The organism is Kribbella sp. NPDC056345, from assembly GCF_042262745.1.
Classification (GTDB): domain Bacteria; phylum Actinomycetota; class Actinomycetes; order Propionibacteriales; family Kribbellaceae; genus Kribbella.
The window spans coordinates 463,337-507,565 of the sequence record NZ_JBHJQQ010000002.1 but is presented as its reverse complement, the minus strand read 5'-3'; the positions used below and the strand labels follow the sequence as shown (position 1 = coordinate 507,565).

Genomic DNA, 44,229 nt, shown 5'->3' with positions numbered 1-44,229 from the left:
GGGCGGCTGCTTATTTTTTTTAAATCTTCCTGCTTCCCCACCCCCGGCGGGCGGGCAACCACCACTTAGGGTCCCCCCCCCCGGGTTGCGCGGCGTCCGGGGGCCCCAACCCGTATTATTTCCGGCGGCGCGCACGACTAGATCGTGCAGTGCCAGCGAACCGTCGACCGCCCGGATCGTCGGCCAGTCCGCCCCCGACCCGTCGATCACCACCTCGGCACCGGCTTCGGCGCGCAGGGTGATCGAGCGTCCGTTCAGTTCCATCGTCTCGGCGTACGTGCCGGCCGCGATGACGACCGCGGCACCGTCCGGGGCGTCGAGCAGGGCCGCGCCGATCGTCGGGTAGGCGCCCGGACGATCGGCCGCGACGGTCAGGATGCGCGACATCAACTCGCCCGATCCAGCAGCCAGCCACGGTCGGCCGCCTTCACACCCGCCTGGAACCGGCTGCGCGCACCCAGCCGATGCATGATCTGCGCGACCATCCGCCGTACCGTCCGCACCGAGATCCCCAGCTGCGCCGCAGCCGCCTCATCGGTGGCACCGAGCCCGAGCAGCCGCAGCATCTCGCGCTCACGCATCGACAGGTCGGTGTCGTCCGGAAGGTCGTCGGCAGCCAGCGGTACGGCGTCCGGCCAGACCCGCTCGAACAGTTCGAGCACCGTAAGGACCACGCTGGACAACCGCAGTACGGCGACACTCCCGTTGGCCGAATCAGCCGGCAGTACGGCGACCTGGCCGTCGATCACGAGTGCGTTCATCGGCACCAGCGGCATCGTGCGGACAGCCGCACCGGCCATCGACATCGCCCCGAGATGACGGCACAGGTTCGGCGTCATCCGCGCGCTGTCAGGGTAGATCGCCCGGTAGCGCACGCCGTGCTTGACATCCCGCGGCCCGAACGCCGGCCCGGCGGGAGTGAGGTTGCTCAGGGCAATGACCTCGTCCTTGGCGCCGGCCAGCAGTTCGGCAATGGCACCCTGAGCGGGGACGTGATGGAACCCAGTGGGCCGGTTAATGAGGGTGACAGTCATGAGGTCTCCCGGTCTGAACTGACGAGTGGACGAAACCCGGTTATGGGGCCCCCGGCCTGGACTGAGGAGCGTAGGGAGCGAAGCGACTGGAGCGACGAGGGAAGGACGGGAATCAAGGCCCCATAACCCGCCGCGCGGAGCGTGGCAAAGTGCACAGTCATGAGATCTCTACCCCCAGAGGAAGCGTGCTAGCGACACCGGACGCGTGCCGGCCGTTCAGGCGTTCGGGCTCGACTCCGAAGGAGCGGGCCAGGGTGATCAGGATCGAGGTCGCCGAGTCGAGCGTGGCGGGATGTGCCGCGGCCAACCGGAGGACGACGTCGTGACGGGCGGAGGTGGTGTTGCCGGCGGCCGCGGTGACGGTGACGGCGATGGTCTGCGCGGCGCCGGTTCCGGTACCGAGCAGGCTGCCGACCAGGGCCTCGAGTCTCGCCGCAGGCAGCGAGGCGGATCCAACCAACCGGATGGTTAATTGATGGACGGGTCCGCAGGCCCAGGTCGACCAGCGTTCCTGGAGCTGACCGCGGCCCGCGTTGGCGTGGGCAAGGGCACCGATCGAGGCGAGTACGTCGGACTCGTCCAGGGCCAGGTACTCGACCTGCTCCCGGTCGAACCGCCGTACCAACCGGCGAACGGTGTTGGCGACAACCTGACGCAACTGCTCGTCGGTGGCGATATCCGGCGTCCGCTCGGCGGCGACGGCGATCCAGGTCCGCGGCTTCTGGTTCTGCTTGAGACCGGCGTGCAGGATCAGTTGCAACCCGACACCGACCGGCTGCTCGTCAGCCGCCTCGGCGAGCGAGGCGAGCTGCGGCAGCAACCGGTACTGCGCATCCGGCCCGAGCCGCAGCGCGACGCTGACCCCGGCCGACCGACTGAGTACGCCGTACGGCTGTTCCCGCACGGTCACCACATCGGTCGTCGTCCGGCCGAGCAGCGCACTGGCCAGGTTGATCGCGGTGCTGTCGCCGAGGTCGATCCGGCGCCGCCGCAACACGAACAGCAGCAAGATGCCGATCCACCGATACAGCCACTGCCCGCGAAGTCGGACCGCCGTGAGCAGCACCAACAACAGCGCAGCCACGGACGTCAGAATCAACACCGTCCGCGAGCCTGTCGTCGCGGCGGCGACCATCACCAGCGCAAGCTGCCAGCACACGATCTGCCCGACCCGAATCGCCCGATCCGGCCGCTCGACCGAGTCAGCCACCAACTCAGGAACAGGAGGCTGTACGACGATCGCCGAGCGCGCCACCGGCCCCGGTGCCGGAGCAACCGTGGGGACCGCGGCCGACGGCACCTTCACCGACGGTCGGGCCAGCGGAACCCCGACTGCCGTGGCCTGCGGAACCCGAGCAGCAGCAGGCGTGGCGGTGGCTTGACGATCGGCGGCCGGTGCGGCCGCCGTGGCCTGGGACCTCATGCGACCAGCTCCGCCTTCACGCGGCGCGTTTCAGTTGCCTGCAGCAACCGATAGGCGTGGTCGCGGGCGATCGGCAGCAGCTCGAACCGACCCGGCGCCGGTTCGGCGACCAGGTTCAGATCCATCAGCTGGTCGATCATCGCCTCAGCCTCTTCCGGTCGCACACCCGCCAGGCGCGAAGCCTGACCGACGTCGAACCAGCCCGAGCTGATCCGCCGGTACAGCTGCTGCACCGTCGGCTCCACCAATCCGTCGAACCGATTGAGCAGGTCAGCCAGCGCGTGGCAGCGACCGGTCGGGTCCTCGAGCTGAGCGGTCATCCGGCTCACCGTCCACGGCTGCCGGTTGCGGATCCGCTCGATCAGGTGCCGGATCGCACCTGGGTGCCCACTGGCGGCCGCCAGGATCTGCGCGTTGTCCGTCAGCTCCGCGGCTTCGCCCGGAGCCAGCAGATCCAGCGTGATCGCGCCGCTGCGATCGAGTCCAGCCAATCGCTTCCGGCTGATCACCAGCACCAGAGCAGCCGGGTCGTTCGGCAGCAGCGATCGCACCTGATCGGCGTGATCGACGTTGTCCAGAATCAGCAGCCCACCGGTCGGCGCAACCACGCTCGCGCCGCGGACGTCGACGTACTGCTGGGTCTCGTGCCCGGACAGCGCGGCCGCCTCGAGCGCGAAGGCCGTCTTGCCGATCCCCGGCATCCCGTCGATCGTGACGACCCCGGTCGCGCCGCGCAGCGACTCCAGCTCCGGCTCACGGCCGACGAATCCAGCGACGCGCGGCGGCAGGTTCGAGCTGACCGGCGCGACAACCGGTCGGCGGGTGTCCTCGCTCAGGATCTCCAGGTGCAGCGCGGTCAGCTCGGCACCCGGCTCGATCCCGAGATCGCGGACCAGCGCCGTACGGGCTCGCTGGTACGCCGCCAGCGCGTCGTGCCGGCGTCCCACCAGGCGGTACGCAGCCATCAGCCGGGCCCAGGCCAGCTCGCGCAGCGGCTCCTCCTCGGTGAGCACCCGCAGTACGGCGATCGCCTCAGACGGCCGGCCGAGTGCGAGATGCGCGTCGGCCAGGTCCTCGCGGAGTGTCCGGTGCAGTTCGGTGAGCCGGTCGACGGCTGAGGCCGCGTCGTCGGTGAGTCCGTCGTACGGGCAACCGCGCCAGAGATCGAGCGCCCGCCGTACGACGGTCACCGCTTCGGCGGCGGATCCGCGAGCGAGCAGCCCGCGAGCCTCGTCGCCGAGGGCGGACGCGGCGTCGGCGTCGAGCTCGCCGGACAGGACGCGGACCCGGTACGCACCCGGGCGGCTCTCGATCCGGTCGTCCGGGAGCGCCCGGCGGAGCTGCCAGACGTAGGTCTTCAGGTTGTTCTGCGCGGAGGCGGGCACGTCCCGGCCGGACCAGACGGCATCGATGAGCTGCTCGGTGCTGACCCAGGCGTTGCGGTGCAGCAGGAGCAGGGCCAGCACGGTGGCGGGTTTACCCCCGCCGACGTCGATCTGCGTGCCGTCCGGGCCGTCCACCTCCAGCGGGCCCAGCACGCGGAAGGCCGGTGACAGGGCCGGTGAGTGCGCTGAGTGACCGTTCATGACACATACGATCCGGGGTGACGATGACATTTCGATGACACAGAATCGGTGAGGGGTCCCTGTGCGGGTATTGGTGGTCGAGGACGACCCGGAGCTGCAGGTCGCGGTACCGGCCGCGCTCCGCTCCGCAGCGCTGGCGGTCGACCTGGCCGGCACGATCGCCGACGCCGACGAGGCGCTGTTCGTGAACGCCTACGACTGCGTGGTCTTCGACCGGATGCTGCCCGACGGCGACTCGATCGGGTACGTTCGCAGCCGCCGGCAAGACGGCTGGGCGGTCCCGGTACTGTTCCTGACCGCGATGGACCAGTTGGCCGACCGGGTCGACGGGTTCGAGCACGGCGGCGACGACTACCTGGTCAAACCGTTCGCGGTCGAGGAGCTGATCGTCCGGGTGCTCAGCCTGAGCCGGCGCGGCCCGACCATCCGGCCGCCGATCCTGCGGTACGCCGACGTCGAGCTCGACACCGGCCGCCGCGAGGTCCGCCGGGCCGGCGTCCTGGTCACCCTGCGAGCGAAGGAGTTCTCCGTGCTGGAGTTCCTGATGAGCCGGCCCGAGCAGACCGTCTCCCGGACCGACCTGATCGAACACTGCTGGGACGCCGCCGCCGACCCGATGTCGAACGTCGTCGACGTCACCATCACCCGGCTCCGCGCCCGCCTGCGCGGTGGTCCGGACCTCATCCAGGCCGTCCGCGGCCGCGGCTACCGCCTGATCAAGCCATGAAAGGCCCCGCCGCCGACCGCCTCCGCCGCCTCCGCTGGTGGCTCACCGCAGTCTTCACCGTCGCCAACACCGTAGGCCTCCTCATCCTGGCCCCGGTCGTCATCCGCCAGGACGCCCAACGCGACGTCGCCGCGGCGGACTACGCGGTCGGCACGGTGACCGCTCCCGTCCTCCGCTTGGCGAGCGCTGGAGCGGGCGGCAGCAACACCAGCCCGATCAACTTCGCCGGAGTGATCGCGGATCCCCTGTACCGGCAGTGTCCGCAGTTCGCGATTCTCACCGGCGACGCCTCGGAGGCCTTCGACCCGCTCTACAGCAAGCCGGGCTGCACAGCCGTGGACGAGGCCATGCTCAACCAACTGGCGGTCCAGGCGACCACCGGCAACGGACGCGTCATCCTGACCGACCTGGTGGCGCAGAACGGCCACCCGGTCCGGATCAAGGCCGAGCCGTTCCGGTTCCCCGAGACCAACCAGATCGGCGGTGCGGTCCTGGCTTGGGTGGATACCCAGAAGGAGGTGGACGCACATCAGCAACTGGTGTGGCTGGTTCTGGCTTTGTGTGCTGGGTTGATTGGTGCTGCTGCGGCGGCTAGCTACTGGTTGTCGGGGCGGGCGATTCGTCCGGCGATGGCTGCTCTCGAACAGCAGGAGACGTTGCTGGCCGAGACTGCCCACGACCTCCGCACCCCGGTCGCGGCACTACGTGCACTCGCGGAGACCGCCGTACGGGATCCTGGTCAGCGCGCCGAACTCCTCCCGCGCACAGTCCGCCTGGCCGGTCGCATGGGTGACATCATCGACGGTCTGCTTGTCCGCGCCCGGCTCGCGGCAGGCGTGGAACAGCTCGCCGTACAACCGGTCTGGCTCGACCAGCTCGTGGCCGGCGTCGTCGAGGACTTCCCCACCGAAGGCGCGCGGATCTCCCTGGTGACAGCGCCGAGCATGGTGCGCGCCGATCCGACCCTCCTGCAACGGGCCGTCGGCAACCTTCTCGACAACGCGTTGCGGCACGGACGGCTCCCCGGAGCCGCCGAGGCGATCATCACCGTCACGGTCGCCGACGGCCGGATCACCGTGGCCGATCAGGGTCCCGGGATCGATCCGGAGGTCGGTGAGGATCTGTTCGAGCGCTTCAACAGTGGTGGCGGTTCGAGCGGGCTCGGGTTGTCGATCGTGCGCTGGGTCGCGCTGTCGCACGGCGGCGATCTGAAGGTCTACAACGGCGACGAAGGCGGCGCGATCTTCGAGTTCCAGTTGCCGACAGAACGGCAGTAACCGGACATCTGGACCTTTCCTGGACAGGGGTTGGACCTGAAACGGCTACTCTCGGCGAGATGCTGAGGGGAGATCCATCATGAGTTCGACAATTCCTCCGGGTGAGGCGTACCGGCTGGTGGCCGACAACCTGGGCAAGGTGATCCACGGGAAGCCGGAGGTGATCCGGCTGGCCCTGACGGCGCTGTTCGCCGAGGGCCACCTGCTGATCGAGGACGTGCCGGGGCTGGGCAAGACCACGCTGGCCCGGTGTATCGCCCGCAGCATCGACGCGACCTGGAACCGGATCCAGTTCACCCCGGACCTGCTCCCGGGTGACATCACCGGTGTCATGGTCTACCACCAGGGCAACGAGACGTTCGAGTTCCATCCGGGTGGCATCTTCGCCAACGTGGTGGTCGCCGACGAGATCAACCGCGGTACGCCGAAGACGCAGTCCGCGCTGCTCGAGGTGATGGCCGAGCGCCGGGTCACCGTCGACTCGAACACGCGCGCGGTCCCGGATCCGTTCCTGGTCATCGGGACCCAGAACCCGATCGAGATGGAAGGCACGTACCGGCTGCCCGAAGCGCAGCTGGACCGGTTCCTGATGCGGATCGAGATCGGCTACCCCGATCACGACGCCGAGGTCCGGATCGTGCTCGGCGACACCGGCCGGATCGGGCCGGACTCACTCAGCCCGGTGATCGACGTACCGGCCCTGCGGAACGCGATCGCCGCCGTCCGCTCGGTCCATGTCGACCCCGCGATCAGCTCGTACGCCGTCAAGCTGGCGGCCGCCACCCGTGAACACACCGCGGTCCGGTACGGCGCCAGTCCGCGCGGAAGCATCGCCCTGGTCCGCGCGGCCCGGGCGTACGCGGCGACGGACGGGCGCGCGTTCACGACCCCGGACGACGTCAAGCAGGTCGCGCAGCCGGTCCTCGCGCATCGCCTGGTCCTGACCCCGGATGCCGAGCTGAGCCAGCGGCCGCCTGCTTCCGTGGTCGATGAGGTCCTCGCCGCGACGCCGGCGCCGACGGCGGGTGTCAACGCAGGCTGACACCTGCGGGCGAGCAACGGGGAGGAGGCCGGCAATGCAGTTCGACCAGCTGAAAGCGATCGTCCGCCGAGGCTCGGCGGTGAAAGAGAACGCTCCGCAGTGGCGTTCGCGGGCCACGCTCGCCGGCGTCGTCGCGCTCTGCGTCGTGGCCACCACCTTGGCCGTGACCACGGCCGGTGCGGATTCGTCCGGCCAGAAGTTCCTCCAGTCCGGGCACCTGATCTACAACAGCACCATCGGCGCGGTCTTCCACATCGACGGCGGCAGCAAGCGCGCGGACGGCTCAGTCGCAGTCCCGGGGCTCGCACCCGGCACCCAAGCCGTGCAGACCGACACCCAGGGCTACGTCCTGGCCCGCGGCAGCATCACCCGCTTCGAGAAGTCGACACTGCGAGTCGACGCGCCCGAGGCCTCCCCGTCGGACGAAGTACCTGTCGGTCTCAACGCCGGCGGTGTCGCGTACGCCGTCTATCGCGCGGCCGGCTCCATCGTCCGTCTCGGCCCGACCTCCTTGACCTTGAGCAACAACAACGCGCTCGGCCAGCCGGTCGTGACACCGGACGGGACGCTGTGGGTGCAGCGCCTGCTCAGCGGTGAGCTGTGCCAGTTGCCGGCCCAGGCCGGTCGCCTGACCTGCCCGGCCCAGCTGAAACACGGCAACATCGGCTCGCTGGCCGTGGTCCGCGACCAGGTCGTGTTCGTCGATACCACCGCCAGCCAGGTACGCACGGTCTCCGCGTCCGGGCTCGGCCGCCCGTTGACGATTCCCGGCGTGACGTTGTCAGCGCAGTCGATCGTCGCACCGAACGACGTCGACGGCCGGATCGCGATCGTCGAACCGGGCCAGTCCCGGCTGCACCTGGTCGACACCGCCGCGATCACCGGCGTACCGACCGCCGGATCGGCCACGGTCGAGAAGCCCTTGCCACCCGGCCGGTTCACCCAGATCGCCTCCTCCGGCCGCAACCTCGCGCTGGTCGACGAGTCCGGCAGCAAGCTCATCACCTTGGATGCCAACGGCAACCAGAAGGACAGCCGGCCGATCCCGGCTCCGTCCGGCACGGTCCAGCCGGCGAAGGGCGATCGGCCGCTGCTCGTCCGTGGTGCGGACCAGCGCCTGTACGTCGACACTGTCGGCGGCGAGCAGGCTCTCGTGGTGGACCGGGACGGCTCGGTCTCCGAACCGGTCCCGGCCTCGGGGCCGACGAAAACCCCGACGGTACCGATCAAGCCCTCGACCACTCCACCGCCATCGACCACGAGCAAGCCGCCGGTGCCGGATCCGATCCTCCCGCCGCGACGCACGATCGATCCCGGTGGCGACAAGACCACCACCACACCACCACGCCGGGTCGACCCACCACGTCGTACCGAACCCCCTCGTCGTACCGAACCGCCTCGTCGTACCGAACCGCCTCGTCGACCGGTCGAACCGCCGAGAACTCAGCAACCCAAGCCGCCGTCACCCAAGCCGCCGCCACCTTTGGTTGCGACACCGGCCGCCGCGCCGCTCTCCTTGCGCGCGGTCGCCGGCAACGGCCGGGTGACGCTGACCTGGAAGCGGCCGAACCTGAACGGCGGCACGTTCCTGCGCTACAGCGTCTTCCGGGTGAACGACAGCGCGCCCAACACGACCACGTCGGCTCGCTACACGTCCACCGGACTGAAGGACGCGACCAGGTACACGTTCCAGGTCCGCACGTTCACCCGGGGCTCCAACGGGAAGACACTCATCGGCGCCGCGGCGACCGTGTCGGCGACGACGAACCAAGGTGTGGAACCCTCGATCCGCATCCGGAAGGGTCCCTTGTACACGGGTGACGCCAACCAGTGTGACAACCCCAGTTACTGCTACTACATCCACATCACCGCCACCGGCTTGATGCCCAACGCCACCTACACGTTCGTCGGCCACACGTCGAACTACGGCATCCTGCACAGCGACAGCCTGAAGGTCGGACCGAACGGCAGCCTGACCGTCAACAAGTTCTACAACGACGACCGCGGTGGCACCGTCTGGGTGACGGTCGGCGACTACGAATCCAACCGTGTGACCTGGTAGGCGGAGATGAGACTTACTGGGCGTGGAATCGCCGTACTGCTGAGCTCGATCGCGCTGTATGCGCTGGGCGAGCTGGCCGGGTACGCGCTCTTCCGGGCGCTGGCCGGGATCGGGCTCGGCGCGTTGCTGGCCGCCGTCGTACTGACGCTGCGGCAGCCGCAGGTGACCGTGCACCGGGTGTTGTCGCCGGATCGGGTCGAACGCGGCCGGCCGGCGCTCGCGACGCTGCGGGTGCGCAACGAGGGCACTCGGCGGCAGGCATCGTTCTCGGCGCGGGACTCCGCAGGCGCTGCCTGGAAGGAGGTTCGGGTTCGCCAGCTCGGTCCTGGGATCGAGGCGACGTACCGGTATGAGCTTCCGACCTCGCGCCGCGGCCGCATCGATGTCGGCCCGCTGACCCTCGAACGGCGGGACCCGCTCGGCCTGACCCGCAACAGCAAGGCGACCGGTGAAGTCGGGACCCTGTGGGTGCACCCGCGCCGGCACCCGACCAAGACCGTGGTCGCCGGGCGTCCCCGGCACCACCATGTCGGCCGTACGGCGGACGACTCGCTCCGGGGTTCGGCCGACCTGCGCGACGTCCGGCCTTATGTGGTTGGCGACGAGGTCCGGCATCTGCACTGGAAGGCGACCGCGCGGACCGGGCAGCTGATGGTCCGCGACTACGCCGACCCGGACCAGCCGCGGCTGACCGTGCTGCTGGACACCCGGACCGAACCGTTGCCTGAAGCCACTTTCGAGGAGGCTGTCGAGGTGGCCGCGTCGATCCTGTTCGCGGCCTCCACTGCCGGGCACCGCTGCCGGTTCGTCACCACCGCCGGCGCCGACTTCGCCGCCCCGGGTGGCGCGGTGGCGTCGCGGATGTTCCTCGACGAGCTGTGCATCGTGCAGCAGCGCGACGACCGGTCCGCCCTGGTACCGGCCGTGCTCACCACCGGTACGTCGGCGGGCGGCGCGATCGTGGTCGTCACCGGCGCCCGCGGTTCCGCCGCCGACCTCGCCCCGCTGCTGACCCGCTATTCATCGGTCACCGCCATCGGCCTCGGCCCCGTGCAAGGAGTCGCTCCCATCCTCGGAGCCCAAGTAGTCCTCGCCTCAACCGCCCGCGAAGCACTGACCCAGTGGACGGGGGTCCTCCGATGAGCCCCGCGAATACTCGTCGCACGGTCGCGGCGCTGAGCGGGATTCTGCTTGGTGGGCTTTGCTTTGCGCCCGTCTTCGGGGTGCGGCACCTCTGGCTGCCGGTTGGCCTCGTCTGCTTGCTCGCGGCGATCGTGGCGGAGGTGTGTCGGCGTCGACCCGGGTTGCTCAGCTGGCGACCGTTGCTGGTGGTCGGCGCCGGACTACTGGCGATCATCGAAACGGTGCTCCAGGCAACCACTCTGGCCGGTCTACCCACCCTCTCGTCGGTCCGCGCCCTCGGTCATGGGCTGACCGCGTGGCGACTGACGCTCGAGTCGACCTGGCCGGCCCGCCCCGAACCCGATCTGCTGATCTTCGTTCCCCTGCTCGCTTTGGTGGCCTGCGTCCTGACGGTCGAGCTGCTGGACCGCGCCCCACCGCTGGTCGCCCTGCTGCCCGCGCTCGGCGTCCTCGGCGTGAGCCAGCTGTACGTCGCTGCCGAAGGCCTCACCGCCGTCCTGATCGCCGTCGGTTTCGGGCTGCTTGTGATCGCAGTCCTGATCCCCGACCACTTCGAGTACCGCAGGCTCACCCCGTGGGCCACGACCGCGGTCGTCACGCTCGCCGCGATCATCTGCGGACTCGTCGTGAGCACGATCGATCCGCACGGGCGAACGCCGTACTCGCTCCAGCGGGTGCAGACGGCGACGGCTCCGGCGAGCCGCCAGACGAGTCCGCTGGACGAACTGGCCGGCCGGCTGAGCCCGCAGGCCCGGGACAAGGTCGTGTTCAAGTACCAGACGTCCGCGCCGGTCGATCGCTGGCGGCTCGTTGCTCTCGACAGCTTCGACGGCGTCAACTGGACGGCCGACCACCCGCTGCTGCGGATGGGTTCCCAGCTCGCTCCCGGTCCCGAGGTACGGGTGGACACGACGACGCGGCGCGCGCTGATCCGGCCCGACGATGCGTTGGACGGCCCCTGGCTGCCCGGGCAGTTGTCGCCGGAGACCATCGGCAACGCCGCCGATCCGCAGGTGGAGCCGATCGGCAGCACGCTGGTCGTACCGGAGCAGCCCGACTACTACAACCTCGCCTGGGCCGAGCCGAAGATCGATGCGGACTACCTGCGCACCGCCGGTGTCGACAGCACCGCGCCCGGTGGACTGAACGACATGGGTCCCGTCCCACCTGAGATCGCCGACCTCAATCCGTTGGGCGGGAAGCGGGCCACGATGGAGACCGCGATCGCCCTGGAGAAGTACTTCCGCACGAACTACAAGCTGGCGAGCACGGCCGGCTCACCGCCGACCGGCTACAGCTGGCCGCAACTGAAGGAGTTCCTGGGCAAGACCAAGAACGTCGGCAGCAGCGAACAGTTCGCCGCCGCGTACGTCGCTCTGGCCCGGCAGAACTCGATTCCCGCGCGACTCGTGGTCGGCTTCCGTGCACCCGCCAAGCCCGATGCGGCCGGCTGGTACACGGTCACCAACAAGGACGCGTACGCCTGGCCCGAGGTCGCCGTCGCAGGCGTTGGCTGGTGGCCGCTCGACCCGGCCGTCGGTGCGCAGACCGGAAACAGCACCAACCCGACCGGCGCGGCCGCCTCGATCACCGACCAGGCACGCAAGTCCGTGCCGGATATCGAGCAGATCCAGGACCCCGAGACACAGCCTCCGTCCGGCGACGAGGCGGATGATGCGAACTCCGGTGGCATCCACCTCCCGCTGACCCCGATCTTCGCGGTCTCGGCGGCGTTGCTGCTGCTCTGGCTGGCCGGCGTACCGCTGCTCAAGCAGTTGCGGGCACAGCGGCGTCGCCGACGCGCGGGCAGCGCAGCGGTAGTCGGCGCCTGGGCCGAAGCCCGGGACCGCATCCGGGCGCACGGCATCCCGGTGACCTCCGGTATGACCGTGCGAGACCTCGCCCACGCAGCCCGCGATCTACCGGACACCGGCCCCGGACTCGCCAGCGTCGCGCAGGCCGTCGATCACGCGCTCTGGTCCGGCGGCCCGACCACGCCGGACGTGGCCGGGCAGGCCTGGACCGGTGTCCACGCCGTCCGCCGGGCGCTACGCTCCCGGCCCTGGCTGGATCGCTTCCAGGCCGCACTCGAACTACGCACCCTGATCCCAGGGCCGCGACAGAAATAGCTTTGTGGGTGACCAGGTCTGGCGGGCCGTGCCACCCTCAGGAGTTGTTGTTCAGCTGCGTTTGGTTTTGTCGTGCGAGGCAGGCCGGCGATCGTGCTGAGCCGCCTTCGCATCACTGGTCCGTGGAGCCGGGCACACCGGTCCGCGCGGCACCGGTCCGCCACCAAGCCTCCGGCTCTTCCACTGTTTTTCGTCGTAATCGTAGTAAGTGTCGACGCCTCCGACTGTCATCTGTGTCCTCCCGTCGCCCTGCTCTCCCGCTGCTGGCGAATTCCACACTCCGTTACCAGAACCCCGGATACAAGCGATTCCGCAAATCGACACCGAAGAACAAACTCGAACGCCGTCTTCTGTGCGTTTCGGCAGCAAATGCGAGAGATTCAGCGGACCAGGACGACCGCGACCGTATGTCCTGGCAAGCGAACGGCGTCGCCGAGCAGCTCCGGTTCCCCGAAGGCCAGCACCAGGTACGACGCTCCGGCGACCGGCACCACGGCCTCGGACGCGGCCAGATTCACCACCACGCGCAGATCGCCGCGGGTCACCACCAACCACCCCGGGCCTTCGGTGACGCCTACCGAACCAAGGCTGTCGTCCTTCAGCTCCGGCGACCGGGCCCGCAATGCCAGCAGGTCGCGGTACCAGGCGAGGAGCTCGCGATGCGGGGACTCGTCGACCTCGGACCAGTTCAGGACCGAGCTGCGCCAGGTCGCGGGATCCTGCGGATCCGGGATCTCCGAGGCATCCCAGCCGAAGGCGGCGAACTCCTGCCGGCGGCCGGTTCGGACGGCCTCGGCCAGGGTCGGCTCGTCGTGGTCGGTGAAGTAGCGCCACGGCGTGGACGCACCCCACTCCTCACCCATGAACAACATCGGCGTGTACGGCGAAGTGATCACCAGCGCGGCCCCGATCGCGTACTGCCCGGGCGTCAGCGCCGGTCGATCACCAAGCGCCCGGTTGCCGATCTGATCGTGGTCGGATGTATACACAAGGAACTGGCCACCACGATGCGTCGCCGGATCGACCGGGCGACCCCAGTCCTTCCCGCGGAACGTCGAGAAACCCCCGTCGTGCAGGAACACCTGGGTCAGCACCTTTGCAAACACCCCGGGCTCGGCGAAGTCCTCGTAGTACCCAGCGCTCTCACCAGTCAGGAGCGTGTGCAGCGCATGGTGGAAATCGTCGTTCCACTGCGCAGTCATTCCCCGCCCACCCGCAGCGACCGGCTCCACCATCCGCGGGTCGTTCAGGTCGGACTCGGCGACCAGCCCGAGCGGACGGCCGAGCTCTTCAGCCAGACTGGCGGTTTCGGTCGACAGCTGCGCCAGCAGGTGGGTCGGACTCTCATCGAGTAATGCATGTACGGCGTCCAGCCGCAGAGCGTCGATGTGGAACGAACGGAACCACCGGAGCGCGTTGTCGCAGATGAACCGGCGTACTTCGGTGCTACCGGTGTCGTCCAGGTTGACCGCCGGTCCCCACGGAGTGGTGTGGCGATCGGTGAAGTACGGGCCGAACGAGCCCAGATAGTTTCCGCTCGGCCCGAGGTGGTTGTAGACCACGTCGAGGCAGACAGCCAGTCCGACCTCATGACACCGATTCACGAACGCCTGCAGGGCTTCCGGACCGCCGTACGGTTCGTGGACGGCGTACAGATCGACACCGTCATACCCCCAGCCGTGGCGACCAGGGAACGCAGCCACCGGCATGAGGGACACGACCTCAACCCCAAGCAGCACCAGGTAGTCCAGGTGATCCGCAGCCGCAGCCAGTGTGCCTTCGGGAGTGAACGTGCCGATGTGCAGCTCGTAGAAGACCGCCCCGCGCACATCACGCCCGGTCCACTCACCATCGGTCCAGCGGAACCGATCCACGTCGAAGACGCGACTGAACCCGTGGACACCGTCAGGCTGCCAAGGACTGCGCGGATCCGGCAGCGGCTCACTGCCGTCGATCGTGAACGCGTAGTCCGTGCCATGGTGCGCTTCGACCACCTCACGCGCCCACCACCCGTCAGTACCCGGGTGCATCGGCAGCACGCCGTCGCGCAGCACCAGATCGACGGACGACGCGGACGGCGCCCAGACACTGAAGGTGTGCAAGTGCTCAGCTCCTCACGAGCAGTGCCACCGGGAGGTCCTCCAGCAGCTCCTGAATCCGAGCAGCTCCACTACCCACGTCTCGGCCGGTCAACACGTTCTTCCACTCACCACTCGGCAGTACGACGGTGCTGTCGCCCCAGCCACCCAGCCGATGCAGAGCGGCCGGCAGGCGGGTAGCAATGGTGATAACTGCATCCCCACGCGCAAATGCCACCGCATGCCCATTCGACGTGGGCAATGGGGTGTAGCCACCAGCAAACGCCTCCGGATACTGCCGCCGCAGTCGCAGCGCCCGCGCGGTCACCAGCAGCTTCTCGTCCGACAGGTCGTCCGGCCGCGCGCCCTCGTCCAACCGACGCAGCCGCTCAACCCGGTCCGAGTAATCGACCGCACGCCGGTTGTCCGGATCCACCAGCGACAGATCCACCAACTCGGTCCCCTGGTACACATCCGGTACGCCGGGCATCGTCAACTGCACGAGCTTCTGGCCGAGCGTCGCCGCCCGGACGAACTCGGTCTGCTTCCCCGCAAAGCGCCGTACCGCCTCAAGCACTGCAGAGTCGGCCAGCACCGCAGTCACGAAGGCAGCAACGGCCTGCTCGTACTCTTCGTCGGTCTCAGTCCAGGTGGTGTGCCGTTTAGCCTCGCGGATCGCCTTCAGCAGGTAGGCCTGCATGCGGTCCTCGGCGATCGGCCCGTCTCCCCAGGTACCGAACAGCGTCTGCCAGAACAGGTACTCCGTACTCCCGTCGAGCAACGGACTCCGGTGGTCCTCAGACAATCGCCGCCACTCGCGCACAGCCTCGGCCCACGCGACCGGCTGCTCGGACAGCACCCCGAGCCGCGCCCGCACGTCCTCAGAGCGCTTGGTGTCATGCGTGGACAGTGTGGTCATCGTCCGCGACCACCGCCGGTTCAGCTGGGCCGAGAACGCGTGGAACTCCTCCGGCGTCACTCCGAAATGCTCCGGATCCCCACCGACCTCGTTGAGCGAGGAGAGCCGGAACCACCGGTAGAACGCGGTGTCCTCAACGCCCTTGGCCATCACCGGCCCACAGGTCTGCTGGAACCGCACGATCAGCTCATGCCGCGCATGCTCGTCGATCCGGCTCGCAGTACCGGTCTCCCGGCCCAGCAGCAGGTCCAGTACGACGTCCAGCGTCTCCTGCCGGTCCTCGTCCAGGTGCTCACGCGCTCTGCCCGCAGCGCGTTCCAGCGCGCGCACGGCTGTCGGCGCCGGCTGCTCCCCCGGTACGACGTACGCGCGGTAGATGTCGAAGTGAACGAGCAGCTCCGCCACGACCTCGTGGAATGCCCGCCTGGTGTGGTCACGCAGTCTGACGTCGTCCTGGCAGATGCGAGCCAGCAACTCGACCAGCCGATGAACCTCGGCGTACTGGCCGTGTTTGACGATCTCCCGCTTCGCCTCCACCACCAGCGGGCCGAAGTCGGCCGGCTCGCCGGTCAGCTCAGAGTGCAGCGCAGCAAGAGGCGCTGCACCGGCAGGGTCGACAAAAAGACCGCCAACCCGCAGCAGCGCGTCATACCCGGTCGTACCGGCGCAGGGCCAGTCATGGGGTAGCTCTTCGTCGCCTTCGAGGATCTTCTCCACCACAACCCACGCACCGCCGGTCCGCTCGGCCAGCCGACGCAGATAGCCGCGTGGATCGGCCAGACCGTCCGGGTGGTCGATGCGGAAGCCATTCAGCTTCCCTGCCTGCAAAAGCTCGAACAGCAAGGCATGTGTGGCCTCGAAGACCTCCTGCGTCTCCACGCGCACCGCAGCGAGCGTGTCCACGTCGAAGAAGCGCCGGTAGTTCAGCTCCTCGTCAGCCACCCGCCAGTGCGCCAGCCGGTACCACTGCTCGGTCACCAGCTCCGCGATCGGCAGACCCTCAGTACCAGGCCGGAGCGGATACTCGTGCTCGTAATACCGCAGTACGTCGCCATCCACCGACAGCTCGCCGTCAGCGAGCACCTTGCCCAGCCGCTGCCCAAGAACCGCCATCAGCAGCGGCTGGTTCCCCGAACCCCAGTCGACGTCGAACCACTCGGCGTACGGCGATCCCGGCCCGTCCCGCAGCACGGACCACAGCGCCTTGTTCAGCCGAGCCGGTGTCGGTACGGCGACGTGGTTCGGCACCACGTCCGCGATCGCACCCATCCGATGCTCGGCCAGCCGGGCGGAGAGCCGTTCGAAGGCCGGCCTGCCGCCCATCGGCTCCGACAACCGGCTGTGATCCACAACGTCGTACCCATGAGTGGATCCAGGCGCTGCCTGGAGGATCGGGGACAGGTAGGTGTGAGAGATCCCGAGGCCGTACAGGTACGGGACGATCGCGGCCGCGTCCTCGAACCCGAACTCGGCGCGCAGTTGCAGCCGGTACGTCGCCTGCGGGATCTGGCTCATCCGGCAGTCCGCCGGGGTCGAGTCAGCACCAGCATGCCGTGATCCTCGATCCGGATCGTGCTGCCGGCCGTGTGCTCGCCGTCCTCGGCCCGGCCGGTCGGTCGGACGGTGTCGACCACCACCGACCAGGACTCACCGAACTCGGGGCCGGGGAGCAGGAAGTCCTCCGGCTCGTAGCTGCTGTTCAGCAGGATCAGGAACGAGTCGTCGACCACCGGCTCCCCGCGCGGATCCGGCTCGGAGATCGCGTCCCCGTTCAGGAAGACGGCCACCGCGCGAGCGTCGTCGCGGCTCCAGTCGCCGTCCTGCATCTCCTTGCCGTCCGGCGTGAACCAGACCAGGTCGCCCAGCCCGTCGACCCCCTGGTCGCCGTGGAAGAACCGGCGGCGCCGGAAGACCGGGTGCTCGTTGCGCAGCCGGACCAGCTCGCCGGTGAACTCCAGCAGATCCTTCTGCTCCTCGTCGAGGTCCCAGTTCACCCAGGCGAGCTCGTTGTCCTGGCAGTAGACGTTGTTGTTCCCCGACTGCGTCCGGCCCAGCTCGTCGCCGTGCGCGAGCATCGGGACACCCTGCGAGATCAGCAGCGTGGCCAGGAAGTTGCGTTGCTGCTTGGACCGCAGCTTACGCACGTTCGGGTCGTCGGTCGGGCCCTCGGCACCGCAGTTCCAGGAGCGGTTGTGGCTCTCGCCGTCCGTGCCACCCTCGCCGTTCGCCTCGTTGTGTTTCTCGTTGAAGGACACGAGGTCCCGCAGCGTGAAGCCGTCGTGGGCGGTGACGAAGTTGATACTGGCCAGCGGCCGTCGGCTGTCGTCGCGGTACAGGTCCGAGGAACCGGTCAGGCGGGAGCCGAACTCGGCCAGCGTGTACTTCTCGCCGCGCCAGAAGTCCCGGACCGTGTCGCGGTACTTACCGTTCCACTCGGTCCACAGCGGCGGGAAGTTGCCCACCTGGTAGCCACCGTCACCGACGTCCCACGGCTCGGCAATCAGCTTCACCTGGCTGACCACCGGGTCCTGCTGAACCAGGTCGAAGAAGGCCGACAGCCGATCCACTTCATGGAACTGACGGGCCAGCGTCGACGCCAGATCGAACCGGAACCCGTCCACGTGCATCTCGGTCACCCAGTAGCGCAGCGAGTCCATGATCAGCTGCAGGACGTGCGGGTGCCGCATCAGCAGGCTGTTCCCAGTACCGGTCGTGTCGTAGTAGTGCGACTTGTCCGAGTCCACCAGCCGGTAGTACGCCGCGTTGTCGATGCCCTTGAACGACAGCGTCGGGCCGAACTCGTTGCCCTCGGCGGTGTGGTTGTAGACGACGTCGAGGATGACCTCGATATCGGCCTCGTGCAGCGCCTGCACCATGGTCTTGAACTCGGTCACCTGCTGACCCCGGCTGCCCAGCGACGAGTAGGCGTTGTGCGGGGCGAAGAAACCGATCGTGTTGTAACCCCAGTAGTTCGTGAGGTTGCGCTCCTGCAGATGCCCGTCCTGCGCGAACTGGTGCACCGGCATCAGCTCGATCGCGGTCACCCCGAGCTCCTTGAGGTGATCGATGATCGCCGGGTGCCCGATCCCGGCGTACGTGCCGCGGATCTCCTCCGGCAGCCCCGGGTGCGTCTTGGTCAGGCCCTTGACGTGCGCCTCGTAGATCACCGTCTCGTGGTAAGCGTGGTCCGGCGGCCGGTCGTTGCCCCAGTCGAAGAACGGGTTGGTGACCACGGAGAGCATCGTGTGTTCCCGGTTGTCCATCGTGTTCAGCTCACCGGGGTTGCCGAACCGGTAGCTGAACAGCGACTCGTCCCCGTCGACCTGCCCGTCGATCGCCTTCGCGTACGGGTCCAGCAGCAGCTTGGACGCGTTGCACCGATGTCCCTCGGCGGGGTTGAACGGCCCGTGCACCCGGAACCCGTACCGCTGCCCCGGCTGCACCGAGGGCAGGTAGGCGTGGTGCACGAACCCGTCCACCTCGGTCAGCTGCACCAGCTGCTCGGTCCCGTCATCACCGATGAGGGCCAGATCAACGCGTTCGGCCACCTCCGAGAACAGCGCGAAGTTCGTCCCGGAGCCGTCGTACGTGGCTCCGAGGGGATAAGGACGGCCTGGCCATTTCTGCACCAGAAGACAGTAGCCACCCCGGCACCAGAACTATGCATGCCGGGGTGGTTTCCCGCCGAGTGTTCACTCAATCCGCGCAGGCCACCGGGTCGTCGAAGTGACCTGGAGTGCTCGGATAGGCCGGGCCGACCGCGTGGCCGCCGTAGTCGGGGTTGTAGGCGAAGGCCAGCTCCCGGTACGCCGACGTGCCGGCCGTGGTGACGTCGGTGACGGCGCGACCGGCGCCTGAACCCCAGGCCAGCAGGTTCAGGTAGTCGGTCATGGCCGGAGAGTGCTGCCGGACGTCGTTGAAGCCGCCGTAGGCCGCGTTGCAGTGGGTGTAGAGGTTGTAGGCGCCGTTCCAGTCGATCAGGCGGTCGCCCGGGTTCGGCCCGTTCTCTGCCACGTCAGCTTGCATCACGTCGCGGTCCCAGCCGCCGTAGATCCAGTCCGTGCCCTGGTGGTGACCGTTGTTGGCCAGGGTTGCCGGGTCGGCGGTGTCGTCGTCCTTGCCGGTCAGCTGGAACCACAGGCACGGATCGACCGTGACACCGCTGGTCGTGACCGGCCAGTCACCCGGCGCACAGTTGCCCGGGAAGGCACCACGCGGGTTGAAGTCGAGCAGGTCCGACCCCAGCACGTCCCGCTTCGCCGCATCCGACTCACCGACTCCACCGAAGATGTGGTCGATGAACCGGTCGTTCGTCCCCCGAGCATCCGGGTCGAACGCGCCGTTCTTCTGGCAGTCCGGTGTCGCAGCGTCGAGGACCGGGTCGCAGCCCTTGCCGCCCCACAGCACGTCCTCACCGTCGGCACCGAACACCTGGTCACCGCCGGCGTCCCCGTTGGCGAGGTCGTCGCCGTACCCGGCGTGGATGTTGTCCGCACCGGAGCCACCACGGAGCCGGTCCCGGCCACCGACGGTGATGCCGTCGTGCGGCATCTCCACGGCGGTGGACGCGCCGATCCACTGGTCGCCGTCGACGTCGTGCTCGAGGTCGACCCTGCGGTCGTACGCCGCTCTCCGGAAGCCGACGTAGGTCTCGGCAGGCGGCGAGTTCAGCGTGAAGGTGAACTGCGCCGGGCTGTCGCCGGTGTCGAGGTACTGGTTCACCACGCCACCCCGGTCGCCCAGGATCGCGTCCTCACCGGCTTCACCGGACACCGTGTCGTCGCCCAGTTCGCCGTACAGGTCGTCATCGTCTGCGCCACCGAAGATGGTGTCGTTGCCGTCCTGGCCCCAGACACCGTCGTCACCGGCCTCGCCGTACAGGGTGTCGTTCCCGAAGGCTCCTGCGACCTCACAGGTCGCCTGCGCCTCGGTACAGAACCGCGTGCTCGGTTCACTCAGGTCCGGATCGTGTGTCCGGGCCACGGTCGCACCTGCCGGCGGAGTCCCGTTCGGGTACCGGTCTGCGTAAACACGCTCGGTTGCGCCGGTGACAGTGCGGATCAGTGAGCCGTTGTCACCCAGTACGACGTCATCCGCGCCATCGGCCTCGATCGTGTCACCGGTGTCCCGGAACCCCTTGGCCGAGCTGCCACCGATCAGGTCGTCCTGACCATCAGGTGCCAGCGCGCCCTCCAGGAGCGCCGCCCCACTCGCCGTACCAGGCCACCCTGGGTCAGCGAGCGGCTGGACGGTAGTGAATGGCGAGTCCGCGGCCAGCGACAGGTCGCCGCGCAGGACGTCCGCACCGCCGTTGCCTTCGACGTAGTCCGCCCGTGCACCACCAGAGACGAAGTCACCACCGTCCTGGCCGTACACCACGTCCACACCGTCCCCGCCGGAGAGGCGGTCCGCACCGAACCGGTCAGCCGGCGGCAGCGCCGCCAGGTCGAGCCGGTTCACGATCCGGGTCGCCATCGGCGTACCGGGTGTGGAGCCGAGCCGGATCGTGACCCGAGTCGGCGTCTGGCCGGCAGCGGGCCGCAGTACGGCGGCGTTGTCACCGGTCACCACGTCATCGCCCGGACCACCGAAGATGGCGTCGGCCGTGTCCTGCTGACCGGTCACTCCGGCCAGCGGTGTCGAGCTGCCGCCGACCAGGTCGTCATCAGCCAGATCGCCCTCGATCCAGTCGCTCGCCTGACCGCCCTCGACGTAGTCGTCCTCGCCGTCCCCCTTGGCCCGGTCGGACCCGCCCTGACCGTAGAGCACGTCCTGACCGCCACCACCCGACATCTGGTCGTTTCCGGAGGTGTTTGCCGCCGGAGTCAGCCCGAGGTCGAGCAGAGTCACCACGTGGCCCAGTGCGAACCCACGCTGCCGAGTCACTGGCGTCGTAGCCGCCGGGTCGGTGGTCAGCGCGAGTACCGCGTTGTCACCGGTCAGCAGGTCAGGTCCGTCGTCACCGAACAGCAGGTCGCCCTCATCCGGGCGTCCGACGCCGGCCGCAGCCTGCTCGAACGAGCCACCCGCGATCGCGTCCTCACCATCGTTGCCGTGCACCACGTCGGAAGCGTTGTTGCCTTCCAGGTGGTCGTTGTCGCCGTTGCCATTGACGATGTCGTCGCCAAGGCCCCCGTACGCCGTGTCGTCGCCGTCACCACCGTGGATCCGGTCGCCCGTCCCCGCGGCCGGCGTCTCCCCGTCGAGGTCCAGCGGTACGGCGAGTGCACCCACGGTGCCGTTGTCGCCGATGAGCCGGTCCTTGCCGAGGTCGCCGTACAGGTCGTCGTCACCGGTGTCGGTCCGGCCGGCTGCGCGGGTTCCGCCGTACAGCACGTCGTCGCCGTTGCCGCCGGTGATCCAGTCCTTGCCGTTGTTGCCTTCCACGACATCGGCGTCGAGACCGCCGTACTCGGTGTCGTCGCCGGCGTTGCCGAAGACCTGGTCCGCCCCGGCGTCGCCGTACAGGAGGTCAGCGGCCGAGCCACCCCACAGCTGGTCGGCGTCGCCGCCACCCCGCAAGGTGTCCTTACCTTCCTGGCCGCAGACCAGGTCGTTGCCACCGGCAAGCTCTGCCAGGTCGGCGGCACCACCGGCCGACACGGTGTCGATGGCCGCGCCACCGAGGATCCGGTCGTTACCGTCACCGCCCGCGGCGTTGGACTTCTCCTCCACCGGATCGGAGCTGACCGGCGTACCGGCGACACACTTCTCGTCGTCGATCCGCTTGTCACCGAAGACCGTCGCCGGCCCGTCGCCACCGACGATGTGGTCGTTGCCCAGACCGCCGACCAGCGTCTTGCTGCTCGACTCGACCCCTGGCGGGAACGGCTGTTTGCCGACCTTGCGGAACGGACCGAAGTCGACCCCGTTGACCTTGTCGGGCCCTTCCACGTCACCGACGGTTGCCGGCTCCGCGATCACGTAGTCGTCGCCAGGACCGCCGTACACGGTGTCAGTGCCGTAACCACCAGTCAGTACGTCGTTCTTGCCACCACCGCGGATCGTCGCGCCCTGGTCACCCAGCGAGTGGCTGGTCACGGTCTCGATCGCGTCGCTACCCCAGACCTGGTCGTTACCGGTGCCGGTATCGACCGTGTTGACCGCGCCGGGATCGGGCGGACCGGCGGCGTCCCTGTCGAACTCACCTTCGGCCGCGGTGAAGATCCGGTCCGCGTTCGAACCGCCGGTGAGCAGGTCACTGCCACCGTCACCGATCAGCGTGTTGACCCCAGCCTTGAGGGTTCCGTCCGGCATATCGGCCGCGACCGCGACCTTGTCCGCGCCGCCGAACCCGCGGGCGCGGTTCGTGCCCAGGCCGAGGCCGATCTGGTCGTCACCCGGCAGCGGCCCTTCGGCCGTTGCCGGTGTAGTCGGGTCGACCGTCGCGATCGTGTTCCAGTTGATCACGTCCGGCAACTTGCTCTTGCCGTTGCCGTCCTGCTCGTTGTGCTGGACTTCCTTCTCGAACCGCGCGTTACCGAGCGAGGCGTCGCCGGCGACCTTGTTGTCGCCGTTGCCGACCGTGATGGAGTCCTTGCCCGGACCGCCCGCGACCACGGCCTTCGATCCCGTCCCGCCGGTGTCCCCGGTGACGATGATGTCGTCGCCGCCGCGGCCATCGACGTACGAGAGGCCACGTCCGGTGGTGATCACGTCGGCCGCCTGGCCGCCGATCACGACCGCGTCCTTGTCGAAGACGGCCGGCGTCTTCCCGGCGTCGTCGTCGATGGTCTTCTTACCGTCGCCGATGAACGTGATCGCCATCGGCTTGCTGTAGCCCTCGCCGTCGACCACGACCCGTTTCAGGTTCTTGTTCAGGTATTCGCGTTGCTCGCCCAGCATCTGGACGGCGAACCCGTCGAACTCGCCGTCGACACCGGTCGGGTCGTCCTTGGTCTGCGCGTAGTGCAGCGAGATGACCTTGACGGTGTCCTTCTCGACCTCCTTCTTGTCGTTCGTCCAGGGCGCGCCACGCTGGGCGTCCTTGCCCCATCGGCCGGCGAAGACCACCAGGGTGTCGTCGACAGTGCCCCCGAGTTTCGGTGGTGGTGGTTCACAGTCCGGCGCCACGGAGAAGTCGAGCAACGTCACATCGGCCAGCGTGAAGCTGAACGAGACCGAGAAGATGCTCACACCGATCGTGATGTAGACCCGCAGGAACAACGACAACCGGCCGCTGACCGTGAACAGACAGAGCGGGTTGTTCAGTGCCGCATGCAGGAACTCACTGACCCGGAACTTGCCGTCCTTGTTCGGGTCGTTCCAGGAGAAGCCGATCGTCAGTCGCAGACCGCCTTCGATACCGACCGTGATGATCACCGCGCTGACCGCTGCACCGGCCGCGATCTCACCGGTCAGCTGCACCACCGGCAGCGGTTTGCCGTCCTTGTCGACCGTCTTGAAGAACAACCCGTCCAGTACGTCGACAGCTTCGATCGGAGCGCCGTTCTGCTGGGCTTCGACCGCCTTCCGGATCCCGTACGTGTCCAGGCCCGCGACGATGTGCAGGCTCACCGACGCGGAGCCGGCCAGCGTCACGAACACCGGCGGCGGTGCGTAGACCGGACCGAACGCCTGCCGCCAGCTGAAGCCGAGCGTCAGCGGTCCGGAGTCGAACTCGACCAGCGAGACGTCGCCACCCATCAACAGGTTGAACGCGTTCTGCGGCTTCTCGATGATCGGGAAGGTGATGCCGGACTTCTCCGCGTCACCCTCGTCGGGCGCCAGGCCGGCTCCGCCGAAGATCTTGTGACCGGCCGCATCCGGGTTCTGGTTGTTGTCGTTCAGCGCCTTCTTGATCTCGGTCGGCGACTTCTCCGTCACCTTCGCGTACATCTTGTCCGCGGTGGTCGGCGAGTTGCTGGTCGTGAGTGCCTTGTCCCCGGCGATCTCGAAGTCACCGAGTGGGACGTAGCAGTCGTTCACCGGTCCTGGTGTGCACTTGGGCAATCGGTTGATGAACTCGATCACCGACTTGATCGTGTCCACGAAGTCCAGCTTCGGACCATCGACCAGCGTGCTGAACGCCTTCGCCAGACTCATCAGCGTGACGTCGTCCCCACCGGCCATCCGGCTCAGGTCGGACAGCACCGGGATCGGCGCGTACAGCGTGTCCATCACCGGCTGCAGCGGCCCGGTGACCCGCTTCATCTCCTTGATCACATCACCGAGCAAGCCCTCGAAGAACTTGCCCGCACTGATCCCGACATTCTTGAACGCGATCTTCGGCGCCCCGGCCGCATCCGGCGCCTGGTTGTCGAAGCCCCAGCTGAGCAGGAAGTTCGCCCGGACTCCCGGGAACGCGGAGTCGAGGTTCGCCTCGACGATCCAGTCGATCGCGAAGTCACCCTTGATCGCGACCCCGAACAGTCCCTCGGTGTTCCCGAGGTCGGCGAACTTCAGTTTCGCGTCGGTCGGCGTACAGGATGCTTCGTCACCCTTGAAGCAGCTGACGTCGCCCGGGGCCTTCAGATCGATCTGGAAGGTACCGGCGAACAGTGGCGCGGTCACGCCCTCGTTCTTGGCCACGTTGATCTTGATGAACGCGAGCTCGGCGATCATCGAGGTCGGCAGGTCGAAGTTCAGGCCGACCTGCAACTCCGGCCGCGCCTTCGCGTCCGGTCCCCAGCCATCGTGGGTGTTGATGAAGAAGCCGTCCTGTTTGGTCAGCCCGACCCGGAAGTGCAGGGCGAACCCGGCATCCACCTTGATGCCCTTCGTGCCCTCCTTGCCCTGCCGCAGCGCCAGACCCGGTACGCCGATGTCCAGCGGAATGTCCTTCGTGAAGCAGGGCTTGGCCGCGCCCTCGCTCACACATCCCTGGCCCGGGACGATCTTCCCCCGCTGGGCGGTGAACTCGAGATAGGCGCCGGTGATCTTCTCCAGCGGACAGACCTCGAGGGCCTCGGTGCAGTCGAACGTCACCTTCACGTCGGGCGCCGCGATGTCCACGTCGGACAGCGCCGCCGCGAGTTTCGTGTTGATGAAGTCCGCGAACTCCTTGGAGTTGGCCGGCCGGCCACCGCCCGGAAGTTCGTTCCAGATCGAGGACCGCAGTTTGGCCCGCAGGTCACCGATGAAGTTCGCGCCCTGCTGGAGGTCTTCGCCGACCAGCGGGAGCTTGCCCTGCAGGCTCGCCGTCCGGAAGGCCTGCTCGACCGCGGCCAGGTAGCTCTCGATCCCGTCGCCGAAGTTCTTGAAGTCCAGCAGTGCCGCGCCGATCCGGTCGCCCAGATCAGCTGGGAGCTCCAGCTCCTTCAGGGCGTCGTCGGGTGCGGGGAGCGTGTCGTTCAGATCAACCAGGTCGGCCGGATCCGTCGAATCCGGGACCCGCAGAGCGATCTTGCCGATCGCCGTCCACCCCGTCGCCGTACCGGTGTTGTTCAGGTAGATGGGCAGGCTGCCGCAGACCATCTGCGGGGTTGCGATCGTCTCGCCACAGTTCACGGTGCCGTTGGAGGCGTTGAAGTTCACGCCGACCGCGCCGATGAAGTCGCTGAACGAGACCGGGGTGTCCGCGGCCGCACCGCTCTTGGCCAGCGCGATGCTCAGGTCGGCCCTGGCCTGCGCCTTCTGGTCGGCCGGCGCATCGGCTGCCGGGTTGCCGAGGGCAATCGACAGCGGACCGATCACACCTTGGACAACGCCGTTCTCCAGTTTCGCCTTGGCACCAAGGCTGATACTCGAGTCTTCGAGCACCTTGAGGGACGCTGCGTCGGCCGGACCGTCACCTGCCTTCAGCGGCACCACCAGGCCGACCTTGACCCGGCCGTCGACCTCTACCTGAGCGAGGCCGCTGGCCTGGGCACCGGCGAAGGTCTGGCTCAGCGATTCCAGCGACAGCTTGATCGGTGCGCCCGCGCGGTACTTCCGCTTCCAGTCGACGTCGAGGACCAGGTTCGGTTCGTCGTTCTTCTCCAGGTAGCGGAACTTCACGCTGTCCGTGCCCAGTGCCTTGTTCAGCAACTCGACCGCGTCCTGCAAGCTGTCCGGCGTGTTCGCCAGCAACTGGTCGGTGACGTCGTCCAACGCCGAGCGCATCATGTACGCCGTACCAGCCGCCGGAGCCGGCGCCCAGTCCTTCGTCATCGTCAGCGTCTTGCCGTCACCGGAGACCGCCTGCACGATCGCGACCTGGGAACCGACCACGATCGACCGGCCGGTCAGCGACTGCGGGAACAGCTCGGCGTCCTTGCGGGTCGCGTCGGTCAGGCTGTTGGCGCCGTACGTGACACCGGGACCGGCGTTCGACTCGTCGCTCACCAGCAGGTCGCGCAACGACTTGCCGAGACCGGGGATCTCCTTGTCGTAAACGCCCGAGCCGGCCGACGTGTTCGCCTGCGCGAGCTGCTGCGAGAGCGTCTGCAGGGTCTTGATCAGCGCGGTGAACAGGGCCTTCGGATCATCCTTGTCGAAGTCCAGCTTGAAGAGTTCGTCGAGGTCGCTGGTGTCGATGGTCGCGCCGTCGGGTTTGGTCAGGTCCGCCCAGCTGGCCTTGAAGGTGGTCGACGCACCCGCGGGCAGGAACTGTTCGGCGCCGGGCACGCTGACCGCGACCTCGCCGTACGCGCGCACGTTCACGTCGACGTCCAGCAGTGCGTTCGGTGAATTGACGAGCTGCTTGAACAACTCCGAGATCCGCAGATCACCTTGGTCCTTCAGACCGATCGTGAGCATCTTGCCGGTCGCCGTACCGCCGGAACACGTTGCCGGGAGCGACGAGTTGCAGACCTTCAGCTGCCCCTTGAGCAGCACCTTGAAGAAGCCTGCGTTCGCGCTGAGGTCGACCGCGGTGTCGATCGGGAAGTCGGCCGACAGCAACTCCGAGCCGGTCCGGATCAGCACCCGGTCGGTGTTCAGCGGCAACGCCGGTACGACGGTGTCCAGCGGACCGTTGTGCTGGGTGAACGGGCAGGGCTCCGTGCTGCCGAGGAACCCGACACAGGCCTGACCGGTCCGCGGGTCCTGCAGATCCAGCACCACGGTCAGGTTCGTCTCGAACGACGGGGTGACCTTCGCGAACGTCTGGTCCGCGTTCGCGTTGACGATCCCGTGACCGCCCTCGTCGACCTTGTTCGCAAAGCTGACGGCACCGACATGCGGTTCCATCCCGGCGATCACGTACGGCGTGTCCTTGTCCGGCGCACCGCCGATCCAGTCCTGCTTCAGCGTGATCGTGCTCGGGTCGTTGCCGACCACCTCACCGGCCGAGGTGCCGGCCACCACCCGGCGGCCCACCCACTGGTCGTCCTTCCAGCCGGCACCGGTCACGGTCAGCGTCTTGGCGCCGTACGTCGCTTTGTTGCCGGAGGCCTCGATGCTGATCGGGTCGAGGTCGGCCTGCGGACTCGACTTCGACATCTTCAGCTTGAGGACGAGTTTGCTCGCGGTGGCTTCCCAGTCCAGGTTGGTCAGGTCGATCCCGGTCGTGGTGTCGAGCCTCTGCAACAGGTCCTGGAGCGAGGTGAACTTGGGTTTGCCGACCTGGGCCAGGTCGGTGCCCTGGACGAAGCCCGGCTGACCGGGACCCGGCTCGGTGTTCGCCGCCAGGAAGTCCTTGAGCACCTGGTTGGCCTGGATCGCATCGGACAACGTGCCCTTCAGGAAGGGGAGGTCCAGGTCACCGATGGGCGGCACCGGGCCTTCCTTGTCCGGGTCGAATTTCGCCTTCTGGACGGCGGTCAGCGTCGCGACCAGCTGAGCGAGACCCTCGGCCAGGTCCTGCAGGCTCATGTTCTGGAAGCGGCCGACCGTGCTGGCGAGATCCGGTGCGTTGACGACCGGGGCACCGGTCCCGATGTCGTCCCAGTCGACCTTGACCGTCGTACTGATGTTGCTGGGCAGAGTGACCGGAATCCCGGAGGTGGCAGCGCCGAGCTGGAAGGTTGCGTGCACCGAACCGCGGGAGTTCGCGTCGGAGTCGTCGATCGGCTGCGAACCGAGCGAGTCCAGGCCGACGTTGAACAGCCCTTCCAGCGAACCCTGCTGACCGAGCTCACCGGTGGCACCGAAGAACAGCTTGCCGTCGTTGTCCGGGTCGTTGAGCGTCCCGGCGAAGTGGGCGTCCACATCGAGTGACGAGCCGGTGAGCGAGACGCCGAGGATGCCGATCGCGGCTTGGGCGGTGGCGTTGTCGATGCTCGCGTGAGCGTCCACATCGAGTCGCGGCGTGGTGTTCGAGCGGACCAGGTAGACCTTGTCGTCGGCGATGCCGGTCCAGACCACGCTCAGCGCGAACCGGGACTTCAGATTCACCGTGACGCCGTCCGACACCGCGAGCTCGACCTTCGGCGAGGCGCTGCTGACCCGCAGGTCCTGCTTGGTCACACTGCGATCCACGGTCGCGACGATGTCGAGCTTCTTGCCGTCACCGAGGTCGCTGACCGAGGTCTTGAGGTGACCGGTGCGATCGCCGTCGATGCTGATCGCCTTGTCGACCTCGAGGTCACCGAAGTCGGTGGCGGTCTTCAGTTCGTCCGCGATGCCCTTGGCAACGAAGTCGTTCAGCCCGAGCAGTCCGCCAGGACTCGCGCCGATCAACGGGAGCTGGTCCTTCAGCTTGTCGACCGCGGCCAGACCGGAGGTCCACGCGGCCAGGCTGTCGGCCTCACCGCCCGCGCCGAGCATGGCCAGCAGATCATCCACACCGGCCTCGGCGGCGCGCGCCGGTTGTGGCGTGTAGACGATCATCCCGACCAGCAGGCTGAGTGCGGCAACTACTGCCGTCAGCCGCGAGCGGACCGCAAGACGAGCAAGACGAACCATCCCCATGATTTGTGCACCCCCGCGGCCCCGGGCGTCCGCGCTCCCCCCTCGGTTGCGCAGTGGGCGACCCCCCAGCCGCGTTCCGACGGTAAATGCCGAGAGTCACGCTGGCAATACTTCAAGTGCCCTTTGGGGCAGACATGGTGAAGCTACTTACCGTGCTCACCGGATCACTTGGAGTAGGTTCGACGCATGGTGAAGCGGACGATCGCACTGCTTGCAGTGCTGTTGCTGTGTACGGCGGGAACTACCGAGCCAATGGTGGTGGGCGGCACGCTGGCGAGTGTCAGCGAGGCGCCATGGGCCGTTGTCCTGACCAACAAGGACGCGGTGCGCGACTCCAAACGGTGGTGTGGTGGCGTGCTCGTGGCCCCGAACAAAGTCCTGACCGCGGCTCACTGCGCCAGCCGCCCGGCTGCGTCGTACGGCGTGATCCAGGGCCGGGCCGACCTGGCCGATCACTCGCTGGGGAAGTTTTCTGCGGTCAGCAAGATCTGGGTGCACCCGGCGTACAGCACGGCCACGAACCGCAACGACTTCGCCGTCCTGACCTTGCAGAGACCGATGACCGGGGTGCCGCTCCTGCCGTTGGAGACAAGTGCGCGCGCGGACCGGCGAGGCGCCGTACCGACTGTCTATGGCTGGGGCGACACCAACGGGACCGGGCCTGAGGACACCCTGCAGAAGCTCGCCGTACCGGATCTGGGTGACGCTACCTGTCTGGGAATCAAGGGGTACGCCGAGAACGGTTACACGGCGGTCGCGAATATCTGCGCTGGTTACCTGGATGGAACAGGCGACGCCTGTCAGGGCGACTCCGGCGGGCCGCTGGTGATGAACGGCCGCCTGCTCGGTGTCGTGTCGTGGGGCCGAGGCTGCGCGGAACCGCAGTATCCCGGGGTTTATGCGGAGATCGCGCCAGTAGCCAAGACGCTGCTCGAACAGGTTCGTTAAGCAGAAACATACCTGTCAGTTTCGGCGTGAGGATGTCACAGCTCGGACACAGCGCCACAACACTTTGTCCTTACCTTTCTGGTCAACAAGGGGACCGTCCCTCCCCGTTGCCCGTGAGGAGAAGGCATGGCGCAGACCAGACGTCACTTCCTGCAACAGGTTGGTATCGCCGGCGGTGCCGGTGTGCTCTACTCCACGATGTCCGCCCTCGGTCTGACCGGACTGGCCGAGACCCCCGCGTTCGCCGCCCCGACGCGGGCCGATCTGAACGGCCGGCCCCGCAAGCACGTGGTGATTCTCGGCGCCGGGATCGCCGGACTGACCTCGGCGTACGAACTCTTGAAGGCCGGCTACCAGGTCACCCTGCTCGAGGCCCGGAAGCGTCCCGGTGGCCGCAACTGGACCGTCCGCGGTGGAGCTTCCGAGACAGACCTGGCCGGCGTCACCCAGCGGGCACGGTTCTCGCCGGGGCAGTACATGAACGCCGGTCCGGCGCGGATCCCGCAGCATCACGTGACGCTCGACTACTGCCGTGAACTCGGCGTCGCCATCGAACCGTTCATCAACCAGAACGCGGATGCGTACCTGTACCGCGAGGGTACGACAGCCCTGTCCAACAAGCCGATCCGGCACCGCACCGCCAAGGCCGATGTCTACGGCTACGTGTCCGAGTTGCTGGCCAAGGCGACTGATCAGGGGGCGCTCGATTCCTACCTGACTGCTACTGACAAGCAAGCCCTGATCGGGTTCCTGACCAGCTTCGGGTCGATCGCGAACAAGGATGGTGGGTTCAAGTACGCCGGGAGCGGCCGCCGCGGGTACTCGGTCGAGCCCGGCGCCGGAACCGAAGGCGGTACGACGGAAGCGCCGTACGCGCTGAGTGATGTCTTCGCGAGCGGGGTCGGAAACTACTTCTCGTTCGAGTTCGGCTGGGACCAGGCGATGATGATGTTCCAGCCGGTCGGCGGGATGGACCGGATCCCGTACGCGTTCGAACGCGCGATCGGCCGGGAGAAGATCCAGTACGGCGCCGAGGTCCTGGGGATGCGGAACACTCCGGATGGCGTTCAGGTCACCTACAGCACCGGTGGCCGGCCCCGAGTCCTGGCTGCCGACTTCGCGATCTGCAGTCTGCCGCCGCAGATCGCGGCCAAGATTCCGTCGAACCTGCCGACGCCGGTGGTCGACGCACTGAAGTACGCCCGGCCGACCAATGCCGGCAAGATCGGGATCGAGTACGGACGCCGTTGGTGGGAAGAGGATCTGCGCATCTACGGCGGTATCACCAACAGCAGTCTGGACACCGGCAACACGTGGTATCCGTCGACCGGCTTCCACGGGGAGCGCGGCACCGTGATCGGTTACTACAACACGGGTACCAACGCGAACCTGTACGGCGCGCTCACGCCGGCCGGCCGCCTCGAGCGAGCCGTTGCCCAGGGCACCAAAATGCACGGCGAGGTCTACGGCCGGGACATCGAGGCGTCGTTCTCGGTGAACTGGGCCGCGGCCAAGCACTCCGAGGGAGCGTGGGTCGGCTGGCCCTCGCAGACCGACGGAACCTATCAACGCCTGCTCGAACCCACCGGCAACGTCTACTTCGCCGGCGACCATCTGTCCCACGCGATCGCCTGGCAGCACGGCGCCATGACCTCGGCCCGCGCCACCGTGACCGCACTACACCACCGGGTGGTGACGTCTCGATGAAGCTCCGTCAGGTAGTCATTGCAGCTGTCGCAGTGGTAGCGACCTTCACCGCAGGCGCCGGTACGGCGGCCGGCTGGTGGAACAAACCGCGTCCACCCCGCCCCGGAACCGTCGTACCGGCTCTCCCCGCCGGGCAGGCCAACCCGATGATCGCCACCGGCGTCGGCATCGGCGCGAACACCCCGATCTACAAGACGAGCGGCATCGGCCCGACGGCGTTGAACACCACAGCTCCGGCCGGATCAGAGGCGTCGTACATCGACACCGCCATCTTCCCCGGCGGCACCCTCTCGGCCGGCGTCACCATCACCGAGGCCCAAGGCATCAACGTCCTCCGCCGGATCGGCGAGAACCTCCAAGCCGCCGGCCTCACCTTCGCCGACGTCTACACCATGCGCGTCTTCCTGCAGAACCCCGCCGGAGCGGCCACCGCCGACTTCGCCGGCTGGAACCGCGCCTACCGCCAGTACTTCGCCAACACCGACCTCACCACCGGCAACTACGTGCCCGTGCCGTTGGGTACCGCCCCACCCACCAAACCCTTCGTCATCAACAAATCCCGCCCCTCCCGCTTCGCCCTGGAAATCGAAAACCTCCCCGTCGGAGGCTGGCTGGTCGAAGTAGAAGTAGACGCGGCATACCCGAAGCACTGACCGAGCCAAAGGCGGTCAGGCGAAGCGCTCGTACGCCGGGATCGTCAGGAAGTCGACGTACTCGTCTGCCAGGGCCACCTCGAGGAAGAGGGCTCTGGCGGACTGGTAGCGGTCGGGGTGGTCGAGGGCGGCGAGTTCTTCGTCGGCGAGGCGTTCGACGAGTTCGGTGGTGATGGTTTCGCCGGTGTCGAGGACTACGCCGTTCTTGCGCCACTGCCAGATCTGGGAGCGCGAGATCTCGGCAGTGGCGGCGTCCTCCATCAGGTTGAAGATGCCGACGGCGCCGGTGCCTTCGAGCCAGGCGGCCAGGTACTGGAGGGCGACGCTGATGTTGTTGCGGAGGCCGGCCTCGGTCACGTCGCCCGGGGTGGCGGCGACGTTGAGGAGCTGCTCGGCGGTGACATCGACGTCCTCGCGGAGTTTGTCGAGCTGGTTGGGGTTCTCACCCAGTACGGCGTCGAAGACCGCGCGGCATGTGTCGACCATGCCGGGGTGCGCTACCCACGAACCGTCGAAACCGTCGCCGGCCTCGCGGGTCTTGTCGGCCTGGACCTTCGCGAAGGCCTGCTCGTTGACGGCCGGGTCCTTGCTCGGGATGAACGCGGCCATGCCGCCGATCGCGTGCGCGCCGCGCTTGTGGCACGTGCGGACCAGCAGCTCGGTGTAGGCGCGCATGAACGGCACGGTCATCGTCACGCTGTTGCGATCCGGCAGCTGGAAGTCGACCCCGCGGTCCCGGTGTGTCTTGATCACGCTGAACATGTAGTCCCAGCGGCCCGCGTTCAGACCGGCCGAGTGCTCGCGCAGCTCGTAGAGGATCTCCTCCATCTCGAACGCGGCCGGGTAGGTCTCGATCAGCACGGTCGCGCGGATCGTCCCGCGTGGGATGCCGAGGGCCTCCTGCGCGGTCACGAACACGTCGTTCCACAGGCGCGCCTCGAGGTGCGACTCCATCTTCGGCAGGTAGAAGTACGGCCCCTGACCGCGGTCCAGCTGCAGTTGTCCACAGGCCGCGAAGTACAACGCGAAGTCGACCAGCGAACCGGAGACCGGCTCACCATCGACCAGGATGTGCTTCTCGGGCAGATGCCAACCCCGTGGCCGGACGACGATGGTCGCCAGCTCCTCATCAGGCTTCAGCGTGTACGACTTGGTGTCGGTGCTGAAGTCGATCTGCCGGGTGATCGCGTCTTTGAGGTTGAGCTGACCGCCGACGACGTTCTCCCAGGTCGGCGTGTTCGCGTCCTCCTGGTCGGCCAGCCAGACCTTCGCGCCGGAGTTCAGCGCGTTGATCGTCATCTTCCGGTCGGTCGGCCCGGTGATCTCCACCCGGCGGTCGACCAGACCGGGCGCCGCCGGCGCGACTCGCCAGTCCGGATCGTCGCGGATGTCCTTCGTCTCGGGCAGGAACCCGAGGTCCGTACCGGCCGCGATCGCGGCGATCCGCCCGGTCCGGCGGGCCAGCAGCGCCTGCCGACGGCCGTCGTACTCGCGATGCAACCGCTCGATCAGACCGAGCGCACGCTCGGTCAGGATCTCGTCGTACCGCTCGTTCCGGGTCCCGATCACGTCGATGGCCATAGCTCTCACCCTAACTTCGGGAGGACCTCGCGCAGCAGCTGGGCATGTTCCTCGGGACGCTTGAGCCCGGCGTTCATCGTGTTGACGCACAGATGGGTGGCGCCGAGCTCGCGCCAGCCGTCGACGTACTCGCGCCAATCCTGCTCCGGTACGGCACCGAGCGACAGCCGGGCCTCGATACCGATCTCGGCCGGGTCGCGGCCTGCCTGCTCCGCGGCGTCCCGGATGGTCTTCAGCTGCGCGCGCATCGCGTCGTCCGGCCGACCTTGCGGCATCCAGCCATCGCCGATCTCGCCGGTCCTTCTCAGTACGGCGTCCGCTCCGCCGCCGAACCAGATGGGGATGCGCCGGCTCGGGAGGGGGTTGAGGCCGGCCTGGTCGACATGGTCGTACTTGCCTTCGTGGGTGATGACCGGGTCGGCCCAGAGTTTGCGGAGCAGCTCGACCTGCTCGGTCAGTCGGGCACCGCGCTGGGTGAACGGTACGCCGAGAGCGTCGTACTCGACCTGGTTCCAGCCGATGCCGACGCCGAGCCGCAGCCGGCCGCCGGAGAGCACGTCGACCTCGGCCGCCTGCTTGGCGACGAGCGCTGTCTGGCGTTGCGGGAGGACGAGGACACCGGTTACGAGTTCGAGCTCGGTGGTGATGGCGGCCATGTACCCGAACAGCACGAAAACCTCGTGGAACAAGGACTTGTCGGTGTATCCGGTCCAGCCGGGACGGTTCGCCGGATCCGCACCGAGAACGTGGTCGTAGGCAAGCACATGCGTGTAGCCGGCGTCCTCGACCGTCCGCGCCCAGTCGCGTACGACGGCCGGGTCCGCGCCGATCTCGAGCTGCGGGAAAACCGCTCCGATCCTCATGCTTCGATCAACTCCAAGAGTCCTTGAACAGCCTGCTCGAACGGTTCGGTGGATTGCGCCGCCCGGGCCAGCACATAACCACCCTGCAGTACGGCGGCGATCGTCGCCGCGAGTCGCTCGGGATCGATCGTTGCGGCGAACTCACCGTTCTGCTTGCCCTCAGCAACCACCTCGGCCAGCCGGGTGCGCAACCAGGTGAACGTCTCGTCGAGCGGGGCACGCAACTCCGGGTCCGCCACGACATCGGGATCCGCGGTCAGTCGGCCGACCCGGCAACCGCGCAGCACCTCACGCTCCCGGCTGAGATAGCCGGCGATCCGATCCCCCGCCGTACCGGGTGCACTCAGTTGCTCTTCGGCCGCGGCGCGCAATTCGGTGCCCGATCGCTCGATGGCGGCTTTGGCGAGCTCGGCCTTCCCGCTGAAGTGGTGATACATGCTCCCCTGCCCGGCCCCGGCCGCCGCCTGAATCGCCTTCGGGCTGGTCCCCACATACCCCCGCTCCCACAACAACTCCTGCGTACTCCGGATCAACCTCTCCACCGTCTCCACCCACCCACTGTACCCACAGGTACAGCGTCGGTAACGACACGTAGTGGTCCCACCAAGCTGACCGGCGCACGCTCACCGGCCACCTCGCCGTACCGCCACGACCCACCTCTACGTGTCCTTACCGACAACCAGGCGACGGGCGTCGGATGGCCGCGGCGCTGGCCGGACCGATAGTCTCGGGGGACTATGAGCACCAGTGTCGCCATTGCGGTAATCACGTTTAGGCGGCCTGGTCTGTTGCGGGGTCTGTTGGCGAGTTTGCAGGCCCAGGAACTGCCCGCGGGATCGGATTATTCGGTCCGGATCGTCGTCGTGGACAACGATGCCGAGGGCACCGCGGCGCAGGTGGTGGCGGCCTTCGACGGCGATCGATATCCCATCGAGTCGGTGGTCGAACCGGAGCCGGGGATCCCGTTCGCCCGCGAACGCTCGGTGGAGCTGTGCTGGAACGACGACGCGCTGATCTTCGTGGACGACGACGAGGTGGCACCGAAGGACTGGCTGGCGACCCTCCTGGCCGCCTGGGAGAAGACCGGTGCCGACGTTGTCACCGGGCCGGTGAAGGGCAACCTCCCGGCCGGCGCTCCCCCGTGGAACCACTACAGCGACGTCCACGACTCGACCGGCCGGCACACCACCGGCCTGGAGATGCGCAAGGCGTACACGAACAACACGCTGGTCAGCCGGCGGGTCTACCACACGGTCACACCGGGCTTCCATCCCGCGTTCCGCTACACCGGATCCAGCGACCTGCACTTCTTCCTGCGGGTGCACCGGGCCGGTTTCCGGATCGTCTGGTGCGAGGAGGCCGTGATCGCCGAGGAGGTCCCCGCGGCGCGGACGACGCTCAGCTGGCTGGTACGGCGTGCCTTCCGATCCGGCAGCGGCGACACGATCAGCCGCCTGCTGATCCGTCCGGGCGCGGTCAGCTACGTCCTGGTGCTGGCCTATGCTTCGGCCCGGGTGGTCTCGGCGATCGGATTCGCGCTGGCCGGACTGCTGCTCGGCCGGAAGACGCACCTGCTCAAGGCAGTCCGCCGGTTCTTCTCCGGTGTCGGCAGCCTGGCAGGCATAGTAGGGATCAACCATGACGAGTACCGGGAACGGCACGGCGCCGACCACGACGGTGGCGAGCCTGTGCCGGGCGATCTGGCAGGTGGAGCGGGACCTGAGTCTGCTCGACTGGCAGATCCGGGGCGCGCACCCGTGGCCGATCATCCGGATGCGCGTCTTCCATGAGCTGACCCGTCGTTCCGGCATCCACGGCATACCGCATCCGGTACGTCGTTCTGCCCGCGACAAGCTCGGTCTCGTCGGGCGGCACGTGGCCGGTCTCGCGACCCGCAACCCGTTCCTCGGCCGGTACTCGTCTCTCGTGGTACCGCATCCCCGGAAACCGGACGGTGTCGAGATCTACACCGCCGAACTCCGCTCCTTGTTAGGCCCCTCTGCGCTGATCCTCGACTCGGGAATCAACGGCGTACCGCTCCCCGGTAGCCGCAACCTCGACTTCTTCACGTCGGCGTTCGGCGCGGTGCACCCGCGGTCGGTGGACGACCCTCTTGGTATCGCGGCCGCCTTGCAGGAACTGACCGGTGTCTCGGTACCGATCGGTGCACTGCTGGCCCGCGAGGTCCCCAAGCATCTCCGCCTGCGCGCGCTCTACCGGAAGCTTTTGAGGCGACACGGCATCAAGACCGTGTACGTCGTCGTCGCCTACTTCCACCAGCACATCGTCGGCGCCGCCCGCGATCTCGGCATCCGGGTCGTCGAGCTCCAGCACGGCGCGATCAGCCCGTTCCACCTCGGCTACAGCTACCCCGGTCGCCCGATGGTCGCCGACCAGCCCGACGAGCTGTGGACCTTCGGCTCCTACTGGTCGTCCGTCGCCGACCTACCCGCAGGAATGCAGACCTCCGTCGTAGGCGCGCCCTACCTGCCCGCACCCGTCCCGAAGGATCCGTCGCTCGCGGTCTTCCTCTCCCAAGGCACAACCGGCGCCGACCTCCTGCACGTCGCCGAGTCCGTCGCGCGCGCGAACCCTGCACTCCGCGTCCTCTTCCGCCTGCACCCGAGCGAACACGCCGCCGACTACACCCCCGCCCCCGGCGTCGAACTCTCCACCTCAGGCAACACCCTCGACCTTCTCGCGCGAGCGACGTACCAGGTAGGCGTCTCCACCACCGCCCTCTTCGAAGGCATGGCCCTAGGCTGCCGCACCGCCGTAGCCCCCCTCCCCGGCCACGAATACCTAGCCACCCCCATCACCCAAGGCCACGCCATCCTTCTCGACGACCCCACCCATCTCCCCCAAGCCCCCCTCTGCCCCACCCCCACCATCTACTACGCCCCCACCGCCCTAACCCACCTGATCCCCCCACCTTGAGCACCCACCAACCGCTCGCGGCCCGCCGGAATGGCTGATCGGGGCTCGAGGTGAAATGTCGGTGGCGACTTCTAGGGTCGGCGGCATGCGGAGTGTGGAGTTGGGGCGGACTGGGTTGCGGGTCAGCAAGTTGGGGTTGGGGCTGGCTTCGATCGGGGGGATGTTCGCCGCGGTGCCGGAGTCGCAGGCGATCGCGACCATCGACCGGGCGTGGGAGCTCGGGGTGCGGCTGTTCGACACCGCGCCGGTCTACGGGTACGGCGTCTCCGAGCAGCGGGCCGGGTTGGCCCTCCGCGGCCGTCCGCGGAACCACTTCGTGCTCTCCACCAAAGTCGGCCGCCTGATCGAGCCCGGCGGACCGGACGTACAGCCGATCTGGGCCGAGCCGCCGGCCGGTGTCGGACCACGGCTCGACTACTCGTACGGCGCGGTGATCCGCTCGTTCGAGGCGAGCCTGGAGCGGATGGGGATCGACCGGATCGACATCCTGCACATCCACGACCCCGACCTCGACTTCGCCACCGCCTCGACCGACGCCCTCCGCGCACTGAACGAACTCCGCGGCCGCGGCGCGATCCGCGCGATCTCCCTCGGTGTGAACCATGCCGACGTCGCAGCCCGCTTCCTCCGCGAGACCGGCACCGCCGGCCCGGACTGCATCCTGCTGGCCGGTCGCTACACCTTGCTCGACCGTTCCGCGACCGACGAACTGCTTCCACTGTGCTCAAAGCTCAACGTCGCCGTACTCGCGGCCGGAGTCTTCCAAGGCGGCGTACTCGCCGACACCGCAGATGGCGCTCCCCACGGCTACGCGCGAGTCCCGTCCGAGCTGCTGACCCGGATCGATCGACTCCGCGAGCTCTGCCGACGGTACGACGTACCGTTGCTGGCGGCCGCGATCCAGTTCCCACTGGCGCATCCCGCCGTACCGGCCGTGGTGGTCGGGGCCCGCAGCCCGCAGGAGATCAGCGAGGTCGCGGGTTGGCTGGAACACGCCATCCCGGAAGCCTTCTGGGCAGAGCTCTCGACCTACTAAGGTCGGCGCTATGCGGTTCATGCTGCTCCACAAGACGAACGACGGCCTCGAAGCGGGTAACCCACCGGACCCCGAGATCCTGGCCCGCGCCGACGCGGTCCTCGAGGAGATGCGCCAGGCCGGCATCCTGCTGGTCGCCGAAGGCCTGATGCCGAGCGCGAACGGCGCCCGCATCTCGGTCGCGCAGCCGGGTCCACCGCGCGTCCTCGACGGCCCGTTCGCCGAGACCAAGGAGCTCGTCGCCGGCCTGTCGATCATCCGCGTCGACTCCAAGGACGACGCGATCCGCTGGGCACTCCGCTTCGCCGAGGCCGACCCCTACACCGAGATCGACATCCTCGAGATCGCCGGCTAAAGCGTGTAGTGCAGGATCGGGTACGGCTTGTTGGTCGAGTCCCGCTCACTCCGGCCGACCAGCGTGAACCCGTAGTGCTCGTAGAACCCGACGGCCTGCGGGTTCTGCTCATTCACATCGACGGCAGTCGCCGCAAACTCCTTGCAGGCATGGTCGAGCAGCAATTTCCCACCGCCCTGCCCCCGGTACGCCGGATCCAGGAACAACATCTCGACATTTCCCTCGGCCACCCCCACGAAGCCGATCAGATACCCATCACCGTCCCGCAATCCCGCCAACTGCGGAATCCCCCCGATCGCCTCCCGCACCAACGGCCGGAACACATCCAGATCCGCCTCAGTCACAAAGTCATGAGTAGCCCGAACCGACGCCTCCCACAACTCAGCCGCCCGCCCAAACTCATCGCCCCGAACCACCCCAACCTCCATCCCCCCAAGCTAGGCGCGCCCGAACCCCCACGCCATCACAATTACGCCCACCCACCCCCGCCACGCCTGCCCCCATGCCCCAACCACCACTTGTGATGGCCCCCAAGTCCGCCCATCTGCGGTTGGCGACCGGGCCGGCATCGATCCGGCCCGGCAGCACCCCACTCAACTGCTGGGCAGACACTCGGCAGCCCGCGCCGCCCACCCCTCTCGGATGGGGCTAGGGGTGGCGAGGTGGGGCTGAGGTTTGGTGGGTGAGGAGTTGCATGGGGAGGAGGTGGGGGTTGGTGTCGGGGGTGCCGGTCATGAGGTGTTCCAGGAGGGTGGCGGCTTGGCGGCCTAGCTCGTCTCGGGGCATGGCGACGGTGGTGAGGGTGGCTTGGCCGGTCCAGTCGAGGGAGAGGTTGTCGAAGCCGATGACCGAGAGGTCGGCTGGTACGTCGATGCCAAGTTCGCGCAGGCGGGACAGTGCGCCCTGGGCGACCAGGTCGTTGTAGGTGACGACCGCGGTGGCGGGGGTCCGGCGGATCTGGTCGGCGGTGGCGTACCCGTCGGCGGCGGTCCCGCCGCACGGGATCACGGTCAGGCGGAGGCCGAAGGCGGCTGCAGCTTCCAGGGCGCGGATGCGTTCGCCGTTGGCCCAGGAGGCTTCGGGGCCGCTGAGGTAGGCGACCTCGCGGTGGCCGAGTTGGGCGAGATGGCCACAGATGAGCGTCGTACCGCCGTAGAAGTCGACCGAGATCGACGGTACGGCGAGGCCGGGGACGATGCGGTTGACGAGAACCATCGGGTGCCCGCGGTCGGCGAGCGCGACGAGCTGGTCGCGGCGCATCCGGGGTGAGCAGAGCAGGAGGCCGTCGCAGCTGCGGAGGAGGTCGGCGACGAGCTCCGGTTCGACAGCTGGGTCTTCCTCGGACTCCATGATCATCACCCGATGGCCGTTCGCGCGGGCGACGGCGCTGACTGCTTTGAGGATCTCCGGGAAGTACGGGTTGGCGAGGTCCGGGACGAGTACACCGATCGTGCCCCAGCGCCCCTTGGCCAGTCCCTGCGCGGCGGCGTTCGGCCGGTAACCGAGCGTGCGGACGGCCGCCTGGACGCGGTCGGCGAGGGCGGGGTCGACCTTGGCCGTGCCGTTCAGCACCCGGGAGACGGTGGCCGGCGATACACCCGCGGCCGCGCCGACATCGGTGATCGTCACTCGCTGGGTACTGGCGCGCAACCGTCTCACCTCCCTCTGAAAGCCCTTCCTCAGGATCGATGATCCACAAGGTCATGCACAACCTGTGGATATGAAACCGCTTTCGCAGGTCTTGCCGCATCCGACCCGCCGGATCTACTCTGGGCGGACCCGATCTTGGCAAGCGCTTACCCACAGGAGTGAGGCTCGTGAGTCACGGCGTGTTCGCGTACACCTGGGACCTGGTCGGCGACCCGGAGGCCGCGGCCCGGATCGCCGGGCTCGGCGCCGACACCGTGACCCTGCAGGCGGCGTACCACTCGGTTCGCGGGATCACCCCGTGGCACCCGGCCCACCGCGTCGTCCACGCCGAACACGCGGCGGCCTACTTCCCCATCCGCGACGACCGCTGGCCCGGCCTCCGTCCACTCCCGCCGAGCTGGGGTGTGGATAACCCGGACCGCTTCGGTACGGCGGCCGCCGCGCTCACCGCCGCCGGTATGTCGGTCGAGGCGTGGCTGGTGCTCACCCATTCGTCGGCGGTGGGTTCGGCCCACCCGGATGTGACCGTGCGGAACGCATACGGCGAGCGCTACCCGTATGCGCTGTGTCCGTCACACCAGGCGGTCCGCGAGTACGCACTGACGATCGTGAGTGAGATCTGCGCCCAGTACGACGTCGATCTGATGCTCGAAGCCTGCGGCTGGCTCGGCTTCGACCACGGCAGCCACCACGAGAAGACCGAAGGCGCCGAACTCTCGGTCACCGCACGCCGCCTACTCTCCCTCTGCTTCTGCCCAGCCTGCCGTACGGCGCTCGGCCCCGAAGCTGATCGTTTGGCCCGGTCGGTCCGAACCGCCGTCGACGCCGAACTCGAAGGTGGATCCGGAGCTCCCGTCGACGCGACTGCCCTTCTCGCGCACCGAGGAGCCGTGATCGGCGAACTGGTCCGTGAGGCGAAGTCCCTGGCCGGCGACCGCCGAGTGTTGCTGATGGCAACCGACGACCCGTGGGTCACCGGCCCCGACGTAGGCGTGGACTTCCAGTCCGTCGCGCCGGATGCCTTCGTCCTCAAATGCTGGGGCGACACCCAAGCAGCCGCCCGCCAGCTGAAGGCGGCGGCCGACCGAACCGACATCCCCCTGATAGCCAACGTCACAGCCCTCGACCCCCAATGGAACGGCGTCACGGAACTACTCGAAGCAGGCGCCACCGAAGTCAGGTACTACCACGCAGGCCTCGCATCCAAAGCCCGCCTCAACCGAATCCGCACCGCGATAGCCGAGGCCCGCAGATGACGCGCGAGAAAGCAGGCCTGGACGCGAAAGCGGACGCGCCCGCAGGCGCAGGCGCGCGCACGGACGCGGGGAGGGCGGCATCGGTGGGGAGGGGCGGAGCCGGGGGTGGGGGTGGTGGTGGTGGGGTGCTGGTGATGTTGCCTGGGTTGGCTGAGGAGAGCGCTGACTGGGGTGGGCGGTTGGAAGCTGCGGTGGCGGGGTTGCGGGTGGTTCGGGCGGAGAGTTTGGGGGCGGCGGCGGAGGTTATTGGGGCGGCGGATGCGGCGTACGGCGTACTGCCGGCGGAGCTGTTGGAGCGGGCGGAGCGGTTGCGGTGGTTGCAGGCTCCGCAGGCTGGGCCGGCGCCGGAGTTCTACTATCCGGCGCTGGTTGAGCATCCGGTCGTGGTGACGAATATGCGGGACACGTATACCGATCATGTGGCTGCGCATACGTTGGCCATGGTGCTGGCGATGGCTCGGGGGCTGCCGCGGTACGTGCGCGACCAGCAGACCGCGACGTGGGCGCCGGACTGGGATCCGGGTTCGGTGCTGGCGCTTGGTGAAGCGTCGGCGCTTGTTGTCGGTGCGGGGGCGGTGGGCGCGGAGGTTGGTCGGCTGTTGAGCGAGTTCGGGGTGGCAGTCACCGGGGTTGATGCGCGGATCACACAGGCGCCGAAGGGGTTTGTGGCGATGCGTCCGGTGGACGAGCTGGACGAGCTGCTGCCGACCGCGGACATCGTCGTACTGACCGTGCCGCACACACCGGCGACCGAGGGGATGATCGACGCCGCGCGGCTGAAACTCTTCAAGCCGACTGCGCTGTTCGTGAACGTCGGACGTGGTCCGACGGTCCGGCTCGACGATCTTGCGGAGAGCCGGCTCGGCGGGATCGCGCTCGATGTGTTCGAGACCGAGCCGCTCCCGTCGGCACACCCGTTGTGGTCACGGCCCGACGTACTGATCACGCCGCATGTGGCCGGTGCCGGACCGCATGCCGCCGAACGACGATTCGCCGTACTGCTGGAGAACACCCGTCGGTTCCTCGCTGGGGACCCGTTGATCAATCAGGTCGACAAAGCCCAGCGGTTCTGATGATTGTCCCACCGCCCCGAAGGAGAACAGCATGTTCGTCCGAGCACTACTCGCCACCACACTGCTGGCGGCTGCAGCCGCCGTACCGACCGCCGCCGCGGCGCCCACTGCCTGTTCCACGCCTGGTGACGTGCTGAACCTGGCCAACTGGAAGCTGCAACTGCCGGTCGACGACCCGAACCAATCGGGCACGCAGGTACTGGAGATCAGCCAGCCGAGACTCGACAGCTACGAACTGAACCCGTGGTTCATCGACCAGCCGTACTGCAACGGCGTCCGCTTCCGCAATGCGGTGAACGGCGTGACGACCCCGAACACCACCTACGCCCGCTCCGAACTCCGCGAGATGCGCAACGGCTCGGGTGCCTCGTGGTCCTCGACTTCCGGCGTGCACACGATGATCATCGACCAGGCCATCACACACCGCCCGAACGCCAAGCCGCAGGTCGTCGCCGGCCAGATCCACAACGGTAACGACATGGCCACGTTCCGCCTCGACGGCGCCAACCTGTACGTCACGGACGAGAACAACACCCGCTACAAGCTTGTCGACGGCAACTACACGCTGGGCAAGCGATTCCAGGCCAAGTTCGTGGTCAGCAACGGCTCGATCAAGGCGTACTACAACAACGTGCTCCAGGCAACGATCCCGAAGTCGTTCACCGGTGGCTACTTCAAGGCCGGCGCCTACACCCAGGCCAACTGCACGAACTCCTCACCCTGCGACACCAGCAACTACGGCGAGGTCGTCGTCTACAACGTCACCGTCACCCACAGCTGAGAAAAGGGGCCCCGGGCAACCGGGGCCCCGACCATCAGGCCAGCGTCCCCTCCTCGGCGACCACCAGCGAGTCGATCGCGGCGAAGAACCGCGCGATCCCCGGCAGGTTGCCACCCTTCTCCCGGGACGCCGCGAAGTCCTCCGCGGTGTCCCACTCGACGATGTCGAGCCACTCGTTGTCGGGTAGCTGCACCAG

29 protein-coding genes and 1 pseudogene (1 of these 30 running past the window's edge) are annotated in these 44,229 nt (G+C 67.9%); 16 read left to right on the top strand and 14 right to left on the bottom strand.

Annotation, left to right across the window (positions count from 1 at the left end; translation table 11 throughout):
• The 4 genes and pseudogenes from ACFCV3_RS08135 to ACFCV3_RS08120 form a co-directional block, all read right to left on the bottom strand.
• Positions 1–387, bottom strand: a pseudogene (locus ACFCV3_RS08135) (hypothetical protein); the annotation flags it as partial.
• Positions 387–1,034: a LuxR C-terminal-related transcriptional regulator gene (locus tag ACFCV3_RS08130; protein WP_376027436.1), complete on the bottom strand. Its 648-nt coding sequence runs from the start codon at positions 1,032–1,034 to the stop codon at positions 387–389. The gene ACFCV3_RS08130 and the pseudogene ACFCV3_RS08135, both read right to left, overlap by 1 nt.
• Positions 1,035–1,191: 157 nt before the next feature.
• Positions 1,192–2,457 carry a hypothetical protein gene (locus tag ACFCV3_RS08125; RefSeq protein WP_376027433.1) on the bottom strand — a complete coding sequence of 422 codons (1,266 nt, stop codon included), beginning with the start codon at positions 2,455–2,457 and terminating at the stop codon, positions 1,192–1,194.
• The gene (locus ACFCV3_RS08120; protein ID WP_376027430.1) at positions 2,454–4,043 is read right to left on the bottom strand and encodes a BTAD domain-containing putative transcriptional regulator; all 1,590 of its coding nucleotides are present in this window, start codon (positions 4,041–4,043) and stop codon (positions 2,454–2,456) included. The genes ACFCV3_RS08125 and ACFCV3_RS08120 overlap by 4 nt, the downstream gene beginning before the upstream one ends.
• Positions 4,044–4,104: 61 nt before the next feature.
• On the opposite strand from ACFCV3_RS08120, the gene ACFCV3_RS08115 reads away from it, so the two are divergent.
• The 6 genes from ACFCV3_RS08115 (at position 4,105) to ACFCV3_RS08090 (ending at position 12,423) form a co-directional block, all read left to right on the top strand.
• Complete coding sequence (locus ACFCV3_RS08115) at positions 4,105–4,770, top strand: response regulator transcription factor (protein WP_376027428.1); 666 nt, start codon at positions 4,105–4,107, stop codon at positions 4,768–4,770.
• Positions 4,767–6,047, top strand: coding sequence for a sensor histidine kinase (locus ACFCV3_RS08110; RefSeq protein WP_376027426.1), 1,281 nt, complete (start codon positions 4,767–4,769; stop codon positions 6,045–6,047). Before ACFCV3_RS08115 ends, ACFCV3_RS08110 begins: the two co-directional genes overlap by 4 nt.
• 79 nt (positions 6,048–6,126) lie before the next feature.
• Positions 6,127–7,089: an AAA family ATPase gene (locus ACFCV3_RS08105; RefSeq protein ID WP_376027423.1), complete on the top strand. Its 963-nt coding sequence runs from the start codon at positions 6,127–6,129 to the stop codon at positions 7,087–7,089.
• Positions 7,090–7,123: 34 nt separating this feature from the next.
• Positions 7,124–9,151 (top strand): fibronectin type III domain-containing protein, encoded by a 2,028-nt coding sequence (locus ACFCV3_RS08100; protein ID WP_376027421.1) that lies wholly within the window; start codon positions 7,124–7,126, stop codon positions 9,149–9,151.
• Between the two features lie 6 nt (positions 9,152–9,157).
• Complete coding sequence (locus ACFCV3_RS08095; RefSeq protein WP_376027419.1) at positions 9,158–10,294, top strand: DUF58 domain-containing protein; 1,137 nt, start codon at positions 9,158–9,160, stop codon at positions 10,292–10,294.
• Complete coding sequence (locus ACFCV3_RS08090) at positions 10,291–12,423, top strand: DUF3488 and DUF4129 domain-containing transglutaminase family protein (protein ID WP_376027417.1); 2,133 nt, start codon at positions 10,291–10,293, stop codon at positions 12,421–12,423. The genes ACFCV3_RS08095 and ACFCV3_RS08090 overlap by 4 nt, the downstream gene beginning before the upstream one ends.
• 380 nt (positions 12,424–12,803) lie before the next feature.
• Here the strand turns inward: ACFCV3_RS08090 and treZ are convergent, their stop codons facing one another.
• The 4 genes from treZ to ACFCV3_RS08070 all read right to left on the bottom strand — a co-directional run bounded on the left by treZ (position 12,804) and on the right by ACFCV3_RS08070 (position 29,193).
• Positions 12,804–14,525, bottom strand: a complete 1,722-nt coding sequence (gene treZ / locus ACFCV3_RS08085) for a malto-oligosyltrehalose trehalohydrolase (RefSeq protein ID WP_376027415.1) — start codon at positions 14,523–14,525, stop codon at positions 12,804–12,806.
• Positions 14,526–14,529: 4 nt separating this feature from the next.
• Positions 14,530–16,935, bottom strand: coding sequence for a malto-oligosyltrehalose synthase (gene treY, locus ACFCV3_RS08080; RefSeq protein ID WP_376027414.1), 2,406 nt, complete (start codon positions 16,933–16,935; stop codon positions 14,530–14,532).
• Positions 16,932–19,049, bottom strand: coding sequence for a glycogen debranching protein GlgX (gene glgX, locus ACFCV3_RS08075; RefSeq protein WP_376027411.1), 2,118 nt, complete (start codon positions 19,047–19,049; stop codon positions 16,932–16,934). Before glgX ends, treY begins: the two co-directional genes overlap by 4 nt.
• Before the next feature lie 67 nt (positions 19,050–19,116).
• Positions 19,117–29,193: a calcium-binding protein gene (locus ACFCV3_RS08070; RefSeq protein ID WP_376027409.1), complete on the bottom strand. Its 10,077-nt coding sequence runs from the start codon at positions 29,191–29,193 to the stop codon at positions 19,117–19,119.
• Between the two features lie 186 nt (positions 29,194–29,379).
• Here ACFCV3_RS08070 and ACFCV3_RS08065 point away from each other — a divergent pair, with 186 nt between their 5' ends.
• From ACFCV3_RS08065 to ACFCV3_RS08055, 3 genes are all read left to right on the top strand, one after another.
• On the top strand, positions 29,380–30,141 hold the full coding sequence (locus tag ACFCV3_RS08065; protein ID WP_376027407.1) for a trypsin-like serine protease: 762 nt from the start codon (positions 29,380–29,382) through the stop codon (positions 30,139–30,141).
• A gap of 126 nt (positions 30,142–30,267) precedes the next feature.
• Entirely contained in the window at positions 30,268–31,848 is a 1,581-nt protein-coding gene (locus tag ACFCV3_RS08060) for a flavin monoamine oxidase family protein (RefSeq protein ID WP_376027404.1), read from the top strand.
• Positions 31,845–32,501 carry a Rid family hydrolase gene (locus tag ACFCV3_RS08055; RefSeq protein WP_376027401.1) on the top strand — a complete coding sequence of 219 codons (657 nt, stop codon included), beginning with the start codon at positions 31,845–31,847 and terminating at the stop codon, positions 32,499–32,501. The genes ACFCV3_RS08060 and ACFCV3_RS08055 overlap by 4 nt, the downstream gene beginning before the upstream one ends.
• 15 nt (positions 32,502–32,516) lie before the next feature.
• Here ACFCV3_RS08055 and aceB read toward each other — a convergent pair whose 3' ends face one another.
• Genes aceB through ACFCV3_RS08040 form a run of 3 tightly spaced genes read right to left on the bottom strand, consistent with a single transcriptional unit; the run spans position 32,517 to position 35,496 of the window.
• Positions 32,517–34,082 (bottom strand): malate synthase A, encoded by a 1,566-nt coding sequence (aceB, locus tag ACFCV3_RS08050; protein ID WP_376027398.1) that lies wholly within the window; start codon positions 34,080–34,082, stop codon positions 32,517–32,519.
• 5 nt (positions 34,083–34,087) lie between these two features.
• Positions 34,088–34,945 carry an LLM class F420-dependent oxidoreductase gene (locus tag ACFCV3_RS08045; RefSeq protein WP_376027395.1) on the bottom strand — a complete coding sequence of 286 codons (858 nt, stop codon included), beginning with the start codon at positions 34,943–34,945 and terminating at the stop codon, positions 34,088–34,090.
• On the bottom strand, positions 34,942–35,496 hold the full coding sequence (locus ACFCV3_RS08040; protein WP_376027392.1) for a TetR/AcrR family transcriptional regulator: 555 nt from the start codon (positions 35,494–35,496) through the stop codon (positions 34,942–34,944). The genes ACFCV3_RS08045 and ACFCV3_RS08040 overlap by 4 nt, the downstream gene beginning before the upstream one ends.
• A gap of 186 nt (positions 35,497–35,682) precedes the next feature.
• On the opposite strand from ACFCV3_RS08040, the gene ACFCV3_RS08035 reads away from it, so the two are divergent.
• From ACFCV3_RS08035 to ACFCV3_RS08020, 4 genes are all read left to right on the top strand, one after another.
• Entirely contained in the window at positions 35,683–36,735 is a 1,053-nt protein-coding gene (locus ACFCV3_RS08035; RefSeq protein WP_376027390.1) for a glycosyltransferase family 2 protein, read from the top strand.
• Entirely contained in the window at positions 36,719–37,882 is a 1,164-nt protein-coding gene (locus tag ACFCV3_RS08030) for a hypothetical protein (RefSeq protein ID WP_376028710.1), read from the top strand. The genes ACFCV3_RS08035 and ACFCV3_RS08030 overlap by 17 nt, the downstream gene beginning before the upstream one ends.
• Before the next feature lie 85 nt (positions 37,883–37,967).
• Positions 37,968–38,918: an aldo/keto reductase gene (locus tag ACFCV3_RS08025; RefSeq protein ID WP_376027388.1), complete on the top strand. Its 951-nt coding sequence runs from the start codon at positions 37,968–37,970 to the stop codon at positions 38,916–38,918.
• Positions 38,919–38,928: 10 nt separating this feature from the next.
• Positions 38,929–39,273 carry a YciI family protein gene (locus ACFCV3_RS08020; protein ID WP_376027385.1) on the top strand — a complete coding sequence of 115 codons (345 nt, stop codon included), beginning with the start codon at positions 38,929–38,931 and terminating at the stop codon, positions 39,271–39,273.
• Here the strand turns inward: ACFCV3_RS08020 and ACFCV3_RS08015 are convergent.
• Both ACFCV3_RS08015 and ACFCV3_RS08010 read right to left on the bottom strand, forming a co-directional pair.
• Positions 39,270–39,617: a GNAT family N-acetyltransferase gene (locus ACFCV3_RS08015; RefSeq protein ID WP_376027382.1), complete on the bottom strand. Its 348-nt coding sequence runs from the start codon at positions 39,615–39,617 to the stop codon at positions 39,270–39,272. The two genes, ACFCV3_RS08020 and ACFCV3_RS08015, sit on opposite strands and share 4 nt — an antisense overlap.
• A gap of 304 nt (positions 39,618–39,921) precedes the next feature.
• Positions 39,922–40,923: a LacI family DNA-binding transcriptional regulator gene (locus tag ACFCV3_RS08010; RefSeq protein WP_376027380.1), complete on the bottom strand. Its 1,002-nt coding sequence runs from the start codon at positions 40,921–40,923 to the stop codon at positions 39,922–39,924.
• Positions 40,924–41,090: 167 nt separating this feature from the next.
• On the opposite strand from ACFCV3_RS08010, the gene ACFCV3_RS08005 reads away from it, so the two are divergent.
• The 3 genes from ACFCV3_RS08005 to ACFCV3_RS07995 all read left to right on the top strand — a co-directional run bounded on the left by ACFCV3_RS08005 (position 41,091) and on the right by ACFCV3_RS07995 (position 44,033).
• The gene (locus tag ACFCV3_RS08005; protein WP_376027377.1) at positions 41,091–42,179 is read left to right on the top strand and encodes a hypothetical protein; all 1,089 of its coding nucleotides are present in this window, start codon (positions 41,091–41,093) and stop codon (positions 42,177–42,179) included.
• A gap of 134 nt (positions 42,180–42,313) precedes the next feature.
• On the top strand, positions 42,314–43,252 hold the full coding sequence (locus ACFCV3_RS08000) for a D-2-hydroxyacid dehydrogenase (protein WP_376027374.1): 939 nt from the start codon (positions 42,314–42,316) through the stop codon (positions 43,250–43,252).
• A gap of 31 nt (positions 43,253–43,283) precedes the next feature.
• Positions 43,284–44,033 (top strand): polysaccharide lyase family 7 protein, encoded by a 750-nt coding sequence (locus tag ACFCV3_RS07995; RefSeq protein WP_376027371.1) that lies wholly within the window; start codon positions 43,284–43,286, stop codon positions 44,031–44,033.
• Between the two features lie 34 nt (positions 44,034–44,067).
• On the opposite strand, the gene ACFCV3_RS07990 is transcribed toward ACFCV3_RS07995, so the two are convergent.
• Positions 44,068–44,229: the 3' portion of an antibiotic biosynthesis monooxygenase family protein gene (locus ACFCV3_RS07990; RefSeq protein ID WP_376027368.1), read on the bottom strand. It continues 123 nt past the right edge of the window; only the last 162 of its 285 coding nucleotides appear in the window; the start codon falls outside the window, past its right edge — the gene reads right to left on this strand; it ends in the stop codon at positions 44,068–44,070.

Excerpts from the sequence above, each read along its gene's own strand:
- ACFCV3_RS08130 (WP_376027436.1), bottom strand. The coding sequence starts at position 1,034 with ATGACTGTCACCCTCATTAACCGGCCCACTGGGTTCCATCACGTCCCC.
- ACFCV3_RS08125 (WP_376027433.1), bottom strand. The coding sequence starts at position 2,457 with ATGAGGTCCCAGGCCACGGCGGCCGCACCGGCCGCCGATCGTCAAGCC.
- ACFCV3_RS08120 (WP_376027430.1), bottom strand. The coding sequence starts at position 4,043 with ATGAACGGTCACTCAGCGCACTCACCGGCCCTGTCACCGGCCTTCCGC.
- ACFCV3_RS08110 (WP_376027426.1), top strand. The coding sequence starts at position 4,767 with ATGAAAGGCCCCGCCGCCGACCGCCTCCGCCGCCTCCGCTGGTGGCTC.
- ACFCV3_RS08105 (WP_376027423.1), top strand. The coding sequence starts at position 6,127 with ATGAGTTCGACAATTCCTCCGGGTGAGGCGTACCGGCTGGTGGCCGAC.
- ACFCV3_RS08100 (WP_376027421.1), top strand. The coding sequence starts at position 7,124 with ATGCAGTTCGACCAGCTGAAAGCGATCGTCCGCCGAGGCTCGGCGGTG.
- ACFCV3_RS08095 (WP_376027419.1), top strand. The coding sequence starts at position 9,158 with ATGAGACTTACTGGGCGTGGAATCGCCGTACTGCTGAGCTCGATCGCG.
- ACFCV3_RS08090 (WP_376027417.1), top strand. The coding sequence starts at position 10,291 with ATGAGCCCCGCGAATACTCGTCGCACGGTCGCGGCGCTGAGCGGGATT.
- treY (WP_376027414.1), bottom strand. The coding sequence starts at position 16,935 with ATGAGCCAGATCCCGCAGGCGACGTACCGGCTGCAACTGCGCGCCGAG.
- ACFCV3_RS08070 (WP_376027409.1), bottom strand. The coding sequence starts at position 29,193 with ATGGGGATGGTTCGTCTTGCTCGTCTTGCGGTCCGCTCGCGGCTGACG.
- ACFCV3_RS08065 (WP_376027407.1), top strand. The coding sequence starts at position 29,380 with ATGGTGAAGCGGACGATCGCACTGCTTGCAGTGCTGTTGCTGTGTACG.
- ACFCV3_RS08060 (WP_376027404.1), top strand. The coding sequence starts at position 30,268 with ATGGCGCAGACCAGACGTCACTTCCTGCAACAGGTTGGTATCGCCGGC.
- ACFCV3_RS08055 (WP_376027401.1), top strand. The coding sequence starts at position 31,845 with ATGAAGCTCCGTCAGGTAGTCATTGCAGCTGTCGCAGTGGTAGCGACC.
- aceB (WP_376027398.1), bottom strand. The coding sequence starts at position 34,082 with ATGGCCATCGACGTGATCGGGACCCGGAACGAGCGGTACGACGAGATC.
- ACFCV3_RS08045 (WP_376027395.1), bottom strand. The coding sequence starts at position 34,945 with ATGAGGATCGGAGCGGTTTTCCCGCAGCTCGAGATCGGCGCGGACCCG.
- ACFCV3_RS08035 (WP_376027390.1), top strand. The coding sequence starts at position 35,683 with ATGAGCACCAGTGTCGCCATTGCGGTAATCACGTTTAGGCGGCCTGGT.
- ACFCV3_RS08030 (WP_376028710.1), top strand. The coding sequence starts at position 36,719 with ATGCGCGTCTTCCATGAGCTGACCCGTCGTTCCGGCATCCACGGCATA.
- ACFCV3_RS08025 (WP_376027388.1), top strand. The coding sequence starts at position 37,968 with ATGCGGAGTGTGGAGTTGGGGCGGACTGGGTTGCGGGTCAGCAAGTTG.
- ACFCV3_RS08020 (WP_376027385.1), top strand. The coding sequence starts at position 38,929 with ATGCGGTTCATGCTGCTCCACAAGACGAACGACGGCCTCGAAGCGGGT.
- ACFCV3_RS08000 (WP_376027374.1), top strand. The coding sequence starts at position 42,314 with ATGTTGCCTGGGTTGGCTGAGGAGAGCGCTGACTGGGGTGGGCGGTTG.
- ACFCV3_RS07995 (WP_376027371.1), top strand. The coding sequence starts at position 43,284 with ATGTTCGTCCGAGCACTACTCGCCACCACACTGCTGGCGGCTGCAGCC.